49 protein-coding genes and 1 pseudogene are annotated in these 56,074 nt (G+C 42.9%); all 50 read left to right on the top strand.

The genetic code is table 11. From position 1 onward, the window contains the following. Positions 1-75: flagellar basal body rod C-terminal domain-containing protein (locus B3014_RS01835; protein ID WP_289286887.1), on the top strand; the 75-nt coding region annotated here is incomplete at its 5' end. Between the two features lie 131 nt (positions 76-206). Further along, on the top strand, positions 207-914 hold the full coding sequence (locus B3014_RS01830; RefSeq protein ID WP_289244608.1) for a flagellar basal body L-ring protein FlgH: 708 nt from the start codon (positions 207-209) through the stop codon (positions 912-914). 12 nt (positions 915-926) lie between these two features. Continuing rightward, on the top strand, positions 927-2,018 hold the full coding sequence (locus B3014_RS01825; RefSeq protein ID WP_289244609.1) for a flagellar basal body P-ring protein FlgI: 1,092 nt from the start codon (positions 927-929) through the stop codon (positions 2,016-2,018). Positions 2,019-2,020: 2 nt separating this feature from the next. Further along, positions 2,021-2,995 carry a flagellar assembly peptidoglycan hydrolase FlgJ gene (flgJ, locus tag B3014_RS01820; protein WP_289244610.1) on the top strand — a complete coding sequence of 325 codons (975 nt, stop codon included), beginning with the start codon at positions 2,021-2,023 and terminating at the stop codon, positions 2,993-2,995. 27 nt (positions 2,996-3,022) lie between these two features. After that, positions 3,023-4,459 carry a flagellar hook-associated protein FlgK gene (flgK, locus tag B3014_RS01815; RefSeq protein WP_289244611.1) on the top strand — a complete coding sequence of 479 codons (1,437 nt, stop codon included), beginning with the start codon at positions 3,023-3,025 and terminating at the stop codon, positions 4,457-4,459. 9 nt (positions 4,460-4,468) lie between these two features. Then, positions 4,469-5,374 (top strand): flagellar hook-associated protein FlgL, encoded by a 906-nt coding sequence (flgL, locus tag B3014_RS01810; RefSeq protein ID WP_289244612.1) that lies wholly within the window; start codon positions 4,469-4,471, stop codon positions 5,372-5,374. A 36-nt stretch (positions 5,375-5,410) separates the two neighbouring features. Then, entirely contained in the window at positions 5,411-6,181 is a 771-nt protein-coding gene (rfbF, locus tag B3014_RS01805; protein ID WP_289244613.1) for a glucose-1-phosphate cytidylyltransferase, read from the top strand. Next, a complete protein-coding gene (gene rfbG, locus B3014_RS01800) occupies positions 6,145-7,245 on the top strand; it encodes a CDP-glucose 4,6-dehydratase (RefSeq protein ID WP_289244614.1) in 1,101 nt (366 codons plus the stop codon). The genes rfbF and rfbG overlap by 37 nt, the downstream gene beginning before the upstream one ends. 14 nt (positions 7,246-7,259) lie before the next feature. After that, positions 7,260-8,912 (top strand): lipopolysaccharide biosynthesis protein RfbH, encoded by a 1,653-nt coding sequence (rfbH, locus tag B3014_RS01795; RefSeq protein WP_289244615.1) that lies wholly within the window; start codon positions 7,260-7,262, stop codon positions 8,910-8,912. Positions 8,913-8,915: 3 nt separating this feature from the next. After that, positions 8,916-10,436, top strand: coding sequence for an N-acetylneuraminate synthase family protein (locus tag B3014_RS01790; protein WP_289244616.1), 1,521 nt, complete (start codon positions 8,916-8,918; stop codon positions 10,434-10,436). After that, positions 10,433-12,253: a thiamine pyrophosphate-binding protein gene (locus tag B3014_RS01785; protein WP_289244617.1), complete on the top strand. Its 1,821-nt coding sequence runs from the start codon at positions 10,433-10,435 to the stop codon at positions 12,251-12,253. The genes B3014_RS01790 and B3014_RS01785 overlap by 4 nt, the downstream gene beginning before the upstream one ends. 31 nt (positions 12,254-12,284) lie before the next feature. Then, positions 12,285-13,421 (top strand): class I SAM-dependent methyltransferase, encoded by a 1,137-nt coding sequence (locus B3014_RS01780; RefSeq protein WP_289244618.1) that lies wholly within the window; start codon positions 12,285-12,287, stop codon positions 13,419-13,421. A gap of 4 nt (positions 13,422-13,425) precedes the next feature. Beyond that, positions 13,426-14,079, top strand: coding sequence for an HAD family hydrolase (locus B3014_RS01775; RefSeq protein ID WP_289244619.1), 654 nt, complete (start codon positions 13,426-13,428; stop codon positions 14,077-14,079). A gap of 23 nt (positions 14,080-14,102) precedes the next feature. Beyond that, positions 14,103-14,987 (top strand): NAD-dependent epimerase/dehydratase family protein, encoded by an 885-nt coding sequence (locus B3014_RS01770; protein ID WP_289244620.1) that lies wholly within the window; start codon positions 14,103-14,105, stop codon positions 14,985-14,987. An 84-nt stretch (positions 14,988-15,071) separates the two neighbouring features. Further along, positions 15,072-16,154 (top strand): radical SAM/SPASM domain-containing protein, encoded by a 1,083-nt coding sequence (locus B3014_RS01765; protein ID WP_289244621.1) that lies wholly within the window; start codon positions 15,072-15,074, stop codon positions 16,152-16,154. Between the two features lie 97 nt (positions 16,155-16,251). Then, entirely contained in the window at positions 16,252-17,064 is an 813-nt protein-coding gene (locus B3014_RS01760; RefSeq protein ID WP_289244622.1) for a hypothetical protein, read from the top strand. A 70-nt stretch (positions 17,065-17,134) separates the two neighbouring features. After that, entirely contained in the window at positions 17,135-19,042 is a 1,908-nt protein-coding gene (locus B3014_RS01755; RefSeq protein WP_289244623.1) for a B12-binding domain-containing radical SAM protein, read from the top strand. Positions 19,043-19,047: 5 nt separating this feature from the next. Continuing rightward, the gene (locus B3014_RS01750; RefSeq protein ID WP_289244624.1) at positions 19,048-20,997 is read left to right on the top strand and encodes a glycosyltransferase; all 1,950 of its coding nucleotides are present in this window, start codon (positions 19,048-19,050) and stop codon (positions 20,995-20,997) included. Continuing rightward, complete coding sequence (locus B3014_RS01745) at positions 20,994-21,872, top strand: SDR family oxidoreductase (protein ID WP_289244625.1); 879 nt, start codon at positions 20,994-20,996, stop codon at positions 21,870-21,872. The genes B3014_RS01750 and B3014_RS01745 overlap by 4 nt, the downstream gene beginning before the upstream one ends. Continuing rightward, positions 21,841-22,194: a cupin domain-containing protein gene (locus B3014_RS01740; RefSeq protein ID WP_289244626.1), complete on the top strand. Its 354-nt coding sequence runs from the start codon at positions 21,841-21,843 to the stop codon at positions 22,192-22,194. Before B3014_RS01745 ends, B3014_RS01740 begins: the two co-directional genes overlap by 32 nt. A gap of 16 nt (positions 22,195-22,210) precedes the next feature. Continuing rightward, positions 22,211-23,623: a putative sugar O-methyltransferase gene (locus B3014_RS01735; protein ID WP_289244627.1), complete on the top strand. Its 1,413-nt coding sequence runs from the start codon at positions 22,211-22,213 to the stop codon at positions 23,621-23,623. Beyond that, positions 23,580-24,800 carry a DegT/DnrJ/EryC1/StrS family aminotransferase gene (locus tag B3014_RS01730; protein WP_289244628.1) on the top strand — a complete coding sequence of 407 codons (1,221 nt, stop codon included), beginning with the start codon at positions 23,580-23,582 and terminating at the stop codon, positions 24,798-24,800. The genes B3014_RS01735 and B3014_RS01730 overlap by 44 nt, the downstream gene beginning before the upstream one ends. 1 nt (position 24,801) lies before the next feature. Then, a complete protein-coding gene (locus B3014_RS01725) occupies positions 24,802-25,782 on the top strand; it encodes a radical SAM/SPASM domain-containing protein (protein ID WP_289244629.1) in 981 nt (326 codons plus the stop codon). After that, a complete protein-coding gene (locus B3014_RS01720) occupies positions 25,779-26,507 on the top strand; it encodes a class I SAM-dependent methyltransferase (protein ID WP_289244630.1) in 729 nt (242 codons plus the stop codon). The genes B3014_RS01725 and B3014_RS01720 overlap by 4 nt, the downstream gene beginning before the upstream one ends. Before the next feature lie 449 nt (positions 26,508-26,956). Further along, positions 26,957-27,103 (top strand): annotated as a pseudogene (locus tag B3014_RS15065) (DapH/DapD/GlmU-related protein); the annotation flags it as partial. 21 nt (positions 27,104-27,124) lie between these two features. Next, on the top strand, positions 27,125-27,829 hold the full coding sequence (locus B3014_RS01710; protein WP_289244631.1) for a WbqC family protein: 705 nt from the start codon (positions 27,125-27,127) through the stop codon (positions 27,827-27,829). Positions 27,830-27,861: 32 nt separating this feature from the next. Further along, the gene (locus B3014_RS01705) at positions 27,862-29,370 is read left to right on the top strand and encodes a hypothetical protein (RefSeq protein WP_289244632.1); all 1,509 of its coding nucleotides are present in this window, start codon (positions 27,862-27,864) and stop codon (positions 29,368-29,370) included. Then, on the top strand, positions 29,363-30,298 hold the full coding sequence (locus tag B3014_RS01700; protein ID WP_289244633.1) for a sulfotransferase family protein: 936 nt from the start codon (positions 29,363-29,365) through the stop codon (positions 30,296-30,298). The genes B3014_RS01705 and B3014_RS01700 overlap by 8 nt, the downstream gene beginning before the upstream one ends. Next, positions 30,295-34,806 (top strand): glycosyltransferase, encoded by a 4,512-nt coding sequence (locus tag B3014_RS01695; protein ID WP_289244634.1) that lies wholly within the window; start codon positions 30,295-30,297, stop codon positions 34,804-34,806. The genes B3014_RS01700 and B3014_RS01695 overlap by 4 nt, the downstream gene beginning before the upstream one ends. Before the next feature lie 116 nt (positions 34,807-34,922). Continuing rightward, positions 34,923-35,717, top strand: a complete 795-nt coding sequence (locus B3014_RS01690) for a flagellin (protein WP_286305604.1) — start codon at positions 34,923-34,925, stop codon at positions 35,715-35,717. 190 nt (positions 35,718-35,907) lie between these two features. Continuing rightward, positions 35,908-36,699: a flagellin gene (locus tag B3014_RS01685; protein ID WP_289244635.1), complete on the top strand. Its 792-nt coding sequence runs from the start codon at positions 35,908-35,910 to the stop codon at positions 36,697-36,699. Positions 36,700-36,789: 90 nt separating this feature from the next. Continuing rightward, entirely contained in the window at positions 36,790-37,188 is a 399-nt protein-coding gene (locus B3014_RS01680; protein WP_286305602.1) for a flagellar protein FlaG, read from the top strand. A 52-nt stretch (positions 37,189-37,240) separates the two neighbouring features. Then, complete coding sequence (gene fliD / locus B3014_RS01675) at positions 37,241-38,599, top strand: flagellar filament capping protein FliD (RefSeq protein WP_289244636.1); 1,359 nt, start codon at positions 37,241-37,243, stop codon at positions 38,597-38,599. A gap of 34 nt (positions 38,600-38,633) precedes the next feature. Further along, on the top strand, positions 38,634-39,032 hold the full coding sequence (gene fliS, locus B3014_RS01670; protein ID WP_286305600.1) for a flagellar export chaperone FliS: 399 nt from the start codon (positions 38,634-38,636) through the stop codon (positions 39,030-39,032). Positions 39,033-39,034: 2 nt separating this feature from the next. Beyond that, positions 39,035-39,337, top strand: coding sequence for a flagellar protein FliT (locus tag B3014_RS01665; RefSeq protein WP_289244637.1), 303 nt, complete (start codon positions 39,035-39,037; stop codon positions 39,335-39,337). A 122-nt stretch (positions 39,338-39,459) separates the two neighbouring features. Next, entirely contained in the window at positions 39,460-40,941 is a 1,482-nt protein-coding gene (locus B3014_RS01660) for a sigma-54 dependent transcriptional regulator (RefSeq protein ID WP_289244638.1), read from the top strand. Positions 40,942-41,068: 127 nt separating this feature from the next. After that, positions 41,069-42,259, top strand: a complete 1,191-nt coding sequence (locus B3014_RS01655; protein WP_289244639.1) for a sensor histidine kinase — start codon at positions 41,069-41,071, stop codon at positions 42,257-42,259. Further along, the gene (locus B3014_RS01650; RefSeq protein ID WP_289244640.1) at positions 42,256-43,641 is read left to right on the top strand and encodes a sigma-54-dependent transcriptional regulator; all 1,386 of its coding nucleotides are present in this window, start codon (positions 42,256-42,258) and stop codon (positions 43,639-43,641) included. Before B3014_RS01655 ends, B3014_RS01650 begins: the two co-directional genes overlap by 4 nt. A 42-nt stretch (positions 43,642-43,683) precedes the next feature. Continuing rightward, complete coding sequence (gene fliE / locus B3014_RS01645) at positions 43,684-44,019, top strand: flagellar hook-basal body complex protein FliE (protein WP_286305594.1); 336 nt, start codon at positions 43,684-43,686, stop codon at positions 44,017-44,019. Between the two features lie 30 nt (positions 44,020-44,049). Next, positions 44,050-45,732 (top strand): flagellar basal-body MS-ring/collar protein FliF, encoded by a 1,683-nt coding sequence (gene fliF / locus B3014_RS01640; protein WP_289244641.1) that lies wholly within the window; start codon positions 44,050-44,052, stop codon positions 45,730-45,732. After that, positions 45,732-46,742, top strand: coding sequence for a flagellar motor switch protein FliG (fliG, locus tag B3014_RS01635; protein ID WP_289244642.1), 1,011 nt, complete (start codon positions 45,732-45,734; stop codon positions 46,740-46,742). The genes fliF and fliG overlap by 1 nt, the downstream gene beginning before the upstream one ends. Further along, positions 46,729-47,421: a flagellar assembly protein FliH gene (locus B3014_RS01630; protein WP_286305591.1), complete on the top strand. Its 693-nt coding sequence runs from the start codon at positions 46,729-46,731 to the stop codon at positions 47,419-47,421. The genes fliG and B3014_RS01630 overlap by 14 nt, the downstream gene beginning before the upstream one ends. Continuing rightward, positions 47,414-48,841 carry a flagellar protein export ATPase FliI gene (fliI, locus tag B3014_RS01625; protein WP_286305590.1) on the top strand — a complete coding sequence of 476 codons (1,428 nt, stop codon included), beginning with the start codon at positions 47,414-47,416 and terminating at the stop codon, positions 48,839-48,841. The genes B3014_RS01630 and fliI overlap by 8 nt, the downstream gene beginning before the upstream one ends. A gap of 27 nt (positions 48,842-48,868) precedes the next feature. Then, the gene (gene fliJ, locus B3014_RS01620) at positions 48,869-49,315 is read left to right on the top strand and encodes a flagellar export protein FliJ (protein ID WP_289244643.1); all 447 of its coding nucleotides are present in this window, start codon (positions 48,869-48,871) and stop codon (positions 49,313-49,315) included. A gap of 154 nt (positions 49,316-49,469) precedes the next feature. Continuing rightward, positions 49,470-49,748, top strand: coding sequence for an STAS domain-containing protein (locus B3014_RS01615; RefSeq protein WP_289244644.1), 279 nt, complete (start codon positions 49,470-49,472; stop codon positions 49,746-49,748). Positions 49,749-49,788: 40 nt separating this feature from the next. Next, a complete protein-coding gene (locus B3014_RS01610) occupies positions 49,789-50,151 on the top strand; it encodes a response regulator (protein ID WP_289244645.1) in 363 nt (120 codons plus the stop codon). Between the two features lie 4 nt (positions 50,152-50,155). Continuing rightward, the gene (locus B3014_RS01605) at positions 50,156-52,288 is read left to right on the top strand and encodes a chemotaxis protein CheA (RefSeq protein ID WP_289244646.1); all 2,133 of its coding nucleotides are present in this window, start codon (positions 50,156-50,158) and stop codon (positions 52,286-52,288) included. Positions 52,289-52,291: 3 nt separating this feature from the next. Beyond that, positions 52,292-52,798 (top strand): chemotaxis protein CheW, encoded by a 507-nt coding sequence (locus B3014_RS01600; RefSeq protein WP_289244647.1) that lies wholly within the window; start codon positions 52,292-52,294, stop codon positions 52,796-52,798. Next, entirely contained in the window at positions 52,798-53,583 is a 786-nt protein-coding gene (locus B3014_RS01595) for a ParA family protein (protein WP_289244648.1), read from the top strand. The genes B3014_RS01600 and B3014_RS01595 overlap by 1 nt, the downstream gene beginning before the upstream one ends. Continuing rightward, on the top strand, positions 53,570-56,074 hold a 2,505-nt coding region (locus B3014_RS01590), incomplete at its 3' end, for a methyl-accepting chemotaxis protein (RefSeq protein ID WP_289286886.1). The genes B3014_RS01595 and B3014_RS01590, both read left to right, overlap by 14 nt.

Here is a 56,074-nt window from a genome sequence, read left to right as displayed (position 1 = left end):
CGCGCCTACGAAATGAACTCAAAAGCGATTTCTACTTCCGATCAAATGCTGCAGTACGCCAGCCAAAATCTCTAGTTACAGCACTTGGCTACCTGGTCCCCCACCAGGTAGCCTTTTTTCTTTTTCAATATTCACTACCTCACTCATTTTTGGCACGAACTCTGCAGCATTATTTCATGTGAAGTTGGTTTTTTCGGAGTGTCAAAATGAAAACAGTTGCCCCATTTTTAGTATTTCTTGCTGTGGCAATGTTATCGGGTTGCTACAACAATGAAGTCAAACGTGACCCTGCGTTTGCTGCTGTTCGTCCTGCTCCTATTGAGCCACAAGATAATTATGACGGTGCTATTTTTGACGCACGCAATAATATTTCTCTATTTGAAGATTATCGTGCAAGACGAGTCGGCGATATTTTGACGGTGAAGCTGGAAGAGCAGACTGATGCCGAAAAAGAAACAGAAACTACTGTCAGTAAATCAAATAGTAACAACATCGATAATCCAACATTGTTTGGTACTACTCCTCAATTCAATTTGCCCAGTCAGTTACCTTTAGCCAACACAACAGATAACAATTTGGCATTTGGTATTGGCTCTAACTCAGATTTTACTGGTGCGGGCGACAGTGATCAGAATAACAAACTGAGCGGTAATATCAGTGTTTCGGTTGTAGAAGTACTGCCAAACGGCAATATGGTGATTCGTGGTGAGCGAGTCATCACTATCAACCAAGGCAATGAATATATTCGGTTGTCAGGCATGATCAGTCCCAGAGATATTGAGGCCGATAATTCTATTTCGTCTATCCGCATTGCCGATGCCCAGATTTCTTATGTAGGAGATGGTCCGACTAATGATGCCAATGTGATGGGCTGGTTAAGTCGATTCTTCGTCAGTGCATTAATGCCTTTCTAAAGGGTGAAAGTTATGAAGTTCAAAGTGTTTGTCGCATTTGCGTTAATAATGAGTTCGGGTATGGCTTATGCCGAACGGGTCAAAGATCTAGCCTCAATTGCGGGTGTGCGAAATAACCAATTAATCGGTTATGGCCTTGTGGTCGGCCTCAATGGTACGGGTGATAAAACCAAGTTTACCGGCCAAAGTTTACGAAACATGCTGGTAGAAATGGGCATCAATATTCCACCAGGCACCGACCCAAAAAGTAAAAACGTTGCAGCCGTTTCAGTTCATGCCGATTTGCCGCCTTTCATGAAGCCTGGACAAACCATTGATATCACCGTTTCTTCTTTAGGGGATGCGAAAAGCTTACGTGGTGGTAGTTTATTGATGACCCCTTTAAAAGGGGCAGATGGACAGATTTATGCCATGGCACAAGGCAATTTAATTGTAGGTGGTTTTGGTGCTGACGCAGCTGATGGTTCACGCGTTACCGTCAATATTCCCAGTGCTGGTCGTGTGCCTAACGGTGCAACCGTCGAGCGGGCGGTCAGAAATGCATTGAATGTAGGAGATTCGATTATTCTGAATCTACATAGCCCTGACTTCACCACCGCCAGTCGTTTAAGTGATGCGATTAACCATACTCTGGGTAAAAACACGGCCTTTTCGATGGATGCTTCTTCCGTAAAAGTCAATGCGCCACGAGATCCTAATCAACGAGTACCCTTTTTATCACTGATTGAAAATTTAGAGCTGAGCCCAGGTGAGGCCCCTGCCAGAGTCGTGGTTAACTCACGCAGCGGAACGGTCGTGATTGGTCAGCATGTCAGAGTGAGTCCAGCTGCTGTCACTCATGGCAACTTATCAGTCACTATTTCAGCAAATCCTGAGGTTAGCCAGCCTGAACCGTTCTCACAAGGACAAACCGTGGTGACGCCTAACTACGACATCAACATCACGGAAGAAAATAGTCGTATGTTTGTGTTTAACCCGGGCGTGTCACTGGATGAAATCGTACGTGCTGTAAACCAAGTCGGCGCCGCACCTGGTGATTTGGTCGCCATCCTTGAGGCTCTCAAACAAGCGGGTGCGCTTAAAGCAGACTTAGTGGTCATTTAATCATGGCTTACGAATCGAATATTGCCCAGTCCGCTGTTGACTTTCATGGTCTGAACCAACTGCGTCAGCAAGCGGTGAAAGGTAGTGATGCTGAGCAAACACTTAAGCAGGTGGCTGGTCAGTTTGAGTCTTTATTTGTGAATATGATGCTCAAGTCCATGCGCCAAGCCAGTTTAGCTGAAGGCATGTTTGATTCGACACAAAGCAAAATGTATCAGGATATGGCTGATCAGCAACTGGCCTCAGATTTATCGATGCGAGGTGGTCTGGGACTGCAAGATGCCATCATCAAACAGCTAGGAAGTTATCAGTTGCAGTCCTCTCAACCAGCGAGAACGGATCAATCATACAGTTATGACACAGTGACTATTCGGCCAGCACTTGCTAAGAAAGTGAATGAACTGATGATCAAACAAATCCGTGAGATTCATGCAGAAAACGGTGAGATTGAGACAAAAGCAGACTTAATGAATCTTGGGGAAAAGGTTTTTAATTCACCCAAAGATTTTGTGCAAACCTTGTGGCCGTATGCACAACAAGCTGCAGATAAAATAGGCGTGTCGCCTGAAGTAATATTGTCGCAGGCTGCACTCGAAACCGGCTGGGGTAAATTTGTATTAAAAAGCAAAAGTGGTGAAACAAGCTTTAACCTGTTTAACATCAAAGCGGATAAAAGCTGGGACGGAGAGCGTGTCAGTAAAGTGGCACTTGAGTATCGTGATGGCAAAGCTTACAACGAGGCTTCTCAATTCCGTGCTTATGATTCTTACCAAGATAGCTTCAATGACTACGTTGAGTTTTTACAAACTCAACCACGCTACCGTAACGCATTGCAGCACACCAATGATGCTGAAGCCTTTGTTGAACACCTGCATAAAGCAGGGTTTGCAACCGATCCTCAATACGCTGACAAAATAAAACGCATAATGAATAGTGACATTCTGGCACGAATTTCGCTGGAGTCAGACCATGCATAATCACGCTGACGAGTTAAGGAGCATGCCATGAGTCTGCTAGGGATTGGGACATCGGCATTATTAACAGCCCAAGGTAATTTATCGACGACAAGTCATAACATCAGTAACGTCAATACTGAGGGATACACTCGCCAGCGTGCTGACCAAGCCACCCGTACACCTGACTACAAAGGAGATATGTATTTTGGTACGGGTGTACAGATAACCTCGGTTGAACGTGTTTATGACACCTTTCTGGCGAGCCAGGTTAGAACGTATACCGCACAAGAAGCAGCCCAAAGAAGCTATCTCAGTTATTCACAACAGGTAGATGATCTACTTGGTTCGGAAGACTTAGGTCTGAGTACAGGCATCAGTGAGTTTTTCAACTCAGTAAATGAGGTGGCAAACGATCCTACCTCTATAGCGGCCAGACAATTGATGCTGACCCGTGGTGAACTCTTAGCGAATCGTTTTAACACCATGGACTCACAGCTAACAAAGCTAGACGAGCAGGTTGATTACGATATCACCGTTGCCATTGATGACATCAATAATCTGTCGAAAAGTATTGCCGAGTTAAATTCGGCCATTACTGCCGCCACAGGTGCTGGTGGATCACCGAATGATTTACTTGATAAGCGTGACAAACTGATCACAGATCTTTCCGAGATCGTCTCAGTGAATGTTATTGAGCAATCAAACGGCACCACAAATATCCTGATTGGTAATGGCCAGGCCCTTGTCGCGGGCACAAAAAGTATGGCTCTAACGACGGTTACGGATACCTCAACCAGTCCACCAAGATTAGGTATTGGCTACGGTGATAGTAGTACGAATATTACCAGTCAGTTATCTGGTGGTACCTTAGGTGGGGCTTTGGATTTCCGTGACACGATTATCGATGATGTGAGAGCGGAGCTTGATGTGTTGGCACAAGCCGTTGTGGAAGGTTTTAATGCTGTCCACAACAACACGACGAATATTGCCAATGGCGGTCAGGGTTCAGTTGATTTGGATGGTAATGATGGTGGGGATTTCTTTAACCCGGCAAATATTACCGCTGCCACGATCTCCTTGGCAATCAGTGATCCGCGTGCTATTGCCGCTTCCTCTAAATTTGATGCGGCAACAGGTACGATAAATATTTCTGGCTCTGGCAATAACGAAAACGCTTTGGCGCTGGCTAATCTGGAAACAGATAAAACGCTCGTGACCATTGCCCCCGGTGTAACTCGTTCCCTATCAGAAGGTTATGCCGTGCTGGTGTCTGATGTCGCCACCAGAACTCAGCAAGCAGAAGCCAGTCAGGAAACACAATTAGCATTGTTGCAGCAGACCGAACAGCGTTTCGACGCGGTAGGCGGTGTAAATCTGGATGAAGAAGCCGCTCAGCTGATCAAGTTTCAGCAAGCCTATCAGGCGGCATCACAGATCATTATTGTGTCCAATACTATTTTTGATTCACTGATTAATGCTGTTTAGGAGATTATCATGAGAATTTCTACATCCTATATTCAACAGCAAAGTGTTGATACGATGCTGGCCCAACAAAAGCAGTTGGCGGATACCCAGTTACAAGTCTCAACGGGGCAACGAATTCTAAGACCGTCAGATGACCCGGTGGCAGCAGTAAAGTCATTGAACTATCAGCGTGAAGTCAGCATCAACGAACAGTATCAGGCGAATGCCGATGTGGCTAATAACAAACTTAATGCCGCTGAAAATGCCTTAACCAGTGCAACAAATATTGTTCAACGGATCCGTGAGCTGGCTGTGCAAGCACTTAATGACAGCAACGATGCCAATGCCCGAGCAGGTATCGCAGAAGAAATTGATGAGTTGAATAAGTCTCTCGTGAGCCTGGCGAACACCACAGATGCGAACGGCGAGTTTTTATTCTCTGGTTATCAATCTTTTACACAAGCGTTTGACACTACCACATTTGCTTATGGCGGCGATGGTGGGCAACGCAGTATGCGTGTAGGCAGCGATTATTCTGTTGAAGCAACCTTTCCCGGCGATGAGCTATTTGTTATCACCAATGCCGACACAACTACTCAGGCGGTTTTCCAAACCATTGATGATTTTTCTACCGCGCTTAAAGCCAATACTATAGGCACAGCCCCTAATAATGGTGAGTTTCTTGATAATATGTCGACAGCCATTGATTCATTAACGACAGCAAGAACCGCTGTAGGTGCCCGAATCAATTCAATAGACCAGCAACGTAGTATTAATGAAGACAGCTTAGCTAGTCTGGAAACGAGCCTAACTAAACTTAAAGACTTGGATTATGCCGAAGCCATTTCACGCTTAAACTCGCAAACAACGGGTTTGCAGGCGGCTCAACAAGCCTATGTCAAAGTGCAAGGACTGTCCCTCTTTAACTTTTTATGAAACACTGACATTTTTACACTCGTCAGTTATAAAAATATGAAAGCAGTAATCCTGGCTGGTGGTTTAGGCACCCGTATCAGTGAAGAGTCCATCAATAAGCCGAAACCAATGATAGAAATAGGTGGAAAGCCTATTCTTTGGCATATTATGAAAATCTATTCCTATCATGGCGTGAATGATTTTATTATCTGCTGTGGATATAAGGGTTATCTCATCAAGGAGTATTTTGCGAATTATTTTTTGCATATGTCAGACGTCACGTTTGATATGCAAAATAATAAAATGCATGTACATGAAGCGCATGCGGAGCCTTGGAAAGTAACCTTAGTGGACACAGGTGACAATAGTATGACGGGCGGGCGTATTCGTCGGATCGCCGATTATGTCAAAGATGAAGACGCTTTCTGTTTAACCTACGGTGATGGTGTCGGTAATATTGATATAGCTGGCAGTATCGAATTTCATCAACAACATGGAAATCTTGCCACGGTCACGGCTGCTTATCCACAGGCAAAATTTGGCGCCTTGGATATTAAAGATGATTGCGTGATTAACTTTCAGGAAAAACCCAAGGGTGATAACAGTATGGTCAGTGGTGGCTTTTTTGTGTTGTCACCCAAAGTGATTGATTACATCAGCGACGATAAGACGAGTTGGGAAGGCCGACCATTGGAGAAATTAGTAGCTGAAAAACAGTTACGAGTATTCCGACATGAGGGGTTTTGGCAACCCATGGATACGCTTAGAGACAAACAGCACCTTGAGCACTTATGGCAGTCAAATCAGGCACCATGGAAAGTGTGGTGATTGATAAGACTTTTTGGCATAACAAATCCGTTCTGATTACCGGACATACCGGTTTTAAAGGTAGCTGGTTGAGCTTGTGGTTAACTCAGCTTGGCGCCAAAGTAACGGGTTATGCGCTTGCGCCAAATACCACACCTTCAATATATGAAACTCTCGAGTTAGAGACAATTATCAACTCTGTGATGGCAGATATTTCTGATTTATCAACGCTATCTGAACTTGTGAATCAGACACAGCCCGATGTGGTGTTTCATCTCGCTGCACAGTCATTAGTTAAACCCAGTTACCTTGTTCCTGTTGAAACCTATCAAACCAATGTGATGGGGACAGTCAATCTTCTAGAAGCCGTCAGACATTGTCCCAGTGTTCAAGCTGTGGTCGTGGTGACCTCAGATAAATGTTACGAAAATCATGAGTGGTCTTGGCCATACCGCGAAAACGATCGGTTGGGTGGGCATGACCCATACAGCAATAGTAAAGGCTGTGCCGAGCTTGTCACCAGTGCCTATCGACAGTCCTTTTTTATGGGTAATAAAACTGCCGTCGCTAGTGCGCGTGCCGGTAATGTGATTGGTGGCGGTGATTGGTCTGAATACCGGTTAATCCCAGATTTAATAAAGGCCAATCAGACAGGTCATTCGCTTGAGATTCGTCATCCGCGAGCTATTAGACCTTGGCAGCATGTATTGGAGCCTTTATCAGGTTATTTATTACTGGCTCAACACATGGTTGAGCGCGGTGCGGAAGTAGCTGATGCATGGAATTTTGGTCCTGCTATGGAAGACACGAAGCCTGTAGATTATATTGTGGAATTTGCTCAGCAGCGTTGGCCGTCTCTTGATTGGTTTGCACCTCAGCATAACGAGCATCATGAAGCATCAATACTGATGCTCGACTGTAGTAAAGCCCGACAACAATTAGACTGGCAACCTGTTTGGCATATTGATGATGCACTGTCTCTCACATTTGACTGGTATGATGCTTTTTATTCTGGAAAGCCCATGCGCGAGATAAGCCTGCAACAAATTCAGCAGTTTGTTCAGGCGAGTAAGCGAGCTCGATAACATAAAGCAACATTATGAACCCAATGTATTCTCATGATATGACCAATCACGCTGCTACTTTTACTTGCGGTGAACTGTGTGTTGTCAATAAACCTGCCACCTCGCCAACTTTATGTGTCGTGATTTCTCAGGAAGAAGCCGTCATAGAGTGTTATGAAGTAATGGCTTTAACAGACAATCCTTCAACTTCAGTGGATAACTGGTTTTTGTTATCGGAAGCGACAGCAAGCCGTTCAGCAGAATACCTGGATTTACGGCAGCCTATTTTTACTGGTCCAATGAATATCGCCAGTCGACAAGGTCAACTTTCGGCTTCAACAGTAGAAGCGTTATTACGTGCCTTAGTTCAACGTCAAGTGAAACGCTACAGCCAACATAAATTTCAATCAAAGGCTTTCCTGCCTGGGCAGAATGCTGTTGCAGTGTCTGGAAAAGTTTTGGATAACAATGATATCCAGCATATGGTGGATGCCTCACTGGATGGGTGGCTAACAACAGGACGGTTTAATGCCCAGTTTGAAAAAGCACTGGCAGAATTTATCGATGTAAAACATGTTCTCACGGTAAACTCAGGTTCTTCAGCGAACTTGTTGGCATTAACTGCACTGACGTCACCTAAGTTAGGTGATAAAGCATTACAAAAAGGCGATGAAGTCATCACTGTCGCGGCTGGGTTCCCGACTACGGTGAATCCCATCTTACAAAACGGTTTAGTCCCGGTTTTTGTTGATATTACCTTACCTTCTTACAATATCGACGTCAGTCAGCTTGAGGCGGCGTTATCTGATAAAACCCGAGCCATCATGATGGCGCATACATTAGGGAATACGTTCAATATTGATGCTGTTGTGCGTTTTGCCCGTCAACATAATTTATGGTTAATCGAAGATTGTTGTGATGCATTAGGCACCACTTATTCACCCTCCGTTGAGCTTACAGATTATCGTGGACAAGTAATTGAGTTAGATAAGCCCCGTCATGTAGGCACTTTTGGTGATATTGCAACCTTAAGCTTTTATCCGGCTCATCATATTACGATGGGAGAAGGTGGCGCGGTTTATACCAACAATGGTCAACTAAAATTGATTCTGGAGTCATTTCGTGATTGGGGCAGAGACTGTTTTTGTGAGCCAGGCAAAGATAATACCTGCAATAAACGCTTTAGTTATCAATTAGGGCAATTGCCTTGTGGCTATGATCATAAATACACCTATTCTCATCTTGGCTATAACCTGAAAATTTCTGATATGCAGGCCGCTGTGGGCTTGTCTCAATTGGATAAAGTCACGGGCTTTATTGAAAAGCGTAAAGCTAACTTTCAACGTTTATATGCTGGCTTAACTTCTCTACAAGATTATTTGTTACTGCCGGAAGCAGAAAATAATGCTGAACCGTCCTGGTTTGGTTTTGCTATTACCTTAAAACAAGGTAATCGAGCTGAATTTATTCAGTATCTTGAACAACATAAGATAGCCAACCGGCTGGTTTTTGGCGGTAATCTTATCAAACAGCCGTATTTTGAACAGCAAAGCTATCGTAAAGTTGGCGAATTAACCGTCACCGATCAGGTCATGAATGATTCGTTGTGGATCGGCGTTTTTCCGGGGCTATCTGATGAGATGATTGATTATATGATCGACACTATCCAATCTTATTTCAAAGTGTGAGTGATGACTGACAAAACACCGATGTATCAAAAGTTATTCGTGCTGGAAATGGCCAATAATCACCAAGGTGATATTGCTCATGGCAAGCAGGTTATTCAGCAGATGAAACAAGTATGTGACGACTTTCCTTTCCAGTTTGCCTTTAAATTGCAGTACCGTAACCTGAAAACCTTTATTCATCCTGATTATCGCGATAGACAAGATATTAAATACGTTAAACGGTTTCGTGATACAGAGTTAGACGAAGCCCAACTGCTGGAGTTAAAAAAAGCCATTGATGAAGCAGGCTTTATTTCCATGTGTACGCCGTTTGATGAAGCCTCTGTTGACTGGATTGAACAACATGGTTTTGACATCTTAAAAATTGCCTCCTGTTCACTTACTGATTGGCCATTACTAGAACGTATCGCTCAATCCTCTTTGCCGCTGGTGATGTCTACCGCCGGTGCCACGATGGAAGAGATTGACAATGTCGTTCAGTTTTTCTTACATCGCCACAAACAGTTAGCGGTGATGCATTGTGTTGGTGAATATCCAACGCCACGACAAAATTTACAATTAGGTCAAATTGCTCTATTAAAACAACGGTTTCCTGAGGTGACGGTGGGCTATTCAACCCATGAAAATCCTAATGAGACGGAAGCAGTAAAAATGGCCGTCGCCATGGGGGCGCAGCTGTTTGAAAAGCATGTTGGGGTAGGTGAGCTCAATGCTTACTCGGCGAACCCTGAACAAGTCAGACAATGGTTACTCTCAGCGCAAGAAGCTTATGCCATGCTTGGTCTTGAGGGCGAGCGTGTGGCGGTGACAGAGACAGAATTAACCACACTGAATTCATTACGCCGAGCGGTGTTTGCTAAACAAGATCTCGCTGCAGGCAAAGCATTGCAAACAGAAGATTTTTACTTGGCGATTCCAAGTCAACCCGGTCAACTATTAGCTAATGACTTATCCAAATACAAACAGTTTGAGTTAAAAGCGGCGGTAAAGGCTAATGAACCTTTATTACTCGAGCAATTAGAAATCACCGATACCCGTGACATGGTTTCAGCTTCATTATCTAAAGTGTGTGCTTTATTACGTGAAGCCGGTATTGCTATTGCGGATGGCGTGAACTGCCAATTATCGCATCACTATGGCATCGAGAAGTTCGAAGAAACAGGTGCGACCATTATTGATGTGGTTAACCGTGAATACTGTAAAAAGATTCTGGTGTTACTGCCAGGACAAAATCATCCCGTGCACGCTCATCATAAAAAAGAAGAAACCTTTAATGTGCTGGCGGGAGAAATGCACTTACAACTAGGTGATGAGCTAAAAACCATCAAAGCCGGTGAAATGGTCACCGTTGAGCGCGGTGTTAAACATGCTTTTAGCAGTGAAACTGGGGCGATATTTGAAGAGTTATCCACCACACATTTCACTGATGACTCATATTACGACGATAAAAGCATCAACCAGAACAGTCGTCGCAAAACGAACCTGATCTTTCGTGCTGACTGGCTAACTACGGAGTGGGCATGAGCGAACAACGCGTTGCTGACTATATCTTTGCCCGAGTGGCTGAATTAGGTGTTAAAGAGGTTTTCTTACTTCCTGGTGGTGGCGCCATGCATCTTGTGGATGCCTTGGGACAGAATCCTGATATCACTTTCATACCGACTCATCACGAACAAGCGGCTGCGATTGCTGCTGAAGCCTACTCTCGCGTGAATGAAACACTCGGTGTGGCGCTGGTCACCACAGGGCCAGGTGCAACCAATGCTTTAACTGCCGTAGCGGGTGCCTGGATTGAGTCTGTGCCATTGCTGATTATTTCCGGTCAGGTGAAACGGGCCGATATGAAAGCTGATAGCGGTGTACGGCAAATGGGCCCGCAGGAAGTCGATATCGTGTCGATGGTTAAACCCATTACCAAATATGCCATCACCGTTGATGAGCCAGAGAATATTGGTCTTTATCTTGATAAGGCTTTACATGAAGCGATGACAGGGCGAAAAGGCCCTGTCTGGCTGGATGTGCCTTTGGATGTACAAGCCAGTTTGATTGAGCCGGAAGAGCTAGCCCGGGATGAGTCGAATACAGACACTGAGTCAGACTGTGCACTTGAGCTGGATGAAGTTATCCAACTCATTCAGCAGGCAGAGCGTCCTATTATTCTGGCAGGTCATGGTATCCGTCTATCAGGTGCCGCTGACGCATTCAAACAACTTTATGAAAAAACCGGTATTCCGGTATTAACCACATGGAATTCTCTGGATCTAATTCCTTACGAACATTCATTATGTGCTGGTCGACCAGGTTCCGTGGCACTCAGACCGGCAAACTTTGCCGCCCAGAATTGTGATTTATTGATCAGCATTGGCGCCCGTCTGGATAATGTGGTCACCGCCCATAACCCGCAAAACTTTGCTCAATATGCCGATAAAGTGATTGTCGATATTGACGCCTCTGAACTGAAAAAACATCAGCTACCCAAAGCCCGTTTAATTCAGGCGAATGCCAAAACCTTTATTGAACAGCTTATGACTGAGGTGAATGACGCACCTGCTGACTATGCTGACTGGATACATAAAATTACAGACTGGAAACAGCGTTATCCTCGCTGTGATGGTCAAACCTTTCCTGAGCAAGGTGAAATCAGCCATTATCATTTTATTGATCGACTATCAGCTTATACAGCTGAGAATGAACTGATCATTACCGGTAGTTCGGGCTTAGCTGTGGAAGTGTTTTATTCCACCTTTGTGAACAAAACCGGACAGCGTGTTTTTCTCACCTCGGGTTTAGGTTCTATGGGCTATGGTTTGCCCGCGGCGATTGGTGGCTGTCTGGCCTCAGGCAGAAAGCCCGTTGTCTCGGTAGAAGGTGACGGAAGTTTGCAGCTTAATCTTCAAGAATTAAGCACCTTAAAATCCCTCAATTTACCTATACGCCTATTCATTATGAACAATAATGGTTATGCCTCAATTAGAAATACACAACGAAATTATTTTGATGAACGCTATGTGGCAACAGGGCAAGAAGCCGGTTTATTGATACCGGACTTAGTCAAACTGTCTGAAGCGATTGGCCTTGATGCTGTTCGTATAAATGACGCCAGTGAGTTGGATGAAAAAATCCAATATGTTCTCAATCATCCAGGCCCAATTCTTTGTGATGTTACTATCATTAAAGACGAAGCGTTATGGCCAAAAGTGTCAGCTATTCCTCAAGCGAATGGTTCGATGATATCGATGCCATTGGAGGATATGTCACCTTTGTTATCCACAGAGCAGCTTCAAAAAGAAATGTCAGTTCCCGTTTCTCCTAATTCAATCTTGGTTGAGCGCCGCTATTGATGTTGTATTCTATTCAAGAATCAAAAATACCATGAGTTTATACTGTCGAGTTTGTGATGCGGCACTTGGTGCCACACCGTCGTTGAGTTATTGTGGTATGCCAAAATCTGCCCAGTATTTTCCTGATGAATTCAATGCTGGCAATGATTTTGGTGTCGATTTGCATGTATATGAGTGTAATGCCTGCGGCTTGATCCAGCTTAGCGCTGAGCCTGTTAGTTATTATCGGGAAGTCATACGAGCGACATCCGTTTCGGCTGAGATGGCCGCTTTTCGCCATGATCAATTTACAGACTGGGTTGAAAAGTACCAACTGCATCAGAAAAAAGTGTTAGAAGTTGGCTGTGGCAGAGGTGAGTATTTAGAGATTTTGGCACAAACAGGTGTTGATGCCTACGGTGTTGAATATGGCGAATTAGCCTCGGAGCATTGCCAATCTCTAGGACTAAATGTTGAAAAGCTATTTCTCGAAGACCGGCTTACCAGAGTTGCTGCTTGCCCTTTTGATGCTTTTGTCATGCTCAACTTTTTAGAACATTTGCCATCTCCTGTTCATTCCTTACAAGCTATTGCTGACAACCTCAAAAGTGATGCGATTGGCCTCGTTGAGGTACCAAACTTTGAAATGATAATGGAGAAGGAGCTTTTTTCAGAGTTTATACCTGACCATCTGTCTTACTTTTCTAAAGAAACGTTGATAACTACGCTCAATTTAGCTGGTTTTGAGGTGTTGTCTTGTCAGGCGGTATGGCATGATTACAATCTTTCAGCTGTGGTTAGAAAGCGTGCCACCAAAAACCTAAAGCGGTTTGAATTGTTTCAGCATGATCTAAAACGACAACTCGATCACTACATCAACATTTTTCCTTCCAATTCTGTTGCTATATGGGGTGCCGGTCACCAAGCATTGGCCATTATGGCGTTGGCCAACCTCAGTGGAAAGATTCGTTTTGTAGTGGATTCAGCTAAATTCAAACAAAATAAACTAACACCGGCCACACACATACCTATCACCGCCCCAGCAAAATTAGAGCAGGAGCCCATCGCTGCCATCATTATCATGGCCGGTAGTTTTTCGGATGAAATTTATAGGATTCTGAAAACGATGAGATTGAATAATCCTGGTATTGCCGTGGTTGATGGTGCCAACTTGAAAATTCTGGAGTAATGCAGTGACTGTACTGAAGAATAAAAAATATATTTTCTTTGATTTTGATGGCACGTTGGTAGATTCGGCTGCCTGTATCCTATCAAGCTATGAATTTGTGATGCAGACTTTTGATATGAAGCCCAAGGTCAAGATTGAACAAGGCATTATCGGACCACCTCTTCCTGAGACAATGAAAATGCTTGTGGGTGATGTTTCTGAAAAAACATTGAGTGAAATGACTCAGTGCTTTAAGGAAAGGTATGACGCTATAGTTGAAAAAGAGACGCTTGCTTATTCTGGTATTGAGGATGTTTTAAATCAATTGAAAGCCAGTGATAAACAACTATTTATAGCCACTAATAAGCGAACAGAGCCGACCTTTAGTGTGATAAACGAACTTAACTGGAAGAGTCTGTTTGAATCGATACAATGTGTTGATATGTTACCCACAGGGCAGCAGAGTAAAACCAATTTGTTATCAAATATGTTGCACGAGTTCGAGGTAGATCCTTCCCAAGCTCTTTATATCGGTGATCGTACAGATGATCAGATCGCAGCCTTGTCAAATCAGGTTGACTTCGTTGCCGTGGCATGGGGATATGGTGATTGGTCAGATTATGACGGGGTTTGTCTGTCGCAAGTAAATGCACTTAATTCTTTACTTGAAGTGGACTGAGCGGGAAGTCGAGAAAGCGAATTTTGAAGAAAGTTTTAATTACTGGCGGCAATGGTTTTATTGCTAGAAGTCTTGCTCGTGAATTTGTAGAAAAATACGATTTAACAGTCTGCTCTAGGAGTGAGCTGGACTTACTCAACGTGAATCATGTTTCAGAATTTCTTCGACATCATCATTTTGATGTCATTATCCACACTGCTACCTATGATGCCGCACCTAAGGGTTCAAAAAAGGCCCCTTCGATGGTTCTCGAATACAACATGAGGATGTTCACAAATCTTGTTCGCTGTGAGCATGATTATGGCAAGCTGCTTTACTTCGGTTCTGGTGCCGAGTTTAGTCGTCCTCACTGGATACCAAAAATGCGTGAGACGTTTTTTGATAAACATGTGCCTCAGGACCAATATGGTTATTCAAAGTACTTAATGACCAAAATAGCTGAATCAAAAAACAATATTATCAACTTGCGGTTATTTGGTGTGTTTGGTGAGTTAGACGACTGGCGTTATCGGTTTCTTTCAAATATTTGTTGTCACGCATTAAAAAAACAATCTATTACCGTGCAGCAAAATGCAAAAGTAGATTTTCTTTACATCAAAGACTTAATCAAAGTTGTTCAGTGGTTTGTTGACTATCAGCCACAACACTCTGTATACAATGTATGTTCTGGAATGGCTTACGAATACACTGAGCTAGCAGCTAGCGTAGCTAAATTGTATTCATCAGAAGAAATTGATGTTGTTATCCATAATCAACAGATTCGTCATGAGTATAGTGGTGACAATAGTCTTCTATTAAAAGAAATACCGGATCTAAAATTAACACCAATACAAACTTCATTGAGCTCACTTTTGCAGTGGTATCAAGCGCACCAAGATGAGATTGACCCTCGTCAATTTCATTATTGAATTAATGTTAAGATAAATCTAGTCGATATGATTTGTATTCAATGATTATTTCTAATCAATCAACTCCAATACCGAGAAGAAAATATGCTTACACCAGCTGAACAAGCGAAAAGGAGTGATCTTCGAGCAAGAAAGCCCTACATTGCAGACAAACTGGCGAATATCAAAAATATGGAAGAACGGGGAGAAATAAGTCCCATCATCAGGCTGGAAAAAAGTTACTTGTGTAATTTCCAATGCTCACATTGCTCTGCTGAGTACTATATGGATAGACATTTAGAAAAAGTGCTTCATGTCCAGGATGAGCGTGAAAAAATTGATTTAGCGTTTATTAGAAATTTATCAAAACAAGCCGATGAATTAGGTTTAGCTCGTTTCGTTATCACTGGTGGCGAACCTTTAGTGATGCGTGACCTGGATGAAGTGGTTGAAGCGATAGATCCGGATAAACATTATGTCATCTTAGATACAAATGGCTGGTTTTTAGATGATGCAAAAGCCGAACACCTCAAGTCTATTGGTGTAGAGAAAATTCAACTCTCACTCGATAGTTTTATAGAAGAAGAGCACGATTCATTCAGAAATAAAAAAGGCTCATACAAGCGAGTGATGCGGGCAATTGATGCCTCATTGAATGCCGGCCTGAACTTGCTATTATCAACCGTACTCATTAAAGGTCGTGCTCACACACAAGAATTTATTGATTTGTGTGAGTTCTGTACAGAAAAAGGTGTGGGTTTATATGTGTCGTATGCGAAGCCAACGGGGTCGTGTACAGAACATCCTGAGTTTGTCATCACTAAAGAAGATGCTGATCGTATAAGAGAGCTCGAGAAAAAATATTCTGTGTTCACCCACATGACACCCTCATATGGCTCATATAAAGGCTGCATCACGGTAAAAGGCATAATAACGGTTACATCAACGGGTGAGATTACACCTTGCCCTTACATTGATTTTTCCATAGGTAATTTAAAAGAGACGCCATTAAAAGATATTTTGGATCGAGGTATGCGAAACCCATGGCTTGGCCCTCATCGCCCTGATTGTCTTATTGGTGAGGATGAAAAATTTATTCGTATTCACACAGAAAAAACAGCCAACGCCAAATTTTTGCCACTTCCTTGGGGGGAAGGCTTTTCAGATAAAGACTCATTGTTTGATTAATTTATCTTGTCTGTTTAATCAGACTCTTACGACCATAGGTATGAAGTTTGCTTAGAATTAGTAGCAAATAAAGACGTTAGTCTAATCGGAATAAGTAATGACCATATTGAATTCTCAATTTTCACCACAGCTTTCAGATACCGAAGAATGCTTCGATATTCATGGTCGATGTATTCCTGGCAGCATACAAGGTCAAGCCCATCAAAAAACAAGACGCTACTTTATCTTGGATACACCGGATATTGATTTACAGCAGATATATTCTCGACATCAGAGCGTTTTTGATATTGAAAAGGTGTTGGCATTTTCATCCTTTGAACATAAAGTAAAAGCTATCAAAGCCTCTATTGCTAAGCATTCGAGCATGGAAAACATATTACAAGGGCCAGCGATTCCTTTTATTCTTCCTCAGATTCATCAGAATGATATTGGGCAAGAACTGGAACAGCGTTTTTTGCCAGCCATAGCCCAGCTTTATGCAGATAACTTTCCCGACTCTGACTTTACTAATCATGTTGAAGAGTCTTTAGTGGCTAAACTCGTACCCGCTGCATCTGGACGACAGCAGTATTTACTTAACAAGGTAAGAGAATCTGCAGTTGTAGGGATGTATTTTCCTTGCTTTTTAGGCTTTTCTGTTGAAGCCGCGAGGCAGCAGATCGAATTATTTCCTGAGAATTTTCTATTGTCTGGAGCCTATGACACAACAGCAGCTTTTATTTCGTTGCCAGAGTTATTGTTCAGGAAAGATGGTTATCCTCCTTTACTATGGTTAGCGGGTATGGAGACGGATAATCCCAAAGCGAATTATCATTTTGAAGCGTATGGTTATAACCTAACGTTTAATAAGCGACCTCATTTTAATCAGGCGGCGGAATATTGGGCTTCTGGCATCACTGTGCTGGAATGAAAACAACATTAACTCTGATAATAATAAACAGTAAAACACGTATTTTGCTGCACTACGAAAGGCAATGGCTATGAAAGTATTATTTTCGAATCCTCCATGGTACAAAGAAGCCACACCAGAGACGCCTGGCTGGCGAGGCGTAAGAGCTGGTTCCCGCTGGCCACATACTTTTCAAGTGCATTCGCACACAGTGGTAGATGGCATCATTCAGGAACATATCGGAGGCTATTTACCCTTCCCTGTCTGGCTAGCTACTGGCGCAGCCTATGCCAAGCGAGAAGGGTTTGAGACGGTTATTCGTGATTCACTTTCAATGGGTGAAACATTTGATAGTTTCTATCAGTTCATCAAAGAAAGCCGACCTGATTTCATTGTTATCGAGAGCTCAACCCCGACTGTAAAAACCGATCTTAAGATCGTGAGTCAAATTAAGGCACTGCTTCCTGATGTGAAAGTAGCGTTTACAGGACTTCATACCGAGTTTGAAGATGAAACGTTTTTAGAGCAAAACCCGGTTATTGATTTCACCATCTATGGTGAATACGAAACAACCGTAATCCAGCTTTTATGCGCGCTCAGAGATGGCCGCTCATTGGAAGATATTCCTGCGTTGATCTATAGGGATAATGGAAAAATATATCGAAATGAAGCTGAAAAAGAATCAGAACAAGACGTGTCTGAGACTATCGAAGTAAGCCAGGTGAAAAAGAATGAGTATGGCAGATTGCCAGACCTTTCTACCATGCCTTGGGCTGAACGTGAGGGTTTACCAAACCTGAACTATTTTGATGGTGTCTGTGGACTTGAGCGTCCTCAATTGCAGTTAATGGCTACACGTGGATGTCCTTACGGCTGTATTTTTTGCGCGTGGCCGCAGATGTTATTCCGTAGTCCTCGTTATCGCATGCGTACGACGGATGATGTCATCGAGGAAATTAAAGCTAACCTAGAAAAAGTGCCTTACAAGAGTATTTATATCGATGACGACACGGTAAATATCAATAAAAAGTTTGTACTTGAGTTAGCCGCTAAGATGAAGTCTTCTGGTATTGGTAATCGCATTCCATGGTCAACGATGGGTAGAGCCGATTTGATGGATAGGCAGACATTGGAAGCACTAAAAGATGCTGGATTATTCAGTATTAAATATGGTGTAGAGTCAGCCGAGCAGGGAATCCTAGATGAAATTGATAAACGGATGAATGCCGAAAAAAATATTGAGATGATCAAGCTGACATCAGAGCTGGGTATTCGCGTACATCTCACGTTCACATTTGGTTTACCTAGTGATACAGCTGAAACCATTGAGAATACAATCGATATGGCCTGTGGCTTGCCGGCTGATACTGTTCAATTCTCTATTGCTACGCCATTCCCTGGGACAGAAATGTATCGTTTATACGATGAAAAAGGTTGGATCGTTTCCAAAGACTGGGATGATTACAATGGATCAACGGTAGCAGTGTCGAGAACAGAAAACTTCACTGCAGAAGAGCTTGAGGCTTATGTCAAAGAGGCATATCGTCGTTTCGACCAAGCCCAGGTAGAGAGAGCGTTTCCGGCAGAAGAAGTCACCATAAAACTGAAACAAACACTAAGTCATCTAAACAAGGGCGATAGCGTCGTTGTTATGCAATCCTCACGTGTTCATCTTACTCGTTGGATTATTACCTCTCTTGCGAAGTTAGGTCTGGATGTACATGTCTTAACACCTGTTCGATTTAAAGATGAATTCTCTCCCGTGCTATCAGAAGATAAGATTCATGCTTTCTCCGGCAATAGTCATTTTCTTAGCGACATGCTTAAACCTGAGTTGGACGTGCTGAAAAATGATATCAATTTTAAAGGTGCTTTTATTCCATACACATTTGAGAATCGAGATGGGTATCAAGAGGTAGAGAGTGTCGCTTCATACTTGGCAGGCAACATTACCGCTGGTGTGAGCCGGCGTGGTCAGATTTTTTCGTATAACTCATGAGGGTATTGGCAATTGGAGCATTATGGGTTCCATATATACGAGAAAATTGGTTTGATGCACTTCAGGCAGTATTGGGTGAGCAAGTTATTTGTGTCAATGCTGCACCGTTGTTGGTAAACAAAGAACGTTACTCGACTCAGCCTGAGAGTTTTCATTGTGCCTATATATACGACTTGGTTCGTCGTGAGCATATTGACTACATATTCTTCTATCATGATTGGATTTTTGCTGATTACCCAGATACGTTTTTTGAAAAGATACGTTCAGCAGGTATCAAGATCGTTACCTTTCTTCCAGATGATGAGCCAGAGGTTTGGTACCAAAGAAACACACAGTTTGATCATCATTATGATGTAATTGCTTCTCACTCATCTCGTGGTGTAGAGAGAAGGAAGCAAAGTGGCTGGGCAGATAGGGTGATATACCTGCCATGGGGCTACAATCAACGTCAATGTTATCGCTTGGATGATGTTCCGAAATCGATTGATATCGTCTTTTTCGGTAAACATAAAGTGAATGAGCTTGATGACAAATCCTATTTAGAGGATGGACAGCAAAGAGAAAAAATTCTTGAAGAATTAGCAACGCTTGCAAAGTCCCGTGGTTGGCTTTTTAAAATATTCGGCTATGGATGGGATAAACATCCAACGCTGTCCGAGTATGCTGGTGGTGTGCCATCGCAGGTAGAGATGGTTAAGATTCTTAATTCAACAAAGATTGTTTTTAATCCTGCTTGGTCATCGGATGGAACTGATGCTGTTCAAACAAAACTTCGTCACTTCGAAGTGCCTGGCTGTGGAGCTTTCCAAATTACCAATACTAATTCGGAACTGGCAGAGCTTTATGAGCCGGATAAAGAAATCGTTTTCTATGATAATGATGAAGCTTTATTCTCCAAAGTAGAATATTTCCTCGAAAATAATAACGAACGAGAACAGATAGCCGATGCGGCTTATCAGCGGAGTTTGGCTGAACATACCCTGGATCATCGTGTGGGCATGCTCTTTGACACAATGGAGAAGCTTTACCCATTAGAGAAGCAAACTTCACCATCATTACCTGACGTTGAAGTTATCTCGATTACCTCACAGCAAGCATTGCAGACATTTCACCAGCAAATTAAAGATAAGACAGTTCATTTTAGAGATGACCAGTGGATTCATATTCAAGCCGGCAGGTTCGACAAGCTCATTGTTTCCTACTCTACATTAAGTCCTTTTTTAAAGCGGTTTCCTGATCAAATACTCGAGGTCAGTAGCTATATTGATTTTGAAGGTAATCTCACATACAACCCGCTTCAACCAAAACTGGTTGAGAAGCACTCTACCTTGCTTGATGGTGCTGTCGACGATGAAATTCTCTTTCCTCTTCTGGGTGATGAGAAGACCACAATCCTTCTTGGAATCAAGAAAAATGCCAAGATACATTTGCTGATCAACTATATTGTGCCTGGGAATAAACTTGCATCATTCCTAGATTATTTCTTTGATACAAGCAGTCAAGAAGAGCTGGCTACCATACCAACAGGGCGTATCGTCACCGAGGCTGTAATTTCAGTGCCTGAATATTTGAGTTCTGCATTTCCCTACATTGATAACTTTGAGTACGTAAAAAGGTTGAGAAGATTGCTCCCTGTTTTTGCCGAACAAAAGATGAGAGTGGTCATTTATGGTATCTCTGGAATGGGGCAGACAACACTCGATCTCATCAGTAACATCACACCTAATCTACAAATTATTGGCATTGTGGACCGTTCTCTAAAATCGAGTGAGTTTATGGGGCTTCCTGTCTTTGCAATGACTGAGTTAGAGCAGGTTGAGATGGATATCCTCATTTTGACAGCAGGTGCTTCAGGACCAAGTATTTATCAGGATATAAACTACTTAGAAGGAAAGGTATGCATCCTACCGTTATACGATCTAGCTCACCCTGTATGGAGCACAATGGGGCTATGAGTATTCTGTTAACGGGTGCCACAGGTTATGTCGGCCAACACATTAAAACGGCATTTGATAGCGAATGGCAGATTTTAGGTGTTAGTCAGCATGGTGATATTGACCAAAATATAGCCGCTTGTGATTTGTCTGATGAACATGCAGTTGTTGAGCTGACACAAACAGTCTCTCCAGATGTGATTATTCACGCGGCGGGTGATAAGAATATACAGCGATGTGAGCGTGATCCTAGTCTGGCTTATCAGGCGAATGTACAAACAACGCTCAATCTTATAAAAGCCTTTCCTGATGCAAAAATAATCTATATTTCAAGTGACTATGTGTTTTCAGGTGACCGAGGTGGATACAGAGAAACTGATCCTATTTCTCCTCTAACAGTTTATGGGAAAACAAAGGCCTCAGCTGAACTGAATGGTTTAATCTTGAGCGACCAATTTTATGTCTTAAGACTAAGTGCACTTTATGATGGAGAAGCGACCTTCTTGAGATTTCTCCGGGAGCAGTTACAAAGCGGTAAAGCGGTCGACTGTTTCGATGATGCCTTCTACTCACCTACTTTTTATAAAGATTTCTTGAACGTTCTAGATAAACTCGTGATGACGCCAAAATTATCTAATCGGGTCTATCACGTCTGTGGACAGAGAATATCGCGATTTTTCTTTGCTAAGTTATTTGCCAGAAGTGCTGGTTTTGATGATGAATTAATTCTTCAAGCCAGTCGACTGCATGGTGAAGTGCCATTTTTATTCGGTGATTTGTCGTTAGAAAATACCATGACCTGTGAGTCACTTGATGTCACCGTTGGCACACATCATGCGTACCTGAACTCACTGGAGGTACTCGATGAAAATTCTATCGCCGTATCAAACCTTTGAAGATGAGCGGGGTATATTACTTGGGCTACTGAATGAAGGTAATTGGGAAGAATTCAATTACCTAGAGACCAAGTCTGGTTTATCTCGAGGCAATCACTATCATAAACTCACGAGAGAATTTTTCTTCATTATTGAAGGTGAGGGTGAAATACACATACAAGATGAGTTCGGGCTAGTGACAGAATACCCTTTTAAACCCAAAGATTTGTTTGTTATAGAGCCAGGTGAAAATCATACCTTTTATTGTAAGTCTGACACAAAATGGATCAATGCATTATCTAAAAAATTTGATAATGAGGCTCCTGATATTCACAGAAGATAAATTAGGAATTTAGAGAATGAAGTATGTCGTATTTGGAGCTGGAGCCTGTTCTGTAAGAATTGAATATCAGTCGATTCAATTAGGTTTTAAGATTCTATGTTACATCGATAACGACCAGTCCAAATGGTACAAAAAACGTCTGGGTCTTGAAATTCTCCCTCCACAGGAGGTACTTGAAAAAAATTACGACAGAATATTAATTGCTAGTGAAAAGCATCATGAAAAAATGACAGAGCAATTAGTCGCGCTAGGTATTAAGCGAGAAAATATTCTGATCTTCAGTCATTTAAAAAGAGAAGATCTTCAAGGTGGACGTTGCTTGAATTATCGCCATGATAACTTCGAAGCCAAAACACAAACTTTAGACAGTTGGATTGAGACATTTGAGCTTGGCGACGTCATTTCAGATGACTACTCACATGTCACAATGGAAACTAAAAGTCACTATTCACTCATTTCCGATTTGTTAAAGGCTTATGAGTTAGCAAAGGAAAATGCAAAAGATGTATCCGCACCTTATCAAACAGGTCAAAATTGGGAGCAGTTCCTAAAAAATACGCGACCAGAATTCTATCGTTCTCTCAAAGAAAATAAGTCTAATTTGGCACCATTGTTAGCTAATTTTTTTCGTAATGATTTGAGCACAGGTATTTTTGGTGGCAAACATGGGTTCGATGATTATGTGAAACATCCTGATATGTCAGCTGGTTTCAGAAGTTTATTTAATATTTGGGCATATAGTTTGGGCGAGGCACCCATTAAGGAGCTAGATTCGCCGAAAGTCGGCAATCCATACGGTCATCTTATTGAAGACTCTCTTGTCCACCCAAATAATTTTCTCAACCATTACCGAGGTCGCTACATTAGTCAGTTAGTAGGTGAACTCGCTAGACCTGTGATTGCTGAAATTGGTGCTGGCTATGGTGGGCTTGCCTATTATTTAAAGAAATTCAGTCAGTCATGCTGTTACGTAAATTTTGATTTGCCTGAAAACTTGCTCATTTCTTCATATTACCTATCCATCATTTACCCTGAGTTGAAAACGCATTATTACACTGGAGAGGAAGATTTAAGAGACTTGATCGCTGAATTTGATATTGTCCTGTTACCACACTTTTGTTTACCTCAGTTACCGGACCTATCGATCGATTGCTTCATCAACACTATTAGCTTATCTGAGATGAGCTTTGAAACGATAAATGAATATCTCAAACAAATTCAGAGAACAACTAAAAGCTATTTTTATCATGAAAACCTCATTAATAATGGTCAAGCCTATACTTATTACCCAATCGATTGTTTTCCAGAGCTAAAAGACTTTCAGTTGCTAGCTAGACAACCTTCACGTTGGCCATTTTTTTCAGCAGCTTCACATGAGCACTGTCATGTTGAACAACTATTCCTTCGTAAAAATGCGTCAGCCATCTGAGTTTAATCTGTCAAATATGGAGAACAATAGACCTTACTTAGCATTTGGTACCCCTGATTTCACGGAACATGAAATTGATGCTGTAGCTAGAGTGATGCGAACAGGTTGGGTTGGAATGGGAAATGAGACTTTAGAGTTTGAGAAAGAGCTTGCAAGCTATCTTGGTGTTAAGCATGTTGTATCCGTCAACTCTTGCACATCAGCATTATTTTTATCACTGTTGATTGGTGGGGTTGGAGAGGGAGATGAGGTAATTGTCCCCAGTCTGACTTGGTGTGCTACCGCAAATTCTGTGATGTATTTGGGGGCTAAAGCAGTTTTCTGTGATGTTGATATCGAAACCATGTCAGTTACAGCCGAATCTATTCTTGCTAAGGTCACTCCCAAAACACGTGCCGTTATCATTGTACATTATGGTGGGTTGGCCACGGATGTTGTGAAACTTCGCCAGTTTCTTCCCGAATCCATCCTCATTATAGAGGATGCAGCTCATGCTATGGGAGCTCGATACAGTGGAAATGATTATGTGGGATCATCAGGAAATTTAACCTGTTTTAGCTTTTACGCGAACAAAAACCTATCTACAGCTGATGGTGGAGCCATTGCGCTCAATGATGACAACGTTGCTGAAAAGCTCAGAAGACTTAGGATGAGTGGTATGGGCTCTAATGCATGGTCTAGGTATTCTTCTCCTTCTTTACAGAAAACAGAGCTTCTGACAGAGCTTGGTTATAAGATGAACTACACAGATCTACAGGCCGCGATTGGCAGGGTTCAATTGAGTCGTCTGAAAGAGATGACAAGCCATCGTCATAACTTGGCACGCTATTACAAAAAATGTTTGGACCAAGCTGGTATTGAGGTAGCTTTTCAGCGAGATGTATTTAGTGATAAACACGCAGTTCATTTATTTGTGGTGCGTTTTTGTCAGAAACAATTCCGACTGACACGAGATGAACTGTTTAAATATTTAAGAGAGGCGAACGTGGGGGTCAGCATCCATTATTTACCTTTGCATATTCAGCCTCTCTACTCCCAAATGAAAGAATCTTTACCTGTTACTATGAGATTATCTGAGGAAATCATGACACTACCAATGAGTGCTCGCATGACATTTGAGGATATAGATTATGTCGTCGGTACTCTCGATTCCATCCTAAATAGAAAGAATACATAAGATGAGTGTTGAGAATTTAAACACCGAATATGGCTTTGGCGGACGCTTATCATCAGTATTTCCCTCACAGATTCTGATGGACATTACCGAAGTGTGTAACCTCGCTTGCGTACACTGCCCGCATCCCAGCTTTAAAAATTCAGCACACTATGCCGGACGATTCCTAGATGTCGAACTTAATGAAAAAATGATTGATGAAGTCAAACATTATGGTAAAGGCAGCACTCAATATATCCGGTATGCCAGTAATGGCGAGCCTTTAGTTCATCCTCAAGGGTATGACATGATTGAGTCTGCCGTAAAACATTCAGGGGTTTATGTCACGCTAACGACCAATGGAACCATAATGAATGAAAAACGCACGCAGAGGCTTCTCGATGCGGGTGTACACATGATAGATATCAGTATTGATGCATATAGAGAAGAAACTTATAAAGCTATCAGGGTTAACGGTGATTTAAATGTGACACGGGATAACGTGTTGAGACTATTAAAATGGGTCAAGGAGTCAAAATCACAAACAAAGGTTGTAGTCAGCTTTGTCGAACAGCCCAACAACGCCGATGAAGTATCTGATTTTGAGAAATTCTGGTATGACGCCGGCATTGATAGGGTTGTCATAAGAAGGATGCATTCTTGTTCAGGCGCGTTAGGAGAGCTTGCAACACAACGTCGAGAAATTCAATTAGATAAGCCACGAAAACCCTGTTTGTATCCATGGGAGCGAATTGTCGTTAACGCAAAAGGAGAACTTGCTTTTTGCCCCTCTGATTGGGTGCATGGTTCAACGATACAAGATTATCGAGATACATCCATTAATGAAGTCTGGCAAAGTGACTTCTATAAGGCGCTAAGACAAGCCCATTTAAATAATGAATATTCTAGACATTCGTTTTGTGGAAATTGTCCTGATTGGGCTTCAACACGTTGGCCTCATGAAGGTCTTAGCTATGCAGACATGATTACGGAGTTTCAATCATGAGGCATGATTGGCAGTTGACGGTTTCAGCAAGTGATCAAATTTCGGATGCTGTAGAACTTATCCCTGGCTGGACTTCACAAGAACAACTGATGAGTTTATTTAACTTGACGTTAGCAACGGCTCACCTAGACGGCGATATTATTGAAGTGGGTTCATGGTGTGGTAGATCTGCAATTGCGATTGGATTTGCTATCAAGCAACTAAAGAATGCTCACTTGCATTGCGTTGATCTTTTTCCAGCAAAAAGAGATTGGTATAAAAACGTTGATGGTAGCTACTCATTCAAAGTTCAGGTTAAGGAAAAGCTCATAGAGGCATACCAGGACCAGACTGTTTGGGCTGAACCTTTCCATCAAGAAGTCTTGCCTGTTTATGAGATTCATGAAGAAAGTGAAGAGATATTTCGCCACAACACAAGGCATTGCGGATTGGGTAATTATATTTCTCCACATAAAGGAAATCTGACCACTTTTCTGGAGTCTGTATCGCCTGAATTTAAAGTTCGTATGGCTTTTATTGATGGGGATCATAGTTACGAATCGGTTTGTTCCGATATTAGTCTTATTGAAACGAGACTGGTGAGTGGCGGATGGTTATGTTTTGATGATGCTTTTTCTAGTTATGATGGTGTAGATAAAGCGATACGTGAAAAAATAATAGAAAGTAATCAGTACGATGTATATCAACAACTAACTAGAAAGTTATTTGTTGCTAGAAAGCGTTGAAGTTGAAAATGAAAAATCGACAAGACCTGATCAACTCTCAGTTATCTGACAGTGAAAAAGCTTATTTTTTAGATAACTATGCAACAGTGAAGGAGAGTGCTGTTGTCAGAGGAATGATGCCCACAATAGTTAATCCGTATGCCTCTACTTTGATGATCGGTATCAATACCGTTCTTAACTCTGATAACAATGCCGCCTTTGTGCCTATTTCCCATCCAGTAAAGTTTGCATTAGGAAGAAATGCAATTATACAAATCGGTGACTCATGTGATCTGAACGGCTGTTGTATAACGGCTTATGAAAGCGTTGTTATTGGTGACTATGTTCAAATAGGACCAGCGACATGGATTACAGATACTGATCTTCATTCATTATCTCCAAGCGTACGGCGAAGCCAGTTGAATGGTGAAAAAACTGATGCTAATGAGGTGAAACGTCGTCCTGTCAATATTGGTAATGATGTCTGGATTGGGGCAGGTGTGACAATACTCAAAGGAGTTAATATTGGGGATGGGGCTGTCATAGGTGCTGGAAGTGTTGTTACAAAAGATGTGCCATCAATGAGCTTTTTTGCAGGGAATCCTGCTTCACTTGTAAGACAGCTGGAGGATTAACTCTTGAGGGTTGGCATCATTCAGTCTTGTTACATCCCTTGGCGTGGTTATTTTGATTTTATTAATTCTGTTGACCTATTTATTTTTCATGATGATTTGCAATACACAAAGGGAGATTGGAGAAATAGGAATAGAATAAAAACTCAAAAAGGGATGAACTGGCTTACAGTACCAGTGCACTACTCCAAAGTAGAACAGCTGATTTTGAATACGGAGATTGATTACTCAAGAGCTTGGCCAAAGAAACACCTTGCTCAAATACAAGCAAACTATCGAGGCGCTCCCTATCTAAGCGACGTCATAGACATAATGTCTACCATTAATACACGTGAATTTAACACAATTAGTGGGCTGAATATTTTTCTCATTAAGCAAATTTGTCATTACCTAAATATTACGACGCCAATGATTATGTCTTCTGAGTTGCAAGTCACTGGAAAAAAAACAGAACGTTTGATTGAAATACTAAAAAAAGTTAACGGCTGCACTTATCTGAGTGGTGCATCAGCTGATGATTATCTAAAGAAAAGCATGTTTAGAGAAAATGGGGTTAGCTTAGAGTACAAATCTTATGATTACCCAGAGTACAGACAACTTTGGGATGGTTATGATGCAGGCTTATCAATAATAGATCTGATTGCGAATCAAGGCCCTGGCGCGCGAGACTTTATATCCAGTCTGTCGCCAAATCAGATTATCATTCCCTGAAAACAAGAACGTTGGAACACGAGAGCACTTTAATGAACTCCAATGATATTCAACTCACTGAACAAGCACGGAAAGTTTTGTTTGAACAAAATCATCCTGAGCTTAAAAATATCATTGTGAAGTTGCTGTCAGAACATTCATTTGATGAGATCACTTTACATGAGCAGGTAAATTGGCTTTTTGATAGCTTCCAAGCAGTGGTAAATCATGGTTTAAATAATGCTGTAGTAGTAAAAAGTTTGGTTGAATATCATGCTCAGCGACTTTTTTCCTTACCAGAGCTTAATTTATCTGATGCATGCAGACTCCTAGAGGCCATTCATGGCCTGAATTGGGTCGGCGCTGTTAGTTTGTTCGATATGCGTGGATACAACAGAGCTGGTGTTCAGCCTTTCTATCACTATCTCAAGCAAACACAAAGCGGGTCAAAAATAAACACGAGCTCACATCATCAAAACCAAGTAGAGAATTTAAATATTGTCTATATGGTTCATTATGCTGATATGAACAGGGGCAATGCCCTAGGGCCAATGATGAAAGATTTGATCATCAATCATAACCAGCAAAGTGTCTTTAATATTACTTGTTTTTGTGTTCAATGGGCTGAGCAACGTTATATCGATGAATTAGTCGATGCTGGAGTTAGGGTAAGAGTCATTCCACAAGAAATCAGTTATAAAAGGCTGGATGAGCTGAAACACGTTTTGGGTGAGGCCAATCCTGATGTCATTATTTCTGATGTAGCTTCGCCAGTTGCTACTTGGTTGTACAGCCAAAGAGTGGCTAGGCTGCAAATGTATCTTGATCCGGGATATCCGCATTGGAATATCCCCGAGTTAGATTGGGTGTTATTACCAGGAAAGTCATTTCAGTCAGGATTTGATATTCCAAGAAATCGCGCGAGCAGTGTTCGGATTGCTATTACAGATCAGGTTTTTCCAAACATTAAAGATGCATGCATTGATATTTCAGATGATTTCGAATTTAGTTTTGGTTTGTTTACTCGCCTCGTGAAAGTGAATAGTGAGTTATTACACATTCTGAGTGAGTTAATGGAGACGTTGCCTGAGGCCAAGCTGCTTATTGTGGGTAGTGGAAATAGTGATTTAATTGCTAACTGGTTGTCTGAATCTACCTTTTCTGCACGTGTAACGTTTATAAATCAGATGGTTGAGTTGCAATGCTATAAAGACAGAGTAAAGGTTTTTCTTGACACCTTTCCGTTCGTGGGAGGGTTGGCTTGTCGAGAAATGATGTCTTATGGCATACCTGTCGTATCAATGCTTGCAGGTGAGTGGGATGAGCTGTTAAAGGAACAGAGAGATTTGACGACGCTAGCCAGTTCACATAATGAATACCTACAAATTGCATGTCAGTTATACAGTGACCACACATATTATGAAGAGGCGCGCAAGAAATCATCACTGCTTGCAAATAAACATAATGATCCTTCAATAATGATAATGGATATTGAAAATGGCATTAAACAAGCCATTGCTAGCCTAGGTTTGCATGAACTGAAACAAAAACTCAATGAATAAAATTCAAATAAAAAAGCCAGTTTTTATCATAGGGTGTGGTCGCTCAGGGACAGGGCTGCTGTTTGATTTATTAGGACAACATCCAAGTTTAGTTAAGACTATGGGATATCCTGATGGTGAAGACCATCTGGGGTGGGTGGAGCATGGGAATTGTGTCATGGCAGGTATTGGCAACCACACAGCACCACAGTTTGGAACTGGAATTAACGGGTTTCAGGTGTGTTTACCTATGTCAGATAATGATGTTACTGATAAGACAATCTCTCGTATGCATCAGTACTATTTTAATTCGGTTCTAAATGGTGATACCTCGCTACGGGTAATTAATAAACAACCTCATCTCTCTAACAAACTACATTACCTTCTCAAGATATTTCCAGATGCAAAAATTATCCACATAATTCGGGATTGTCCTGCTGTGGTAGCTAGTTGGAAAGCTATCATGAATGCCATTAATAGTGTGTTGTTGTATCTTCCTCCTGATGAAGAGAATCCATGTTTTTGGTTAATGCCTCGGCCAGAAGATAAAACTGCAAGGGAGCTTCTAGATAAACATCCACATATCTATCCGGGTGGGGATGGTGCTGTTTTTATTGATTATTGGTGCAAGGTGAATAAAGCAATTCCAAATGAGATGAAGGTGTGCCCTAGTCAACTCTTGACTATTCGATATGAAGACTTAATTGAAAATCCAAATGAGATGTTAAAAAAAATCGATGATTTTTGTGAGTTGGCGCCTTATGAGTATGCCGTGAAAGATGTTCAGAGAAACACAGCAAACAAGCATAAAGCCTTGGTTGATGAGGTATTAGCAGAGAAGATAGATGTGAATGCAATGGCCGTGAGGAAAATGTACGGCTATCTTTCGTCTGAAGTTAAAATGCCATACAGTCTATACATTCCTGAATCTAATAGGCACCAACAATGAATGGGACAAAAATAAGAGTTATTACTTATTTAGCCAATCATCCTTCATTTTTAGTCGCTATACATTGTTTTTTTGAATCATGGCGGGCTAACTGTGGTATTAACCCAGAAAATATCTCCCTTACACTCTATACGCTTAAAGATATATCAAAGCAGCAGCAATTATATCTTCATCATTTAGAACAACTTTATTCAATTGAAGTAAAGATTGTACCGCCACAGAATTACGAGGTATTTGGCGACTATTGGCCATTATCTATACTGAAAGATAGTTTTGATGACGATATTGTTATTCTTGCTTCTCCCCACATGTTGGTTGCAACTGATAGTGCCTCTATTCTTTTAGAAAGTCAGCAGGGTAATCGCTTAATCTTATCTCGTTATGCAGAAAGTAAGGTGAAAACGGGCGAAAAACTATATTCACCGAGGTTGATAATTGGTACTTCAGACTTGTTTGCCATACTTCGAGATGAGTTTGTACCAGAGCTTGAGTCAAGCTTGCCATTAATTGCTGATAATTTGGAGAGTAAAAGTCCATCACTATTCCTATCAGAACTTTTTACTCGTGTTTGTCAAAGAAGTGTTGTCACAACCAGAGCTTTAGAGTGGTTTGAGCTGTGTGACTTTTTCTCAAGTGATTCTAAAGTAGAGGCTTTAGAGTCAGAAAAAAGCAACTTTTATCTGATCAGTGATAGTACGCATCTTGAATTCACTCAGAGCCAAATTTTCTACAGCAGAAGTCACCTCGACAAATTCATAGAAAATTCCGAGCCTGAGGGCCCATGGCGTGCTTACCATAAAGTGCTTAAATCACTTTGGAACAATATTAAAATTAAGCACGAGACAGACGTCTCAAGGCTGAGCTTCTTCAAAACTACCTCACAACCCTACTATATTTATGTCGGTGATATGGGATTTAGTCAGAAGTCGGCAGGCATGCGTGCACTTTATTACTTATGTCATGCACTTAACGTAAAAGGTGCCGAGGCATTCCTTGTCGGGCATATCGAAACTGAAAATAATTTAAGAACCCCCTTACTAACTGAGCAGCAACTCAACGAACATATTGAGCAAAATAGACTACCCATTGTTATCTATCCTGAGGTGATAAGTGGTAATCCACTGCAATTACCATTTGTAGTGAGGTGGTTGCTCAATAAGCCTGGTTTTTTAGCAGGTGACGAGGTCATATCTGATAGTGAGTTGGTATACGCTTTCACCAGTGATTATATTCCTATGGGGCGCTCTCTTCCTCTGCTGACCGTGCCTATCGTTGACAATAATATTTTTAACAATAAAAACAACCCTGACGATAAACATCGAGAGGGGCGTTACTTTTACGCTAATAAATATCTTCTCAAGGGTGGCAAATTAACATCAGATATTGGTGATGCAAAAAGTCTCTGCCAAGACGTTAAAATTACACACCATGAGCTTGCCGAAGTCTTACGGAAAGCTGAGTTACTATTTTGCTATGAGCCTTCTGCGATTATAAGGGAGGCACTACTCTGCGGCTGTCCCGTGGTGATGATTCCTAACCCTCTTCTTGAAGATAACTTAAGTCATCCGATCGCTGGTCATGGTATTGCCAGCTTTCCTGATGAAGAAGAAATTGAGCGCGCTAAGCAGACAATCCATATAGTAGAAGAACAAAACGATGATTTTCTGCAGTACTGTTGGGAAGGGGTTGAAGAATTTATTCGGACTAGTCAACAACTGCCACTTTCGATCGAACTGAGCGACCAAATATGGTACGAAAAGACTCAAAAATTTCTTTCATCAGTATCTTGTAAGCCACATGATATACCAAAGTTTGGTCCAGTTTTGTCTGCAAAAAGATGGCTGTCAAACTCAAGCTTTGTTGCGTCACAAGTCTCACATCTTGCCGAGCGTATGGTGAACCAATGGCAACAACAACCGAGTTTTCATTTACTGCTCATTGTTAATCCTAGGGAGCTGCATGCTCTCTCCAATACGATTGACTCTCTTGAACAACAGCTCTATCAGGCTTGGGGTTTGACTATCCTGAGTAATATTCCGGCCCCTGATGCTTTTTCCGCTGTGCCAGAAAATATTGAATGGGTTCAGATATCAGGGGAAAATATCAATCAAGACATTGAGCAAGTTGTCACAGCCGCTCAGCTTGACTGGATTATGCAATTAATCCCTGGAGATAAATTAGCCCCACATGCCTTATTGAGCTTTGCTGATACGATTAACTTAGAGACACAAGCACAGTTTATCTATAGTGATGAGTTAGTCGATGAGTCAAAAGCTGATATCTGGTTCAAACCGGAGTTTAGTCTTGATTATTTGAGGGCCTATTCATATTTAGGGCGTTCATTTATTGTCAGTAGAGAAGCCTTTGAACAGGTCGGTGGGTATTCGAATCTTGCTTACGTTCATGCCACAGATATGGCATTTAAGGTGTATGAGCAGTATCAGCAATTAGCGTTTTCTCATGTCCCCGATGTCTTGCTCACATCAATTCCATTAGATATTAATAGAGAGCAATTGGCCGAAAATGAATGGTTGACCCGCCATGCGCATCTAAACAGGTCCGGTATTTCTGCCACAATATCGAACCCCAAAAACAAGCCGCGATTCCAGACGGTCTACAGTACGAAAAATCAGCCCAAAGTCTCTATTATCGTTGCTCATCATAACTATGTTTCCTACCTTGCCCGATGTTTGGAAGAGTTAGAGCTCAACACGACCTATATTAACTATGAAGTGGTCGTTGTAGATGTCATGAGTGATGTCGAAGATCTCGAAGATGTGTATGCTGAGATGTCAGAAATGTGGGGGGAACGTTTTGTCTCAACGCGTTTTGAGCAGAAAAACTACTCGGCAGCTATTAACCATGGTGTGAACATCGCTAGTGGTGATTATATTGTTGTTATGTCCTGCTTTGCTATGGCTGTGAACGGCAATTGGCTAAATGAGATGATGCCATTGTTGGCCAGAGAGGATGTGGGTATTGTTGGCTCTCGAATCCTCGATGACAAAAATCATGTCATTCATGCTGGTGGCGTTTTCGGAATTACTGATGACGTTAGTGGTATGTTCCAAGGGCTGGATATTACAGATTCTGGTTATATGGAGCGTGCACATTGTATTCAGCAATATTCCTCGGTGTCATCAGCTTGTTTCGGGATTGAAAAACAGACATTCATCAAGGCTGGTGGCCTGTGTGAAAATTCATTCTCTGATACACGCTATACCGTTATGGATTTATGTCTCACTATCCAGCAGCAAGGTAAAAACGTTATCTGGTCACCTTATGTGACCTTGTTTCAGGACAAAAAGCTGGCGGAGCAGTCAAATGGTGTGGCCGATTACAATTCTGGCAGAGAAGAATTCATCGTCGAAAAGTGGTCTGATTTGTTTACACACGATCCTTTCTATAATGACAACCTGAGTCTGCGATCACGTTTTTTTGCCGCCGAGGTAGATATCCAGCGGCAATGGGACCCGAGGTTTAATTTAAAAACACGGGTTGTTGTTTTTCCTCTTAATGGTTCTGGCACTGGCCAGTATCGCATGATTGCACCAATGCAGGCTTTGGCAGAACGAGGTGATGTAGAACTCACATGGATGCCGTTTCATGAGTTTAAAGAACAGCCCTTATTGCCGACTTTATTTGAGTTGATGCGATTGAAACCCGATGTGCTCTACGTGCAGCAAATGTTGAATGATATCAGCTACGAATTTCTGAAAGGGGTCAAACAGCATACGTCAATCAATATCGTTTTTTCCTTGGATGATCTGGTCACCAACTTGCCAAAATTGAGTGACAGAAAAAAACTAGTATTTCGGGACATGCGTTCAAGGCTCAGAAAAACACTCGCTTTATGTGACCATACAATCGTCTCTACCGAGCCATTAGCGGAGCTATGTCGTCAATATACTGACAATGTGACGGTTATTCCTAATAGGTTGGAGTCACAACGCTGGTTAAATCTATCCTTACCACAGAAAAAAGCTCACCAAAAGCCCCGAGTGGGTTGGGCGGGGGCGAATCAGCATGCGGGCGATTTGGCTTTAATGGCTCATGTTGTTGAATCATTGGCAGATAAAGTGGATTGGGTTTTTATGGGGATGTGCCCGCTTGAACTGAGGCCTTATGTCAAAGAGTTCCATCAATTTGTGTCGTTTAATCAATATCCACAGGCTTTAGCCGATCTTGATTTAGATTTGGCTCTCGCACCTCTAGAGGAACACCCTTTTAACGAAGCGAAAAGTAATTTACGTCTGCTTGAGTATGGCGTCATGGGCTGGCCTGTGATTGCCAGTGACATCTATCCATACCAGCAAGATGGCGCGCCTGTGACGTTAATTCCAAATGATGAGGCTGTGTGGGTAGAAACGATCCTTGCCGCTTTAGCCGAACCGGAGAAAATTGCCGCTCAAGGTCGGCAGCTTAAAAACTGGGTATGTCAAAAATTTATCCTTGAAGAACACTTGGATGAGTGGTTGAAGGTGTTTAATTTTAATAAAAACAATTAGTTAATGATTTTTGTCGCAGCTGGTTAAAAAACTGGTACGCAAACTGCTTTACTCCCATCGAGTCTGGTAACCCTTTGTGGCTACAGGCAAATAATATTTGAAATGGGAGAATTCAAATGCCATTAATCGTAAATACTAACCTTGCGTCGCTTAATGCGCAGCGGAACTTAACAAAATCGCAAGGTGATTTGAACACTGCATTACAACGTTTATCTTCTGGTCTTCGTGTTAACAGCGCCAAAGACGATGCTGCAGGCTTATATACTGCCGAACAAATGACTGCGGATATTCGTGGTGCTAATCAAGCGGCAAGAAATGCTGCAGACGGCATCTCATTTGCTCAGGTTGCTGAAGGGGCCTTGGCTGAAATCACTAACAACCTTCAACGTATTCGTGAAATAGCGGTACAGTCAGCTAACGGCACAGTCACAGATAGAAATGGTCTGCAAGCCGAGGTAACGCAGCTTGAATCAGAAAATGCCCGTATTATTGCAAGTACCCAGTTTAACGGTACTCAGGTCCTGGGTGGCGTCTCTTTGACATTCCAGGTTGGAGCCGATGCTGCGGATACTGTCACAGTGGCTGCTACCGCTGCTACCACAACCACCGCTGACGTTTCCACTTCAACGGGCGCTTCAACGGCACTGGGAACATTAGATACTGACATTAATAACCTAAGCCAACTGCGTGCGACCTTCGGTTCTATTCAAAATAGATTTGAGGCCGTTATTTCTAACCTGCAAAGTTTGGCTGAAAATACCAGTGCTGCACGTAGCCGAATTATGGATGCCGACTTTGCTGAAGAAACAGCAAAACTAACACGCGCTCAGATTTTACAGCAAGCGGGTACATCTATCCTCGCACAGGCGAATACCTTGCCACAGAACGCTTTATCGCTTCTTCAGGGCTAAGCTGAAAAAAAGTAAAATGTGAACTGGGTCAGACTTTTGCAAAGTCTGACCTTTTTTTTTGTAAATTGTCTTAAAGAAAATCTCACTCCCTGCCGCTAATGTTTTCGGAGGCGGTAAAAACTAGAAAATTCATAGTTTGTCCGCCATGTATAAAGCGAGCCTAGCTCGACCCTATGAGGGAGTAAATCTCATGGCATTAGTAGTTAACACAAACATTGCATCATTAAACGCACAACGTAACTTAAACAAATCTCAAAGCACACTGAATACATCTCTACAGCGTTTGTCTTCAGGTCTTCGTATCAACAGTGCAAAAGATGATGCGGCTGGTCTATACACCGCGCAGCAAATGACAGCAGATATCCGTGGTGCGAACCAAGCAGCTCGTAATGCTGCTGATGGTATCTCCCTTGCGCAGGTAGCAGAGGGTGCATTAGCTGAAATCAGTAATAACCTACAACGTATCCGTGAAATTGCCGTGCAGTCTGCTAACGGTACTGTAACTGACCGTACAGGTCTATCTGCTGAGGTTACTCAGCTTGAAGCTGAAAATACTCGTATCGTGAATAGTACTAAGTTCAATGGTACTGCAGTTTTGAGCGGCTTGAGTATCTCAATTCAAGTGGGTCAAGACAGTGGTGATACAGTAGCTGTATCTGCATCTGCATTAAGCAACACAACCGCTGATGTTTCATCATCTACTGCTGCATCAACATCCTTAGGAACATTAGATACTGACATCAACACCGTTAGTACATTGCGTGCAACATTCGGTTCAATTCAGAATCGTTTTGAAGCTGTAATCTCAAATTTACAAAGCTTCTCAGAAAATACTTCTGCTGCCCGTAGCCGTATTGTTGATGCTGACTTTGCTGCTGAAACTGCTGCTTTAACCAAAGCGCAAATTCTGCAACAGGCTGGTGTATCCATCGTATCGCAAGCGAACGTTATTCCTCAGTCAGCATTATCACTGTTGGGATAATAACAAAAGGATGAAGCGCATGGGCCTGGTGGGTAAACTACTCTCCAGGCTTTATGCCGTTTACAAAGTAGTTAGATTAGGAGGAAGACAATGGCTAATAATGATCTGTTAGTGCAATCTGCCCTTCAATCAGTGCAAAACAATGTTACTAGTCAGTCTAAACCGGTTACGCAATCTGTTCAGACTGAGACTGTTACTGAATTATCTGTTCAATCTCAAGCTCTTCAGAAAGAAGCTGAGAAACAGAATAGCCAGCAGCAACAACGTGCAGACGATTTGCGTGATAAGGTGGCTCAACTTAACGATTATATGCAGAATATGAACCGTAACCTGCAATTTAGTGTCGATGATACGAGTGGTGATACGGTGATTAAAGTAATTGACTCAGAAACTGAGGAAGTGGTCAGGCAGATCCCTTCAGAAGAGATACTTGAAGCTAGACATGCTGCTGAAAAGTATCGCGGTATATTGCTAGAAACAAAGGCTTGATTGGCTCAAAACTTGCTGCAATTTTGCAATTAAGTTTAGGCGGAGAATTGACATGGCGACAATTTCATCATTAGGCGTAGGAACGGGACTCGATCTGGAGAGCATTGTTACGGGCTTAATGGATCTTGAGCGTCAACCGCTCGACAGACTCGAGAGCAAGCAGAGTATTATCAACGCACAGATCAGTGCTTATGGTTCATTTAAGAGTAAACTCGATTCTTTTCAAACGGCCATGGCGTCGTTGGCAAGTGCATCCAGTTTTAAGGTGTTCCAAGCTAATTCACAAGATGAAGACTTATTCACAGCGACATCGACCAGTTCAGCATCGGCTGGTTCCTACAATATTAATGTCACCCAAGTTGCCAGTCGAGATAAGTTAGCGTCATCTGCATTTACTGATTACAACTCAGTAATTGGCGAAGGCACACTGAGTATCAGTGTGGGAAGTGAGAGCTTCGATGTCGCGATAGACTCCAGTAATAGCACCCTCGCAGGAATTCGTACCGCCATCAATAATGCTTCTGATAACACTGGCGTAACGGCATCAATCATTACAGATGATAGTGGTGCCAGATTGGTTCTGACATCAAACGAAACCGGGACTGAAAACGCGATCAGTGTCTCTGTGAGCGGTGATAGTGATGGTAATAATACCGATACATCAGGTCTATCGGCTTTTGTTTATAGCTCTGGCGGTACACAAAACTTGTCATCTATCTCCACGGCAAAAGACGCGATTGTTAATATTGATGGCTTCACGACTACCAGTAGTTCAAACTCCATAGCCAATGCTATTGATGGAGTGACATTAAACGTAAAAGATGTGGGTAGTTCGACACTCGATATCACAAGAAATGATGAGGCTATCTTAGAGTCAGTAAACGAGTTTGCTTCGGCATACAATGCGTTGATGACAGAAATTAAATCTCAGCGAAGTGGTCAATTAGAGGCGGACAGCACACTACTTACAATTGAACGCCAAGTCAGAGATGTCTTCAACTCGGGAGCCAGTATTACCGGCTCGAGCTTTAGTTATTTAGTTGAAGCAGGCATTTCTTTTGATAAAAATGGTGTGATGACGGTTGATGAAGATAAAGTCAATGAGGTCTTAAGTTCTGACTTTAACTCATTTGCGAACCTGTTTTCAGCTGAAGGTGAAGGTTTTGCTAATCGTTTAGAGTCTCTAGCTGATACCTGGTTACAAACAGATGGACTGATTGACTCAAGAGAAGAAGGGCTCAATTCGCGTTTAAAAAGAATGGATTCGCAAAAAGAGCAGATGGAAGCACGTCTTGAAATGACGGAAACACGTTTACGAGCTCAGTATGCAGCCATGGATACCTTGGTCAGCAGTTTACAATCACAAGGCAATTATTTGATTTCGCAACTATCCGCCTTGAATTCAAAATAAAGTAGTATGATCCCTAGGCATTAAGGATTGGAGTATGCAGGTAATGGTGAATAAAAAAGCGATGGAAGGTTATGGCCGCAATGCCATAGAGTCGGAAGTAAATTATGCCTCGCCCTATCGAATTATTCAGATGCTGATGGAAGGTGCGCTTGCTCGCGTCGCCACTGCAAAAGGCTGTATTGCCCGTAATGAAATTGCTGAAAAAGGTCATCAAATTTCTTGGTGTATCCGTATCATAGATGGTTTAAAAACCAGTTTGGATGCTGAGAAAGGTGGCGAAATTGCCGAGAACCTGGATTCATTATATGACTATATTACTCGCCGCTTACTCGAAGCGAATGTGAGTAACGATGTCGCTATATTAGACGAAGTCACTAAACTTCTTGAAGAAATAAAAGCTGGGTGGGACGGGATTCCCCCTGAGTTTCACTAGTTATGTCTGAGATAACACGTCTAAAACAGGTATTAAGATTAACTGAGGACATGAGTGCTGCAGTGAATGCTGGCAAATGGAGTGATGTCTCCACTTTGACAAAGCTACGAGCAGATTTAATGGAAAGTATCTTTCCTCTTGATAGTCATGTTGACCAGTCAGAAGCGCGTCCATTAATAGAACAAATTGTGACGTTAAATCAAAATGTTGAACAACGTTGTCGTGATGCAAGACAAACGATCCAAACCGAGTTAGGCCAGTTTAATAAAAACAAAAAAGTGGCAGCAGCCTACCAATCTAACTAGTACGTCACATCTTGCTTAAAATTAACCCGTCATAATTTTGACAATGTCTGCCAGAAAATGCTTAACTCCAGTTATTCAAGGCTTATCGCCAGTTCAAAACCCAGTGAAGAGATGGAGTGAGTATGAGTGTAAATAATGTATTGGTCGTGGAAAGTGATATTGACCGATGCGAGATGTTAAGCACACTCATTGAGTTTATAAATTGTCAGCCGGTTGTGATTTCAGAATCAGACCTTTGGTTTGAGCATGTAGAAAACCTTGATGACGTGGTGATGGCCATTGTGGGTGACTGTGGCGGGCAAAATCAAACTAAGCAGTTACTTCGAGAACTGGTTAATCATGACTCACGGGTTCCCGTCTTTGTTCTTGAATCTCCATCTGGCGAAGCATTAGACTTTCCAGGCACCATCGGTTCTATTCGTTACCCCATTAAATATCCTCAACTCAGCAATGCGTTACAGCAGGCGACCATCTATCGGGGTATGGCGGCTGAAGCTAGCACACCCAATAACTTATTTCGGTCACTGGTAGGTAATAGTCGGCTCATTAAGAATGTGCAGCGGATGATTGATCAGGTCTCTGATTCAGAAGCCAATGTGCTCATTCTGGGCGAGTCAGGAACTGGCAAAGAAGTCGTTGCTCGTAACTTACATCACTTTTCATCCAGAAGAGATAAACCCTTTGTGCCAGTCAATTGTGGGGCCATTCCAGGAGAGTTACTGGAAAGTGAGTTATTTGGTCACGAAAAAGGCGCTTTCACTGGGGCGATAACGGCCAGAAAAGGACGTTTTGAAATGGCTGAAGGTGGCACATTATTTCTGGATGAAATAGGCGATATGCCACTGCCTATGCAGGTCAAACTGTTACGTGTATTGCAAGAAAGAACCTATGAAAAAGTAGGTAGTAATAAAACACAAACAGCCAATGTTCGCGTGATTGCCGCCACACATCGTAACCTCGAAGAGCATATTGCTGATGGTCGGTTCCGTGAAGATTTATTTTACCGACTGAATGTCTTTCCTATTGAAATGCCAGCATTAAGAGACAGACCAGAAGATATTCCGCTGCTTATTCATGAATTGATTAAACGTATTGAACATGAAAACAGAGGCACTATTCGACTCACCCCTGCTGCGATTACCTCATTATGCCGTTACCCATGGCCTGGAAATGTACGTGAATTAGCGAATGTGGTCGAACGATTAGTGATTCTCTATCCATACGGCACGGTCGATTTTGATGACCTTCCAGAAAAGTATCAGCTAGAAGGTGATGAGTTACCTGAAGAAATTACCAGCATCATTGCCGCTGGCCCACAGCAAGAAGCTTCAAGGAATCTACCTGAGACATCGCCAGAGATTAAACCCGTGCCAGAGACATCCTCTGACCCAGTTAATTCATCTTCTGGCCCAGAAGATATGGTGTTGCCAGAAGATGGTATTGATCTGAAAGAACATCTTGCCAATCTTGAATATCTATTGATAAAACAAGCCATAGATGATGCTGAGGGCGTGGTTGCTCATGCAGCGAATAAACTGAAAATGCGTAGAACAACGCTAGTAGAGAAAATGCGTAAATACGGGATTCAACGCGATACTGAATAATCGAAGAAGCAACGTCGATCTTTTGACGTTTTCTATTTAAGTATTTGATAAATAAGATTTTATGTTTTGGGCATGGTAATTGCTCAGGCTCTAATACGATGCAATAGTGCATGTAGGAGCAAGAAACATGAATCTGAAATTATCACTGGGTGACGATTTTCAACAATCGAATTATCAGTCGCAACCCTTTTCACGAGACATCGATCTCAGCACTATTTCAAATGTCAGCCATATCTCAGCTGAACATATTCAACAATCCACTAATACCGATGCGGACCAACTCGCCAATCGTCATAGTCGTTTATTGGCTGTGCTACCCGCAGGCGTGGTGGTGATTGATGGTTCCGGCTTTATTCAGGAAGCCAATGAGGCAGCGATCTCCTTGTTGGGTGAACCTTTGTCAGGTGAGCGTTGGGTAAATGTCATTGAACGGGCTTTTGATCCCAAGCCAAGTGATGGTCATGATGTCTCCTTAAAAGACGGTCGCCTGGTACACATCTCAACGAATCCACTTGGCCATGAACCGGGACAAATTATCTTATTACAGGATGTAACGGATACTCGAGCACTGCAAAGCAAAGTTTCCCATTTGCAGCGTTTATCGACCATCGGTGAAGTTACAGCAAGACTGGCTCATCAAATCAGAACCCCTCTGTCCTCTGCCATGCTCTATCTTTCACCTTTACTGAAAGAGGGGGCTGATGAACAAGTTAAGCAGCGTTTTGCGACAAGAGTAAAAGACAGTCTCACCCATATGGAGCAGTTGATTCGTGATCTTTTATCTTTCTCAAGAGGGAATATGGCATCACCCTCACCGGTAGCAGTGAGTGATTTATTAAGTGAATTAGAACAACAGTTTTCTGCTCAAAATGATGTAGAAAACAGCACAGTGACGATGACGCTCGTCAACCAGGTTAATGACGATTACATCTATGGTAGTCAATCTGCATTAATCAGCGCTATTACCAATTTACTCAATAATGCTCGTCAAGCATGTGAAGGTCATGGTCAGATTGAGGTGATGGCAGAGTACGCTGAAAATAACGCCAAAGAACAATGCATCCAGATCAGCGTAAATGACAATGGTGAGGGCATGTCTGAAGCTGAGCTAAATAAAGTGTTAACGCCTTTCTACACCACTCGTTCTAATGGCACAGGACTTGGGCTTGCCGTTGTTCAGTCAATTGTCAAAGCCCATAGAGGTTTACTTGCGATCGAAAGTGAACCCAAAAAAGGCAGCTCAGTAAAATTATTGTTTCCTATTTATACATCAGCAAATACATCGCCAGAGCAAGCAGCAGAGGAGGTCGCATTATGAATCACTCAAATATCTTAGTGGTTGAGGATGATGCTAACCTTCGCACGGCATTATGCGACACACTTGAGCTCGCTGGTTATCGAGTCGTTGGTATGGAGCATGGTCAGTCTGCACTGGATAAGATAGCCAGCGAGCCTGTAGGTTTACTATTAAGTGACTTACAGATGTCACCGATGGATGGACACACCTTACTGCAGCGGGCAAAAGCCATGATGCCTGATTTACCTGTCGTGATGATGACAGCCTACGGTACCGTTCAAAGTGCTGTCGATGCCATGCATCAGGGGGCGTCTGACTATTTATTAAAGCCATTTGAAGCCGATGAACTCTTACAGCGCGTACAGCGCTATATCAACGATATTGGTACTGAAGAAGATGACATGGTGGCGCAGGCCCAGGCATCGAAAGAGCTTCAAGCTATCGCCAAGCGTGTGGCCGACAGTGATGCCACTGTACTTATCAATGGCGAGAGTGGTACCGGTAAAGAAGTGTTAGCTCGCTACCTTCATGTTCATTCCCCCCGATCTTCACATCCTTTTGTAGCGATTAACTGTGCGGCTATTCCAGAAAATATGTTGGAAGCTACTCTATTTGGATATGAGAAAGGGGCGTTTACAGGCGCCAGCCAAGCCTATGCCGGTAAGTTTGAACAAGCTAATCATGGCACGATTTTATTAGACGAAATCTCTGAAATGGACTTATCACTACAAGCAAAACTCTTACGTGTTTTGCAGGAGCGTGAAGTTGAACGTATTGGTGGTAGGAAGGTAATACCGCTGGATGTCAGAGTGTTAGCCACCACCAATAGAACTTTACGAGAGGAGGTCAAAGCCGGCCGTTTTCGTGAGGATTTATATTATCGTTTGAATGTTTTTCCATTGGAAATTTCACCTCTCAGACAACGTCAGGATGATATTCTTCCTTTATCTCAGCGCCTGTTGACGCGACATGCCAGTCAATCACGACGCGTTGCGCCTTTACTGGATGCTGCGGCTAAGTCTCGCTTAATTTCTCACAACTGGCCAGGTAATGTTCGTGAGTTGGATAATGTCTTGCAGCGGGCGTTAATTTTGCAATCGGGTCAATCAATTACAGCAAAAGATATTATTTTTGAGGCGGTGTCTGGCCAGGAATTGAATACCTCAGTGAGTCAAACTGAAGTCAGTTCATCTACAGAAAGCAGTAAAAGCGCTGTAGAGGGATTCGATTTACGGTCCCAAGAGCAACGTCATATTCTCGACATGCTGGAAAAATATCAAGGCAGCCGAAGACTGACTGCAAAAGAGCTAGGTATAAGTGAACGTACCTTACGTTACAAAATCGCCAAATTCCGTGAGCAAGGGGTGGAAATCCCTGAAAAACTTGGCAAGAAGTCTGCATAAAGCAACTATCAGCGTCATTTTTATAGCGGAGCAGAGAGAAAGATGATTAAAGCTATCGACCCTAACCAATTACTAACTCAGATGCGAGCTTTACAAGCTCAGGCTTCACCAGCAACACAACCCATGCCTTCTGGTGAGGCTGAGAGCAATGGTCGAGTGGATTTCGGCAGCGTAATGCAAAAAGCTGTGAATGAGGTGAATGATCTGCAAAAAAACTCCGGTGATTTAAAAACGGCATTTGAGTTAGGTGACCCGAATGTCAATCTGGCTGATGTCATGATTGCATCGCAAAAAGCCAGTGTCGCTTTTGAGGCAACCTTACAAGTCAGAAATAAACTGATTGAGGCTTACCAAGAAGTTATGCGTATGTCTGTTTAATTGACGAATATGCCTGAGTAGAGAAACACTATGGAAAACGCACCTGCCACCACCGGCTCACAAGCCAATATGCCAACAGCACGACCCACAACAGCATTGGGCGCTATGCAGGCAAACATCTCTCAACAACCTGTTGTGAAACAGATGTTGTTCTTATTGGCAATTGCAGCCAGTATCGCCGTGGGTGGTTATGTGCTGTTGTGGTCACAAACGCCCTCATATCAGGTCCTTTTCGCGAATATGGCACCTGCAGAATCGACTGAAGTGGTTGACGTCTTGCAGCAGATGAATGTCGATTACAAATTGGATCCGTCCACTGGCGCATTGTTAGTACCTGCTGGTGATGTGCAAACACTGCGAATGAAACTTGCTGCTGAAGGCCTACCCAGAAGTGCTGCCCTGGGCATGGAGATGCTGAATCAGGATCAAGGGTTTGGTACCAGTCAGTTTATCGAGCGAGCCCGTTACCAGCGTGCAATGGAAGAAGAGTTATCTCGCTCCATTGCTGAACTCAATAACGTCAGAAGTGCGCGAGTGCATCTTGCTATTCCTAAACAATCTGTTTTTGTTCGCGATCGTAAAGATCCTACCGCTTCTGTGGTGGTTCATCTTTATGCTGGCAGAACACTTGATCAATCTCAGGTGGCAGCCATCACACACATGGTCGCCTCCAGTGTGCCAGATATGAAAAATGCCGATGTCACTATTGTGGATCAGCGTGGCAACTTATTAACTCAACCAGAGCGTGCGGCGGGTGTGGCAATGAGTGATACCCAGCTTGAATACACACGTAAGGTTGAACAAATCTATATCGACCGTATAGAAAATATCTTGTCACCCATTGTGGGTATGAATGGGGTGCGTGCACAGGTCGTGGCCGATGTTGACTTTACAATGTCTGAACAAACACACGAAAGTTATAACCCGGACATGACAGCAGTGAGAAGTGAGCAGCTGCAAGAAGAAGAGCGTGTTGGTAATGGTGGACCGTTTGGCGTGCCCGGCGCACTCAGTAATCAACCTCCTGGTGGTGGTGTTGCACCTGAGCAAGCGCTTCCAGAAGAAGGTGCTGATGAAGCGGCCACTACGACAACAGCGCCCGGTTCAAGCAGAAAAAGCACGACACGTAATTTTGAGTTAGACCGCACTATCAGTCATACCCGAATGGCACCTGGTAATGTCAGAAAACTGAGTGTGGCCGTATTGGTTGACGAGAGAAGAACAGTGGATGCAGAAGGTAATGTTACTTCCGTACCATTGTCTGAATCAGAAATGACCCGTATCAATGCCTTAGTCATGGATGCCATTGGCTTTAGCAAAGCGCGAGGCGACAGTTTGAATGTGGTCAATGCCCCATTCATGGCACCTGAAACGGTTGAAGCCTTGCCTGAAAAACCAATCTGGGAAGAACCTTGGGTCTGGAATCTAGCCAAACAAGTGGGTGGTGCACTGGTTGTTCTGTTCCTTATCTTTGGTGTGATTCGTCCAGCATTCAGAGATATGACAAAAGTGCCCGTCACCGAGAGTGATAATGACAATTTATCACCAGAAGAAGTTTTAGCTAGAAGTAGCGCAAGCGGTGAAGAGATTGCTAAACTGACCACTGGTTCGGAAAAGATGGAAGAGCAACTATCTAATGTCCGAAGTTTAGTGCAGCAAGATCCTGCACTGGTGGCGCAAGTAGTCAAAAATTGGACGGCGGGTGATGCCTAATGGCAGAAGAACTCAGAAAACTGACAGGCACTGAAAAAGCGGCTGTTTTTTTACGCTCTATTGGTGAAGAGGAAGCGGCGGCTATCCTCAAGCATATGGGGCCGAAAGAGGTTCAAAAAGTCGGTCAGGCAATGGCGACCTTACAAAATGTCACCCGAGAGGAAGTGCAATCCGTTCTGAATAGTTTTGTTACCACGGTGGAGCAAGAAACCGGACTGGGTATCGGCTCACATGATTATGTCCGTAAAATGCTGGTGGGTGCTTTAGGTGAAGATCGTGCTGGCAGCCTATTGGACCGTATTCTATCAGGTAGTAATACCAACGGCCTGGAACAGCTTAAGTGGATGGATGCTAGAGGCATTTATGAAGTTATCCGACTTGAACATCCTCAGATTATCGCGATTGTTTGCTCATTTCTTGATGCCGATCAGGCAGCGGGGGTTTTGTCGCAGTTCCCTGCTCGTGATCAAGCTAACATCATTCTACGGATAGCCACGCTTGATGGGGTACAACCCTCAGCCTTGACGGAGCTAAACGAAATTCTGGAAAAACAATTCAGTGGTGCGGCTGGTGCACAATCAACAATGGTGGGTGGTCTCAAAACGGCTGCCGATATTCTCAACTTTGTTGATGGCACATCTGAAGCCGCTATCATGGAAAAAATCAAAGAAAGTGAACCCGATCTTGGTCAAAATATCGAAGATCTTATGTTTGTCTTTGAAAACCTTATTGATGTCGATGATCGTGGTATGCAAACCTTGATGCGTGAAATTCAGACAGATCAGTTACAGCTTGCCTTGAAAGGCGCTGATGACGCATTAAAAGAGAAATTCCTGCGTAATATGTCACAACGTGCAGGCGAGATGATGCGTGATGATTTAGAGGCCATGGGGCCGGTTCGTTTGAGTGATGTTGAGGCTGCACAAAAAGCCATTCTTGCCACAGCACGAAGCTTGTCTGATAAAGGCGAAATTATGCTAGGCGGAGGTGCAGGTGATGACTTCGTCTGATGACACAGTTGTTACTAAACAAGCTGATGTCTTATCTGCCGATGAGATTGCTGATGCGATAAAACGTTGGGAGGCACCAAGAATGGTGTCGGTGACGGACGTTGAAGATAAGGATGCGCCCCAAGTACTCGATATCAAAGCTATTGAAGCGCTTCAGCAACAAGCGCAAGAAGAAGGTTATAAGGCGGGTTACGAAGAAGGACACCAGGCGGGTTTTGCAGACGGTCAGGAAGCTGGGCTGAAAGATATTCAGCTGCAGGTTGAAAAGCTCCAGCAAATGCTCCAAACATTACAGCAACCCCTGACAGAACTCGATGAGCTTTTAGAAAAAGATCTGGTCAATCTAGCGATAACCATGACTCGCCAGTTGGTTCGTCGCGAACTTAAGCATCAACCCGAGCATGTTATCGGTGCTATGCGTGCGGCGTTGGAAGCTTTACCCATCAGTGACCGTCAACTCAAAATTTATGTTCATCCAGATGATCTTTTGATTATTCAGAAAGGCTTATCTCTTGAGCATGATTCAAACAAATACCAATGGATAGAAGATCCTTTATTAACCCGGGGTGGATTAAGACTGGAAACGTCTGACACTAGTGTGGATGCAACCGTTGAATCAAGATTGAATAGCATCATTAGTAAAGTCCTTGGCGATGAGAGAGACGCTGACAATGACTAATGCGGAACGCCAATCGCGACTACAAAATAAACTGATGCAATATCAGCAGCGATTGGATTCTGGTGACGAGCAGGATGTATTGATTGAAGGGCGGTTGACCAGAATGGTGGGGTTAACATTGGAAGCGGTAGGCTTTCAGGTGCCTATTGGTAGTCGTTGTGAGATTATTGGTAAGGGACAAAAACCGATAGAAGCGGAAGTGGTCGGCTTTTCTGGCGAAACGACGTTTCTCATGCCGACAGGTGATATGCGTGGCTTGGTACCTAATGCGAAAGTCAGACCGGTCCGCAGTGATTCTCAAGTGCCTGTCGGCGAAGCGATGCTTGGCCGTGTTGTGGATGGCGCTGGTAAACCCTTAGATGGTAAAGGCCCACTTCGTGTTCAAGATAAGGTTCCCTTACACGGTGAACCGGTAAACCCACTAGCACGCTCTCCTGTTCGTCAGCATCTGGATGTGGGAGTCCAGAGCATTAATGCCTTGCTCAGCGTAGGCCGAGGCCAACGTATGGGCCTGTTCGCTGGCAGTGGTGTGGGTAAAAGTGTGTTGTTGGGCATGATGACACGATTCACTGAAGCCGATGTCATTGTGGTGGGTTTGATTGGGGAACGTGGTCGAGAAGTAAAAGAATTTATTGAAGATATTCTTGGTGAGGAAGGAATGTCACGGTCGGTTGTTGTTGCCTCACCTGCCGACCATTCGCCTTTGATGCGATTGCACGGTGCGATGTTGTCTACCAGTATTGCAGAATACTTTCGCGACCAGGGTAAGCAAGTATTATTGCTGATGGATTCGTTGACTCGCTTTGCCCAGGCACAGCGTGAAATTGCATTAGCGATTGGCGAACCTCCGGCAACTAAAGGTTATCCACCCTCCGTTTTTTCCTTATTACCGCAATTAGTGGAGCGTGCAGGGAATGGTCCACTTAATGGTGGGGCTATCACTGCTATTTATACGGTGTTAACCGAAGGTGACGATCAACAGGATCCGGTTGCAGACGCGGCTCGTGCAATTTTGGATGGTCATATAGTGTTATCAAGACAGCTGGCCGAGTCGGGCCATTATCCTGCGATTGATGTGGAAGCCTCGATTAGTCGGGTGATGCCAAATATAGTCAGTGAAGACCACCTGAAACAGGCCCAGCAGTTCAAACAGATTTATTCCACTTACCGACAAAATCAAGATCTTATCAGTGTAGGCGCTTATAGTAAGGGAAGTGATCCTGCTATTGATGAGTCGATAGCGATGTTCCCTGCTTTACTTCAGCTGTTACGACAGGGAATGAATGAAGCGGTGAACTGGGAGCAAAGTGATCAACGTCTGAAACAGGTGCTTGAGTTAAGAAAGCAATTACAGAATCAGCAGCAACAAAACGTATCACAAGCCCCAATGCTGATGGATGGAAATACCCGGCGTTTTTAATGTTCGTGCTTAACGTGGAGTCAATACATGAGTCGTAGTCGTAAACTTGATCCCGTGATAGAAATGGCAAGAAAGGCAACGGAGTCAGAATTACAAAAACTCGGCCAGCAAAATGCCTTACTTCAACAGGAGCAATTCCAATTGGATGATCTCTGTCAATACAGAGCCGAATACTTGGCGCGATTTCGCCAGGATGATCCTATGGTCATGACGGCCAAAAAAGCTCTCGATTTAAGAAGCTTTTTAGCAAAACTAGATCAGGCTATTCTCAGCCAAGAATCCCAAGTTAAATCAGCCAATGCCAATGTAGAAAGACAACAGAAACTGTGGTTGCAAGCAAGAAATAAAGAGCAGGCAATTGATGCTTTAATGGCCCGCTACGAAGCAACTGAGCTCAAGAAACAGTTAAAGAGGGAGCAGGTTGAAATGGATGAACATACCAATAGTGCATGGTTGAGAAATCGAAATAAATAAATATAGATACTTAAATTTTAGATAATTGAAAAACAAGATAATTTTTTCTCATTACTGGCCGATATTAGTAAAACGATATGAAAAACAATAGTGAAGATGAGTCAAGTGAGAAAAATCATCATCTATCGTCTATAGAAATAGAGGGAATAGAAAAATGGCTGAGTCGATTGTCGAAATAAACTGTGCTGAGTCTGTCACCATCGCACAAGTTGCAGATTTATATGCCCAGCTCTTAATGGCCATAGCTGAAGGTCAGGCTATTCAAATTAATTTAAGTGATATTGAACGTATCGACACGGCCGTTATTCAGCTTTTTTATTCATTCTCTCGGAATGCCCAACTTCAGGGGCTGGTAGTCATTTGGTCAAATCCTAGTCAACTTTTTTGTGAAGCTGTCGATAGATTGGGTATCAAAGCATTTTACGCACAATAAAATATAAAAAAACTAAAGTTAAAGAAGGAGCTTTTTTGTTATGGCTAATATTCTCGCAGTCGATGATTCTGCCTCAATGCGCCAAATGGTGACATTCACTTTGCAAGGAGCAGGGCATAAAGTCACGCTAGCAGATGATGGTAAACAAGCACTGGAGATTGCTCAAAGACAATCTTTTGATCTCGTGATTACAGACGTCAATATGCCAGTGATGGACGGCCTGACGCTAACTCGAGAATTAAGAAAGTTACCTAGTTTTAAGTTTGCTCCCATTCTTGTTTTGACAACCGAGGCAGGCCCTGAAAAGAAACAAGAAGGACGTGCTGCCGGTGCTACGGGCTGGTTGATTAAACCTTTTAATCCAGATCAGCTTTTAGCAACGGTGAAAAAAGTCCTGGGGTAGACAGATGAGCATCGATGTTACCCAATTTCATGGCGTATTCTTCGAAGAAAGCTTCGAAGGCCTCGATATTATGGAAACAGGCCTGCTGAGCATGTCTCAAGGGGAGATCGATGATGATACGGTTAATGGCATTTTTCGTGCTGCACACTCAATTAAAGGTGGGGCTGGCACGTTCGGCTTTAGCCATATTTCTGAGTTCACGCATGGTCTAGAAACCCTTTTAGACCAAATTCGCAACGGTGAGCGTGAAGCAACTCATGAGGTCATTGAAACATTACTCTCCGCTGTCGATACCTTACGTGAAATGTTGACAGCTGTTCAAAACAGCTCAGATGTTGATGAGGAAAAAGTAGCTCAAGTTTCTCACGCGCTTGAGAAGATATTAGATGCTGCTGTGGCTGAAACTGGGATGAATGTTGAGGATACCTCCTTACCAGAGAGCCATGAGTCTGATACTACTGAAACGAATACTCAGCAACAGTCTTGGTTGATTCACTTCAAACCACTACCTCACCTGCTTCAAACGGGTAATGAACCCATACGTATGTTCCGTGAGCTAGCTGAACTTGGTGAATTAGCTGTAACTGTGAATGATGAGGAGTTGCCCCCTTTTACAGACCTTGATCCTGAAATATGTTACTTCAGTTGGGAACTGACGCTTACTGGCGAAATGGATGAAGCTCAGATAAATGAAGTCTTCGAATGGGTGGATGGTGATTGTGAGCTAACAATTGAACGACTTCAAGAAAATGAAGCTTCAGACTCACCTGAACTGTTACAGGAGCAACAGAGCCATGATAAACCTGAGGTTGTTGAAGCTGTATCTCAACCCATGGCGACTGACCACGCCTCTATAGCCGTTGATGCTCCATCAAAAACACCAATCAAAAGTGACGTCGCACCTAAAAAGAAAACAGTCAGCAGTGATGCCTCTACAGCTTCTATACGCGTGGGTACAGATAAAGTCGACTCACTCGTCAACTTAGTCGGTGAGTTGGTTATTACTCAGTCGATGTTAGGTCAGATCGGTGATAATTTTGATGTCAGTATGCTGCCACAACTAATTGATGGCTTAGAGCAGTTAGAGCGTAATACCCGAGAGTTGCAAGAAAGCATCATGCGTATTCGTATGTTGCCCATCAGTTTTGTGTTTAATCGCTTCCCTCGCCTTGTCCATGATATGACCAGCAAACTTGGAAAGCAGGTGGAACTGGTGCTGACCGGCGAGCAAACCGAACTTGATAAAACAGTGATGGAAAAAATTGGTGATCCACTTGTTCATCTTGTTCGCAACTCCCTGGATCATGGCCTGGAAACACCCGAAAAACGCCTGGCGGCTAACAAATCTGAAACCGGTGTTCTAAAACTCAACGCCTATCATCAGGGTGGCAATATTGTGATTGAGATTAGTGATGATGGTGCAGGGTTAAACGAAGAGAAGATTTTACAGAAGGCAATCGAAAAAGGTCTGGTCGAGCCGAATGAATCACTTTCACCTGAGAAAATACATGAACTTATATTCTTACCGGGCTTTTCTACTGCCGATCAAGTAAGTGATCTCTCTGGCCGTGGTGTCGGCATGGATGTGGTGAGGAAAAATATTAACAGCCTGGGAGGGGCTGTTGAGGTGAAATCTGAGTCAGGAATCGGGTCAACATTCACTATTAGGCTACCTCTGACATTGGCGATCATGGATGGTCAGATTATTCAGGTTGCAGACCAACGTTACATCATTCCTCTGATTTCCATTATTGAGTCTGTTGAAGTGGATATCAGCAAAGTAAAAAAAGTGACTGGTAAAGGAGAGTTATACAAAATCAGGGACGAATACGTACCGCTTATCCGATTGCGAAATGTGTTTAACCTGGATGGCGGTATTGAAGATCTAGAACATGGTTTGCTGGTGATTGTGGACTGTGAGGATTACAAAATTGGTTTGTTTGTTGATGAGCTTCTGGCACAACAACAAGTTGTCATCAAGAGTCTAGAGACGAACTTCCGTAAAGTGAAAGGTCTCGCTGGCGCAACCATCCTAGGTGATGGAACAGTTGCTTTAATCCTGGATATTGCAGGGGTGATGGCAATGCACAAAGAGCCATCAATAATAAAACAAACTTCTCTCAAGAGTGTGGTTTGAGTCATGGTTGAGATGAACACAGAAAATGAGATTCTGGATATTCTTGATATTGCTGACAGCATCGACGATGGTTCCCAGCAGTACCTGACATTTGAGTTGGATAGCGAACATTATGGTGTGGAGATTCTCCGTGTGCAGGAGATAAAAGGCTGGGGGTCGGTGACATCGATTCCAAATACACCAGAACATGTCTGTGGTGTATTAAATTTGCGTGGCGTGATTGTGCCGATTATCGATCTTCGATTGCTATTCGGTATGCCTTTCAATGCCTACACCAAGACTACTGTTGTCGTTGTTGTCAAAGTGGAAGGTATAACTGACCGAATTGTAGGTATAGTCGTTGATGCTGTGTCTGATGCATACAATGTTCATCCAGATATGATTTCAAATGCACCAGACTTAGGCAGTATCGTTGATACCAGCTTTATTAAAGGGATTGCTGACATCGATGAATGTATGTTGATGTTACTGGATATCGATAAGCTTCTCAGCGTAGAGCAAATAGGCTAATGATGACTTCTGAACACGTTCGCATCATTGCGATTATGAACCAAAAAGGGGGCGTTGGGAAAACGACAACAACCGTCAATCTTGGGCATGCACTCGCTATCCAAGGCAAACAAGTAGCCATGATTGATATGGATCCTCAAGGGCAAGTGGCCACCAGTTTAGGATTGGACAATCAGCAGCTCGGCATTGATGTTGTGCTGTTGGAGGGGGAGACCATTGATACCGTCAAGCTGCATGCCCGGGACAACCTTGATGTCGTGCCGGCAGGGCCACGCTTGAATGAGTTTGAACACCTGAATGAAGGTGGGGTAGAGCGCGGTCATCGCTTAAGAAAAGCAATCGAAGCGTCGTCATTATCAGCTTATGATTTTGTGTTGATAGATTGTCCGCCCTCATCAGGTTTACTGGGTGTTAATGCGATGTTTGCTTCTAGTGAATTGATTGTGCCCGTATCTGGAGACTATCTGTCATTACAAGGCCTATCACGCATGATGCAGATCCTTAAACGTTCAGAAGAAATCTCTGGGCACCGTATTCGATTATGGCTGGTATCAACGCGGATGCAGTTACGTAGAAAACTCACAGCAGAAGTGCGTAAACGCGTACTGAAATATTTTCCTAGTAGAGTGCTATTCACACCTATTCGTGAAAACGTGGCGTTAGCAGAATGCCCTAGCTTTGGTAAAACTATTTTCGACTATCGGAAAAAGAGCTCCGGTGCAGAAGACTATTTTTCTTTGGCTAGCGATGTCTTAGAGAGGAGAGTGGCTGATGGCCAAGAGTAAAAATGTAATGGGCAACGATCCTCTTGCCTGGTTGACTGCAGATAATCAACCCCCGACACAATCAACGAACAGATCTGCTGATACATCATCATTACCAGAAGACGCTATGGCTGAAGTGTCATTACCGCCTAAAACGAATATCGAGCTGGTAGAAGAGAGCTTCATTCCTATTGCCGCTCGTGGTGAATATGTCGTTGCCGACTTTTACACGTTGCTTTTTCAACAGCACCCGGAGCTAAAAGGCTTGTTTAAAAGTGTCTCGCAGCAAGGGCAACAGAAAAAATTATTAGCTGCTTTAGTGTTATTGGTACAAAACCTGCGTCACCCAGCCTTACTAGATAGTTATTTGACTGAATTAGGTGAACGTCACATTTCATATGGCGTGAAAGAGCCAGATTATCAGGCTGTCAAAAGTTGCTTGTTAAAGGTGCTGGAAAAATATGCTGAGTCATCATGGTCAGAACCTGTTGCATCAGCATGGAACGAAACATTAGATAACGTTATTAAAAAAATGACGACGGGAGCATATCCCATGGAGGAGAGAGACATGGCTGTTAATGAAAAGGCAGATAAAGACATCTTAAATAGAGCCAACGCACTTGATAATGCGGTCACGGCGGTAATGATGATTGATAGAGACTTCACTATTACATATGCCAATCAATCAACATTAAATATGTTGGGAGAGCATGAAGAGACGTTAAGAAGAATCTACCCTGGATTTTCCATAAAAGGATTGGTCGGAAGTAATATTGATATGTTCCATAAAAATCCTGCTCATCAAAGGCAAATGCTCAGTAATCCCGATAATTTACCTCATCAAGCAGACATCAAAGTCGGTCCACTTGCCTTTCGTCTAAATGTAACAGCCATGTTAGATCAAGAGGATAACTATATCGGCAATATGCTTGAATGGCATAATGTCACTGAAGAAAAACTTCGTAATGCTGATATTCATGGTCAATTTGATGCCATCAACAAAGTGATGGGAGTGATTAGCTTTGAAATGGATGGCACCATCATTGATGTAAATGAAAACTTTCTCAAAGTAGTGGGCTATAGTCGTGAAGATGTCATCGGTAAGCATCATCGAATGTTTGCCACACCTGAGCTAGCTCAAAGTGCTGAGTATGCTGAGTTCTGGGCAAAACTCAATCGTGGTGAGTTTGATAGTGGTGAATACAAACGAATTGCCAATGGTGGCAAGGAAATCTGGTTACAAGCCAGCTACAATCCTATTCTTGATATGAATGGTAAACCATTCAAAGTGGTGAAATTTGCCACAGATATTACTGAAACAAAATTACAACGTGCCAATTTCGAAGGTCAAATTTCTGCTATTAACAAGGCGATGGGGGTGATCAGTTTTAATATGGATGGCACCATTCGCAGTGTGAATGATAATTTCCTTAATGTTGTGGGGTATCAACGAGAGGAAGTTATAGGCAAGCATCACCGTATGTTTGCTACACCTGCACTGGCACAGAGTGTTGAATACACAGAGTTTTGGGCAAAACTAAACCGGGGTGAGTTTGATTCTGGTGAGTATCAGCGCGTTGGTAAAGATGGCAAAGATATTTGGTTACAGGCCAGTTACAATCCGATTTTTGACCTGAACGGTAAGCCCTATAAAGTGGTGAAATACGCTTCAGATATCACTGAAGAGAAACATTTACAGTTTGACGTTCAGAAGGCCTTATCAGCGACATCCATGGTTATGAATGCATTGGCGCAAGGTGACCTCACTAAGCTAATGGATGGTGAGTTTGAAGGAGAGTTCGCACTGCTTCAACAAGCGGTCAATGGTTCAATCAGCAAAATTTCAACGATTGTGCAGGACATTATCGAAGCATCGATCAGTATTTCTTCCGCGGCGAGTGAAATTTCCCAAGGCAATACGGATTTAAGTCAGCGAACAGAAGAGCAAGCGTCGTCATTACAAGAAACAGCGGCGAGTATGGAAGAGCTCACCAGCACAGTCAGACAAAATTCCGACAATGCACGTCAGGCTAATCAACTTGCTGTAGACGCCAGAAGCAAAGCTGAAAAAGGTGGCAATGTTATCCAGGAAGCGATTCAGGCCATGGCTGCTATCAGTACTTCGAGTAAGCGTGTAGCAGATATCATTGGCGTGATTGATGAGATTGCGTTTCAGACTAACTTGTTGGCACTCAATGCGGCTGTGGAAGCTGCTCGTGCTGGAGAACAAGGCCGAGGTTTTGCTGTAGTGGCTTCTGAAGTCCGTAATTTAGCCCAACGATCTGCTGCTGCTGCCAAAGAGATAAAAGAGCTCATTAATGATAGTGGTGAGAAAGTGAGAGAGGGCTCTACTCTTGTAAATGAGTCAGGGAAGACACTGGAAGAAATTGTTGAAGGTGCAAAAAAAGTCGGCGATATTATTTCTGAAATCGCGGCAGCAGGTACTGAACAGACATCGGGTATTGAGCAAGTCAACCAGGCTGTGACACAAATGGATGAAATGACACAGCAA

It is taken from the genome of Methylophaga sp. UBA678, from assembly GCF_002299105.1.
Taxonomy (GTDB): domain Bacteria; phylum Pseudomonadota; class Gammaproteobacteria; order Nitrosococcales; family Methylophagaceae; genus Methylophaga; species Methylophaga marina.
Note: the sequence above shows the minus strand (reverse complement) of the source record. Positions and strands in the feature narration are given on the sequence as shown.

Bases quoted from the DNA above. Each gene is read 5' to 3' on its own strand.
- B3014_RS01830 (WP_289244608.1), top strand. From the start codon at position 207: ATGAAAACAGTTGCCCCATTTTTAGTATTTCTTGCTGTGGCAATGTTA.
- B3014_RS01825 (WP_289244609.1), top strand. From the start codon at position 927: ATGAAGTTCAAAGTGTTTGTCGCATTTGCGTTAATAATGAGTTCGGGT.
- flgJ (WP_289244610.1), top strand. From the start codon at position 2,021: ATGGCTTACGAATCGAATATTGCCCAGTCCGCTGTTGACTTTCATGGT.
- flgK (WP_289244611.1), top strand. From the start codon at position 3,023: ATGAGTCTGCTAGGGATTGGGACATCGGCATTATTAACAGCCCAAGGT.
- flgL (WP_289244612.1), top strand. From the start codon at position 4,469: ATGAGAATTTCTACATCCTATATTCAACAGCAAAGTGTTGATACGATG.
- rfbF (WP_289244613.1), top strand. From the start codon at position 5,411: ATGAAAGCAGTAATCCTGGCTGGTGGTTTAGGCACCCGTATCAGTGAA.
- rfbG (WP_289244614.1), top strand. From the start codon at position 6,145: ATGGCAGTCAAATCAGGCACCATGGAAAGTGTGGTGATTGATAAGACT.
- rfbH (WP_289244615.1), top strand. From the start codon at position 7,260: ATGAACCCAATGTATTCTCATGATATGACCAATCACGCTGCTACTTTT.
- B3014_RS01790 (WP_289244616.1), top strand. From the start codon at position 8,916: ATGACTGACAAAACACCGATGTATCAAAAGTTATTCGTGCTGGAAATG.
- B3014_RS01785 (WP_289244617.1), top strand. From the start codon at position 10,433: ATGAGCGAACAACGCGTTGCTGACTATATCTTTGCCCGAGTGGCTGAA.
- B3014_RS01780 (WP_289244618.1), top strand. From the start codon at position 12,285: ATGAGTTTATACTGTCGAGTTTGTGATGCGGCACTTGGTGCCACACCG.
- B3014_RS01765 (WP_289244621.1), top strand. From the start codon at position 15,072: ATGCTTACACCAGCTGAACAAGCGAAAAGGAGTGATCTTCGAGCAAGA.
- B3014_RS01760 (WP_289244622.1), top strand. From the start codon at position 16,252: ATGACCATATTGAATTCTCAATTTTCACCACAGCTTTCAGATACCGAA.
- B3014_RS01755 (WP_289244623.1), top strand. From the start codon at position 17,135: ATGAAAGTATTATTTTCGAATCCTCCATGGTACAAAGAAGCCACACCA.
- B3014_RS01745 (WP_289244625.1), top strand. From the start codon at position 20,994: ATGAGTATTCTGTTAACGGGTGCCACAGGTTATGTCGGCCAACACATT.
- B3014_RS01740 (WP_289244626.1), top strand. From the start codon at position 21,841: ATGAAAATTCTATCGCCGTATCAAACCTTTGAAGATGAGCGGGGTATA.
- B3014_RS01735 (WP_289244627.1), top strand. From the start codon at position 22,211: ATGAAGTATGTCGTATTTGGAGCTGGAGCCTGTTCTGTAAGAATTGAA.
- B3014_RS01730 (WP_289244628.1), top strand. From the start codon at position 23,580: ATGTTGAACAACTATTCCTTCGTAAAAATGCGTCAGCCATCTGAGTTT.
- B3014_RS01725 (WP_289244629.1), top strand. From the start codon at position 24,802: ATGAGTGTTGAGAATTTAAACACCGAATATGGCTTTGGCGGACGCTTA.
- B3014_RS01720 (WP_289244630.1), top strand. From the start codon at position 25,779: ATGAGGCATGATTGGCAGTTGACGGTTTCAGCAAGTGATCAAATTTCG.
- B3014_RS01705 (WP_289244632.1), top strand. From the start codon at position 27,862: ATGAACTCCAATGATATTCAACTCACTGAACAAGCACGGAAAGTTTTG.
- B3014_RS01700 (WP_289244633.1), top strand. From the start codon at position 29,363: ATGAATAAAATTCAAATAAAAAAGCCAGTTTTTATCATAGGGTGTGGT.
- B3014_RS01695 (WP_289244634.1), top strand. From the start codon at position 30,295: ATGAATGGGACAAAAATAAGAGTTATTACTTATTTAGCCAATCATCCT.
- B3014_RS01690 (WP_286305604.1), top strand. From the start codon at position 34,923: ATGCCATTAATCGTAAATACTAACCTTGCGTCGCTTAATGCGCAGCGG.
- B3014_RS01685 (WP_289244635.1), top strand. From the start codon at position 35,908: ATGGCATTAGTAGTTAACACAAACATTGCATCATTAAACGCACAACGT.
- B3014_RS01680 (WP_286305602.1), top strand. From the start codon at position 36,790: ATGGCTAATAATGATCTGTTAGTGCAATCTGCCCTTCAATCAGTGCAA.
- fliD (WP_289244636.1), top strand. From the start codon at position 37,241: ATGGCGACAATTTCATCATTAGGCGTAGGAACGGGACTCGATCTGGAG.
- fliS (WP_286305600.1), top strand. From the start codon at position 38,634: ATGCAGGTAATGGTGAATAAAAAAGCGATGGAAGGTTATGGCCGCAAT.
- B3014_RS01665 (WP_289244637.1), top strand. From the start codon at position 39,035: ATGTCTGAGATAACACGTCTAAAACAGGTATTAAGATTAACTGAGGAC.
- B3014_RS01660 (WP_289244638.1), top strand. From the start codon at position 39,460: ATGAGTGTAAATAATGTATTGGTCGTGGAAAGTGATATTGACCGATGC.
- B3014_RS01655 (WP_289244639.1), top strand. From the start codon at position 41,069: ATGAATCTGAAATTATCACTGGGTGACGATTTTCAACAATCGAATTAT.
- B3014_RS01650 (WP_289244640.1), top strand. From the start codon at position 42,256: ATGAATCACTCAAATATCTTAGTGGTTGAGGATGATGCTAACCTTCGC.
- fliE (WP_286305594.1), top strand. From the start codon at position 43,684: ATGATTAAAGCTATCGACCCTAACCAATTACTAACTCAGATGCGAGCT.
- fliF (WP_289244641.1), top strand. From the start codon at position 44,050: ATGGAAAACGCACCTGCCACCACCGGCTCACAAGCCAATATGCCAACA.
- fliG (WP_289244642.1), top strand. From the start codon at position 45,732: ATGGCAGAAGAACTCAGAAAACTGACAGGCACTGAAAAAGCGGCTGTT.
- B3014_RS01630 (WP_286305591.1), top strand. From the start codon at position 46,729: ATGACTTCGTCTGATGACACAGTTGTTACTAAACAAGCTGATGTCTTA.
- fliI (WP_286305590.1), top strand. From the start codon at position 47,414: ATGACTAATGCGGAACGCCAATCGCGACTACAAAATAAACTGATGCAA.
- fliJ (WP_289244643.1), top strand. From the start codon at position 48,869: ATGAGTCGTAGTCGTAAACTTGATCCCGTGATAGAAATGGCAAGAAAG.
- B3014_RS01615 (WP_289244644.1), top strand. From the start codon at position 49,470: ATGGCTGAGTCGATTGTCGAAATAAACTGTGCTGAGTCTGTCACCATC.
- B3014_RS01610 (WP_289244645.1), top strand. From the start codon at position 49,789: ATGGCTAATATTCTCGCAGTCGATGATTCTGCCTCAATGCGCCAAATG.
- B3014_RS01605 (WP_289244646.1), top strand. From the start codon at position 50,156: ATGAGCATCGATGTTACCCAATTTCATGGCGTATTCTTCGAAGAAAGC.
- B3014_RS01600 (WP_289244647.1), top strand. From the start codon at position 52,292: ATGGTTGAGATGAACACAGAAAATGAGATTCTGGATATTCTTGATATT.
- B3014_RS01595 (WP_289244648.1), top strand. From the start codon at position 52,798: ATGATGACTTCTGAACACGTTCGCATCATTGCGATTATGAACCAAAAA.